50 protein-coding genes, 1 tRNA gene and 1 pseudogene (1 of these 52 running past the window's edge) are annotated in these 57,671 nt (G+C 47.1%); 44 read left to right on the top strand and 8 right to left on the bottom strand.

Features of this window, described 5'->3' with window-relative positions:
* The 10 genes and pseudogenes from ACIQZ3_RS04015 to rlmD all read left to right on the top strand — a co-directional run.
* On the top strand, positions 1-929 hold the 3' portion of the coding sequence (locus tag ACIQZ3_RS04015; RefSeq protein ID WP_397390561.1) for a transglycosylase SLT domain-containing protein. The gene continues 481 nt to the left of window position 1, outside the view; the window shows 929 of its 1,410 coding nt (coding positions 482-1,410); the start codon falls outside the window, past its left edge; its stop codon occupies positions 927-929.
* A gap of 35 nt (positions 930-964) precedes the next feature.
* Positions 965-2,848 carry a propionate--CoA ligase gene (locus ACIQZ3_RS04010; RefSeq protein WP_397390559.1) on the top strand — a complete coding sequence of 628 codons (1,884 nt, stop codon included), beginning with the start codon at positions 965-967 and terminating at the stop codon, positions 2,846-2,848.
* A gap of 245 nt (positions 2,849-3,093) precedes the next feature.
* Complete coding sequence (carA, locus tag ACIQZ3_RS04005) at positions 3,094-4,287, top strand: glutamine-hydrolyzing carbamoyl-phosphate synthase small subunit (RefSeq protein ID WP_397390557.1); 1,194 nt, start codon at positions 3,094-3,096, stop codon at positions 4,285-4,287.
* Positions 4,287-7,550: a carbamoyl-phosphate synthase large subunit gene (carB, locus tag ACIQZ3_RS04000; protein WP_397390555.1), complete on the top strand. Its 3,264-nt coding sequence runs from the start codon at positions 4,287-4,289 to the stop codon at positions 7,548-7,550. The genes carA and carB overlap by 1 nt, the downstream gene beginning before the upstream one ends.
* 19 nt (positions 7,551-7,569) lie before the next feature.
* Positions 7,570-8,046, top strand: coding sequence for a transcription elongation factor GreA (greA, locus tag ACIQZ3_RS03995; RefSeq protein WP_397390553.1), 477 nt, complete (start codon positions 7,570-7,572; stop codon positions 8,044-8,046).
* A gap of 23 nt (positions 8,047-8,069) precedes the next feature.
* Entirely contained in the window at positions 8,070-8,864 is a 795-nt protein-coding gene (gene surE, locus ACIQZ3_RS03990; RefSeq protein ID WP_397390551.1) for a 5'/3'-nucleotidase SurE, read from the top strand.
* A gap of 29 nt (positions 8,865-8,893) precedes the next feature.
* Positions 8,894-9,517, top strand: a pseudogene (locus tag ACIQZ3_RS03985) (protein-L-isoaspartate(D-aspartate) O-methyltransferase); the annotation flags it as partial.
* On the top strand, positions 9,514-10,308 hold the full coding sequence (locus ACIQZ3_RS03980; protein ID WP_397390549.1) for a peptidoglycan DD-metalloendopeptidase family protein: 795 nt from the start codon (positions 9,514-9,516) through the stop codon (positions 10,306-10,308). The pseudogene ACIQZ3_RS03985 and the gene ACIQZ3_RS03980, both read left to right, overlap by 4 nt.
* Positions 10,309-10,339: 31 nt before the next feature.
* Positions 10,340-11,161: a 3'-5' exonuclease gene (locus tag ACIQZ3_RS03975; RefSeq protein WP_397390547.1), complete on the top strand. Its 822-nt coding sequence runs from the start codon at positions 10,340-10,342 to the stop codon at positions 11,159-11,161.
* Positions 11,154-12,581, top strand: coding sequence for a 23S rRNA (uracil(1939)-C(5))-methyltransferase RlmD (gene rlmD / locus ACIQZ3_RS03970; protein ID WP_397390585.1), 1,428 nt, complete (start codon positions 11,154-11,156; stop codon positions 12,579-12,581). Before ACIQZ3_RS03975 ends, rlmD begins: the two co-directional genes overlap by 8 nt.
* A gap of 76 nt (positions 12,582-12,657) precedes the next feature.
* On the opposite strand, the gene ACIQZ3_RS03965 is transcribed toward rlmD, so the two are convergent.
* Complete coding sequence (locus ACIQZ3_RS03965; RefSeq protein WP_397390545.1) at positions 12,658-13,359, bottom strand: Bax inhibitor-1 family protein; 702 nt, start codon at positions 13,357-13,359, stop codon at positions 12,658-12,660.
* Positions 13,360-13,654: 295 nt separating this feature from the next.
* On the opposite strand from ACIQZ3_RS03965, the gene ndk reads away from it, so the two are divergent.
* From ndk to ACIQZ3_RS03890, 15 genes are all read left to right on the top strand, one after another.
* A complete protein-coding gene (ndk, locus tag ACIQZ3_RS03960) occupies positions 13,655-14,080 on the top strand; it encodes a nucleoside-diphosphate kinase (RefSeq protein ID WP_015421250.1) in 426 nt (141 codons plus the stop codon).
* 91 nt (positions 14,081-14,171) lie between these two features.
* Positions 14,172-15,365 (top strand): 23S rRNA (adenine(2503)-C(2))-methyltransferase RlmN, encoded by a 1,194-nt coding sequence (gene rlmN / locus ACIQZ3_RS03955; RefSeq protein ID WP_397390543.1) that lies wholly within the window; start codon positions 14,172-14,174, stop codon positions 15,363-15,365.
* Positions 15,366-15,383: 18 nt separating this feature from the next.
* On the top strand, positions 15,384-16,652 hold the full coding sequence (ispG, locus tag ACIQZ3_RS03950) for a flavodoxin-dependent (E)-4-hydroxy-3-methylbut-2-enyl-diphosphate synthase (RefSeq protein ID WP_397390541.1): 1,269 nt from the start codon (positions 15,384-15,386) through the stop codon (positions 16,650-16,652).
* Between the two features lie 45 nt (positions 16,653-16,697).
* A complete protein-coding gene (hisS, locus tag ACIQZ3_RS03945) occupies positions 16,698-18,035 on the top strand; it encodes a histidine--tRNA ligase (RefSeq protein WP_397390539.1) in 1,338 nt (445 codons plus the stop codon).
* A 46-nt stretch (positions 18,036-18,081) separates the two neighbouring features.
* Entirely contained in the window at positions 18,082-18,741 is a 660-nt protein-coding gene (locus tag ACIQZ3_RS03940) for a YfgM family protein (protein ID WP_397390537.1), read from the top strand.
* Positions 18,741-19,895: an outer membrane protein assembly factor BamB gene (gene bamB / locus ACIQZ3_RS03935; protein ID WP_397390535.1), complete on the top strand. Its 1,155-nt coding sequence runs from the start codon at positions 18,741-18,743 to the stop codon at positions 19,893-19,895. The genes ACIQZ3_RS03940 and bamB overlap by 1 nt, the downstream gene beginning before the upstream one ends.
* A complete protein-coding gene (der, locus tag ACIQZ3_RS03930) occupies positions 19,892-21,256 on the top strand; it encodes a ribosome biogenesis GTPase Der (RefSeq protein ID WP_397390533.1) in 1,365 nt (454 codons plus the stop codon). Before bamB ends, der begins: the two co-directional genes overlap by 4 nt.
* A gap of 185 nt (positions 21,257-21,441) precedes the next feature.
* Positions 21,442-21,684 (top strand): RNA chaperone Hfq, encoded by a 243-nt coding sequence (hfq, locus tag ACIQZ3_RS03925; RefSeq protein WP_114653200.1) that lies wholly within the window; start codon positions 21,442-21,444, stop codon positions 21,682-21,684.
* Positions 21,644-22,918, top strand: coding sequence for a GTPase HflX (gene hflX / locus ACIQZ3_RS03920; RefSeq protein ID WP_397390531.1), 1,275 nt, complete (start codon positions 21,644-21,646; stop codon positions 22,916-22,918). Before hfq ends, hflX begins: the two co-directional genes overlap by 41 nt.
* A complete protein-coding gene (gene hflK / locus ACIQZ3_RS03915; protein ID WP_397390529.1) occupies positions 22,911-24,419 on the top strand; it encodes an FtsH protease activity modulator HflK in 1,509 nt (502 codons plus the stop codon). The genes hflX and hflK overlap by 8 nt, the downstream gene beginning before the upstream one ends.
* Positions 24,419-25,291, top strand: a complete 873-nt coding sequence (hflC, locus tag ACIQZ3_RS03910; RefSeq protein ID WP_397390527.1) for a protease modulator HflC — start codon at positions 24,419-24,421, stop codon at positions 25,289-25,291. The genes hflK and hflC overlap by 1 nt, the downstream gene beginning before the upstream one ends.
* Before the next feature lie 18 nt (positions 25,292-25,309).
* The gene (locus ACIQZ3_RS03905; RefSeq protein ID WP_397390525.1) at positions 25,310-26,473 is read left to right on the top strand and encodes an ATP phosphoribosyltransferase regulatory subunit; all 1,164 of its coding nucleotides are present in this window, start codon (positions 25,310-25,312) and stop codon (positions 26,471-26,473) included.
* Between the two features lie 51 nt (positions 26,474-26,524).
* Positions 26,525-27,865 carry an adenylosuccinate synthase gene (locus tag ACIQZ3_RS03900; protein WP_397390523.1) on the top strand — a complete coding sequence of 447 codons (1,341 nt, stop codon included), beginning with the start codon at positions 26,525-26,527 and terminating at the stop codon, positions 27,863-27,865.
* Between the two features lie 61 nt (positions 27,866-27,926).
* Positions 27,927-30,140, top strand: coding sequence for a malate synthase G (locus ACIQZ3_RS03895; protein ID WP_397390521.1), 2,214 nt, complete (start codon positions 27,927-27,929; stop codon positions 30,138-30,140).
* Positions 30,107-30,739, top strand: coding sequence for a hypothetical protein (locus ACIQZ3_RS03890; protein WP_397390519.1), 633 nt, complete (start codon positions 30,107-30,109; stop codon positions 30,737-30,739). Before ACIQZ3_RS03895 ends, ACIQZ3_RS03890 begins: the two co-directional genes overlap by 34 nt.
* An 80-nt stretch (positions 30,740-30,819) precedes the next feature.
* Here the strand turns inward: ACIQZ3_RS03890 and ACIQZ3_RS03885 are convergent, their stop codons facing one another.
* Positions 30,820-30,975: a hypothetical protein gene (locus tag ACIQZ3_RS03885; protein WP_397390517.1), complete on the bottom strand. Its 156-nt coding sequence runs from the start codon at positions 30,973-30,975 to the stop codon at positions 30,820-30,822.
* Between the two features lie 73 nt (positions 30,976-31,048).
* Positions 31,049-31,465, bottom strand: a complete 417-nt coding sequence (locus tag ACIQZ3_RS03880) for a hypothetical protein (RefSeq protein WP_397390515.1) — start codon at positions 31,463-31,465, stop codon at positions 31,049-31,051.
* 208 nt (positions 31,466-31,673) lie between these two features.
* Here ACIQZ3_RS03880 and ACIQZ3_RS03875 point away from each other — a divergent pair, with 208 nt between their 5' ends.
* From ACIQZ3_RS03875 to ACIQZ3_RS03860, 4 genes are read left to right on the top strand one after another with little or no spacing between them, the layout of a single operon-like run.
* Entirely contained in the window at positions 31,674-32,855 is a 1,182-nt protein-coding gene (locus ACIQZ3_RS03875) for an MFS transporter (RefSeq protein ID WP_397390513.1), read from the top strand.
* 29 nt (positions 32,856-32,884) lie between these two features.
* Positions 32,885-33,571 (top strand): dienelactone hydrolase family protein, encoded by a 687-nt coding sequence (locus ACIQZ3_RS03870; RefSeq protein ID WP_397390511.1) that lies wholly within the window; start codon positions 32,885-32,887, stop codon positions 33,569-33,571.
* Positions 33,572-33,601: 30 nt separating this feature from the next.
* Complete coding sequence (locus ACIQZ3_RS03865) at positions 33,602-34,387, top strand: hypothetical protein (RefSeq protein WP_397390509.1); 786 nt, start codon at positions 33,602-33,604, stop codon at positions 34,385-34,387.
* A gap of 17 nt (positions 34,388-34,404) precedes the next feature.
* Complete coding sequence (locus tag ACIQZ3_RS03860; RefSeq protein ID WP_397390507.1) at positions 34,405-34,902, top strand: hypothetical protein; 498 nt, start codon at positions 34,405-34,407, stop codon at positions 34,900-34,902.
* Between the two features lie 54 nt (positions 34,903-34,956).
* Here ACIQZ3_RS03860 and ACIQZ3_RS03855 read toward each other — a convergent pair.
* A tRNA-Leu gene (locus tag ACIQZ3_RS03855) sits at positions 34,957-35,043 on the bottom strand.
* A 143-nt stretch (positions 35,044-35,186) separates the two neighbouring features.
* Here ACIQZ3_RS03855 and rnr point away from each other — a divergent pair.
* The 3 genes from rnr to ACIQZ3_RS03840 are packed head-to-tail and all read left to right on the top strand — an operon-like array spanning position 35,187 to position 38,607.
* A complete protein-coding gene (gene rnr / locus ACIQZ3_RS03850; protein ID WP_397390505.1) occupies positions 35,187-37,589 on the top strand; it encodes a ribonuclease R in 2,403 nt (800 codons plus the stop codon).
* 29 nt (positions 37,590-37,618) lie between these two features.
* Positions 37,619-38,374, top strand: coding sequence for a 23S rRNA (guanosine(2251)-2'-O)-methyltransferase RlmB (gene rlmB, locus ACIQZ3_RS03845; protein ID WP_397390503.1), 756 nt, complete (start codon positions 37,619-37,621; stop codon positions 38,372-38,374).
* A 32-nt stretch (positions 38,375-38,406) separates the two neighbouring features.
* Positions 38,407-38,607 (top strand): DUF2892 domain-containing protein, encoded by a 201-nt coding sequence (locus ACIQZ3_RS03840; protein WP_397390501.1) that lies wholly within the window; start codon positions 38,407-38,409, stop codon positions 38,605-38,607.
* On the opposite strand, the gene trxC is transcribed toward ACIQZ3_RS03840, so the two are convergent.
* A complete protein-coding gene (gene trxC, locus ACIQZ3_RS03835) occupies positions 38,604-39,026 on the bottom strand; it encodes a thioredoxin TrxC (protein ID WP_397390499.1) in 423 nt (140 codons plus the stop codon). The two genes, ACIQZ3_RS03840 and trxC, sit on opposite strands and share 4 nt — an antisense overlap.
* Positions 39,027-39,055: 29 nt before the next feature.
* A complete protein-coding gene (gene tal / locus ACIQZ3_RS03830; RefSeq protein ID WP_397390497.1) occupies positions 39,056-40,024 on the bottom strand; it encodes a transaldolase in 969 nt (322 codons plus the stop codon).
* Positions 40,025-40,133: 109 nt separating this feature from the next.
* On the opposite strand from tal, the gene rpiA reads away from it, so the two are divergent.
* Complete coding sequence (gene rpiA / locus ACIQZ3_RS03825) at positions 40,134-40,844, top strand: ribose-5-phosphate isomerase RpiA (protein WP_397390495.1); 711 nt, start codon at positions 40,134-40,136, stop codon at positions 40,842-40,844.
* A gap of 222 nt (positions 40,845-41,066) precedes the next feature.
* Here the strand turns inward: rpiA and ACIQZ3_RS03820 are convergent, their stop codons facing one another.
* The gene (locus ACIQZ3_RS03820) at positions 41,067-41,339 is read right to left on the bottom strand and encodes an oxidative damage protection protein (protein ID WP_397390493.1); all 273 of its coding nucleotides are present in this window, start codon (positions 41,337-41,339) and stop codon (positions 41,067-41,069) included.
* Positions 41,340-41,405: 66 nt separating this feature from the next.
* Positions 41,406-42,770 (bottom strand): amino-acid N-acetyltransferase, encoded by a 1,365-nt coding sequence (argA, locus tag ACIQZ3_RS03815; RefSeq protein ID WP_397390491.1) that lies wholly within the window; start codon positions 42,768-42,770, stop codon positions 41,406-41,408.
* Between the two features lie 65 nt (positions 42,771-42,835).
* On the opposite strand from argA, the gene hrpA reads away from it, so the two are divergent.
* The 11 genes from hrpA to ACIQZ3_RS03760 all read left to right on the top strand — a co-directional run.
* Positions 42,836-46,870 (top strand): ATP-dependent RNA helicase HrpA, encoded by a 4,035-nt coding sequence (hrpA, locus tag ACIQZ3_RS03810; RefSeq protein WP_397390489.1) that lies wholly within the window; start codon positions 42,836-42,838, stop codon positions 46,868-46,870.
* Positions 46,871-46,930: 60 nt separating this feature from the next.
* Positions 46,931-47,959, top strand: a complete 1,029-nt coding sequence (locus ACIQZ3_RS03805; RefSeq protein ID WP_397390583.1) for a cytochrome D1 domain-containing protein — start codon at positions 46,931-46,933, stop codon at positions 47,957-47,959.
* Positions 47,960-47,967: 8 nt separating this feature from the next.
* The gene (locus tag ACIQZ3_RS03800) at positions 47,968-48,738 is read left to right on the top strand and encodes a polysaccharide deacetylase family protein (protein WP_397390487.1); all 771 of its coding nucleotides are present in this window, start codon (positions 47,968-47,970) and stop codon (positions 48,736-48,738) included.
* 15 nt (positions 48,739-48,753) lie between these two features.
* Complete coding sequence (locus tag ACIQZ3_RS03795; protein ID WP_397390485.1) at positions 48,754-49,731, top strand: sterol desaturase family protein; 978 nt, start codon at positions 48,754-48,756, stop codon at positions 49,729-49,731.
* Between the two features lie 34 nt (positions 49,732-49,765).
* Complete coding sequence (locus ACIQZ3_RS03790; RefSeq protein ID WP_397390483.1) at positions 49,766-50,605, top strand: EI24 domain-containing protein; 840 nt, start codon at positions 49,766-49,768, stop codon at positions 50,603-50,605.
* A 21-nt stretch (positions 50,606-50,626) separates the two neighbouring features.
* Positions 50,627-51,490 (top strand): competence/damage-inducible protein A, encoded by an 864-nt coding sequence (locus ACIQZ3_RS03785; protein ID WP_397390481.1) that lies wholly within the window; start codon positions 50,627-50,629, stop codon positions 51,488-51,490.
* A gap of 197 nt (positions 51,491-51,687) precedes the next feature.
* The gene (glnA, locus tag ACIQZ3_RS03780; protein ID WP_397390479.1) at positions 51,688-53,103 is read left to right on the top strand and encodes a type I glutamate--ammonia ligase; all 1,416 of its coding nucleotides are present in this window, start codon (positions 51,688-51,690) and stop codon (positions 53,101-53,103) included.
* An 11-nt stretch (positions 53,104-53,114) separates the two neighbouring features.
* Positions 53,115-54,251: a nitrogen regulation protein NR(II) gene (glnL, locus tag ACIQZ3_RS03775; protein WP_397390477.1), complete on the top strand. Its 1,137-nt coding sequence runs from the start codon at positions 53,115-53,117 to the stop codon at positions 54,249-54,251.
* Positions 54,248-55,699, top strand: a complete 1,452-nt coding sequence (gene ntrC, locus ACIQZ3_RS03770) for a nitrogen regulation protein NR(I) (RefSeq protein WP_397390475.1) — start codon at positions 54,248-54,250, stop codon at positions 55,697-55,699. The genes glnL and ntrC overlap by 4 nt, the downstream gene beginning before the upstream one ends.
* On the top strand, positions 55,692-56,540 hold the full coding sequence (gene xth, locus ACIQZ3_RS03765; RefSeq protein WP_397390473.1) for an exodeoxyribonuclease III: 849 nt from the start codon (positions 55,692-55,694) through the stop codon (positions 56,538-56,540). The genes ntrC and xth overlap by 8 nt, the downstream gene beginning before the upstream one ends.
* 139 nt (positions 56,541-56,679) lie before the next feature.
* Positions 56,680-57,671 (top strand): IS256 family transposase (locus ACIQZ3_RS03760; RefSeq protein WP_397390581.1); only part of this gene is annotated, 992 nt, incomplete at its 3' end.

The following is a 57,671-nucleotide window of genomic DNA, read 5'->3' as shown; positions in this document are numbered from 1 at the left end:
AGCGCAGAGATGTCTTGCAGTCTACCGATGCTGCTTTGGATTACTTGCAACGCTTGTATAAGCAGTTCGGCAGTTGGGAGCTTGCACTGGCAGCTTATAACTGGGGTGCAGGCAATATATCTAAAGCGCAAAAGCGTAATTTGGCCGCAGGGCTTCCTACGGATTATCTGAGCCTTACTATGCCTAAAGAGACGCGCAACTATGTGCCTAAGTTGATGGCCTACCGACAGATTGTGTTGGACCCTCAGGCATACGGAATTGTGTTGCCTGAGCTAGAAAACCATCCTTACTTTGTGGCGGTGGATGTTGGCAGTGATATCGACGTTGATTTGGTGATGAAGTTAGCTGAGATTCCATCGGATGAGTTTCATAGCCTGAACCCATCTTTTAATAAGCCAGTCATTTTGAGCAATGCTAACCAGCAGATTTTGCTGCCGTTCGGTCACGCGGAAATCTTCCAGGCAAATCTCAAGCAGTACAACAAACCCCTTTCCTCTTGGACTGCCGTTCAGGTGACCAAGACAGAGTCCGTTGACCAGGCTGCCAAAACTTTGGGAGTGGATGCCGACACCCTAAGAGAGGTAAATGGCATTCCAAAAGGGATGCGCATACGTTCTGGATCTACCGTTTTAGTGCCAAAGACCAGTCGTAGACCTGGAGATATTTCTTTGGCGATGGCAGAAAATGGCAGCCTTAGTCTCGATAAGCCAGTACCACCAGCGCCCAAAAAATGTGCAAAAGGGGCTAAATGCCCGGTAGCGAAACCAGTAAAAGGGGCTGCTAAGGGTAATTCTTCTGCAAATAATGCTGCATCTCAGCATAAATCCGCATCGACAGGGCTTGCAAAATCTGCGAAAAATGGTTCTGCGAATGCATTTAGCTCGACTGCCAAGGTTTCCAATAGCAAGGGGGCTAGCAAGATTCAGTAGGCCCAGACACTTTAATTTACTTATTTAGGTTGACCATGCCCTACAAATCAGAACACGAACGCTCCATTAAAGACTCGGATGGATTCTGGGGAGAGCAGGCAAAACTCATTCATTGGGAAAAACCATTTAATAAAGTTCTGGATTATGCAAACCCTCCATTTGCAAAATGGTTTGAAGGTGGTCTAACCAATCTTTGCTACAACGCAGTCGATCGTCATCTCAAAGATCGTCCTGATCAAATTGCACTTGTTGCTGTTTCAACAGAAACCAATTTAGAAAAAGTCTACACATTTAAAGAGCTCTACGAAGAAGTCAATCGTATGGCCGCTATCTACAAAGCCAATGGCGTCAAAAAGGGCGATCGTGTATTGATTTACATGCCAATGATTGCCGAAGCTTGTTTTGCAATGCTTGCTTGTGCGCGGATTGGCGCAATTCACTCTGTGGTGTTTGGAGGCTTTGCTTCTCACAGCTTGGCATCACGTATTGATGATGCAAAACCAAAAATGATTGTGACTGCAGAAGCGGGCGCACGTGGCGGTAAAGCGGTTCCTTACAAGCCTTTGCTCGACGAGGCAATTACGCTTGCGAGTTACAAGCCCGAGAAAGTATTGATTGTGAACCGCGGTCTCACTGAGTTCGCTACAGTTGCTGGCCGTGATTTAGATTACGCGACTGAGTGTCAAAAGCATCTTAATGATTTAGTTCCGATTGAATGGGTTGATGCAACTCATACCTCATACATCTTGTATACCTCAGGCACTACTGGTAAGCCGAAGGGTGTTCAACGTGATACCGGTGGTTATGCGGTTGCCTTGGCCGCAACTATGAAGCACATTTTCTGCGGTAATCCTGGCGAAACCATGTTCTGCACCTCAGACATTGGTTGGGTTGTAGGTCATAGCTACATCATTTACGCGCCATTGCTCAATGGCATGGCAACCATCATGTATGAGGGAACGCCATTGCGTCCAGATGCGGGTATCTGGTGGGAGTTGGTAGAGAAGTACAAAGTGTCAGTTATGTTCTCTGCGCCAACTGCGGTTCGCGTGCTCAAGAAACAAGATCCCGCTTTCTTAACTAAATACGATCTCTCGAGCTTGCGTGCCTTGTTCTTGGCAGGTGAGCCCTTGGATGAGCCAACAGCGACATGGATTCATGATGCGATCAAGAAACCCATCGTGGATAACTACTGGCAGACTGAAACGGGTTGGCCTATGTTGGCAATTCAGCGTGGTGTAGAGGTGATGCCGCATAAGTTTGGCTCACCAGGCGTTCCTTCCTTTGGCTACAACATGAAGTTGCTCGACGATGCAACTTCTGAAGAGTTGGGTCCAGATCAGAAGGGCGTTATTGCGATTGAAGGTCCTTTGCCTCCTGGTTGCATGCAAACCGTTTGGGGTGATGACAAGCGTTTTGTTAGCACCTATTGGGAAACTATTCCTGGCAAGACTATTTACTCCACTTTTGACTGGGGCATCAAAGACAAGGATGGTTACTTCTTCATCTTGGGCCGAACTGATGACGTGATTAACGTTGCAGGTCATCGTTTAGGCACCCGTGAGATTGAGGAGAGTATTTCAAGTCACCCAAATATCTCTGAAGTGGCAGTAGTGGGTATTGAGGACAAGCTCAAGGGTCAGGCAGCTATTGCCTTTGTGATTCCGAAGGATGCCTTGAATACGGCGACTTTAGAGGCAGAGTGTATGAAGACTGTTGATACAACCTTGGGCGCAATTGCGCGTCCGGGCCGTGTTTATGTGGTTACCGCTTTGCCTAAGACCCGTTCCGGCAAGATTGTCCGTCGTGCACTCCAGGCTGTGGCTGAAGGGCGCGATCCTGGTGATATCAGCACTATGGAAGATCAAGGCGTTTTAGCTCAAATTAAGACAATCATCGAGCAAAGCGCAAAGTCCTAAATCTAGGTTAGTTTTAGTCAAAATAAGCCCCTCGGTCGCAAGACTTGGGGGCTTATTACCTTCTAAGCCCAATTGGCTGGGAATCCATGGGTTTATACGCAAAAATGGTATCATTACTAGGTTCAAAACTTAATAAATTACCCTAGCGCTTAAAGACACTCACCTCCCGCACAAACAGTCCTGGGTTGGTCTTTTTGGGGTGTTGAGCGTCGGATGGAGCAGGGACTGGAGATGGTTTGTCACCCTTGCTTCCTTCTTTTCCTCCCGCCGTGTTGGCTCTAGCCGACGGCACCGTATTTCCCGGTCTTAGTATTGGCGCCTCTGGCGAAACTACCGGCGAAGTCGTCTTCAATACCGCACTTACTGGCTATCAAGAGATCATTACTGATCCTAGTTACTCACGCCAAATTGTCACCTTGACTTATCCTCACATCGGAAACGTTGGTGTGAATGGTCAAGATGCGGAGTCGGATCAAATTCATGCTGCTGGCTTGGTCGTAAAAGACCTCTCTAAGCGCGTATCTAATTTCCGCTCTGAAGAAACTCTCGATAGCTACCTGACTAAAGCGGGTGTAGTTGGTATCTCTGGTATCGATACCCGCAAGCTCACTCGCATTCTGCGCGATAAAGGCGCTCAGTCTGGTGCAATCGTCGCTGGCAAGATGGGTGATGATGTAGAGACTCTTAGCAAGAAGGCCTTGGAGCTAGCTAAAGCCTTCCCCGGTATGTCTGGTTTGGATCTGGCTAAAGTGGTTACGACTAAATCTCCATACCAATGGCGCGAAGCTGAATGGGATTTACATGGCCCTGACGGTAAGCCTGCATATAGAACTTTAGACGCTAGCAAGCCAATCAAGAAAGTCGTTGCTTATGACTTTGGTGTTAAGCGCAATATTTTGCGCATGCTTACAGAGCGTGGCTGCGAGTTAACTGTCGTTCCTGCTCAAACCAGCGCCGCTGAAGTATTGGCGATGAACCCAGATGGCGTGTTCTTCTCAAATGGCCCTGGAGATCCTGGCCCTTGCGATTACGCGATTGCTGCCGCAAAAGAAATTATTGAAAAGGGTATTCCAACATTTGGTATTTGTTTGGGTCACCAGATCATGGGCTTGGCTGCAGGTGCTAAAACTTTGAAGATGAAATTTGGCCACCATGGTGCAAACCATCCTGTAAAAGACTTGGATACTGGGCGCGTAGCCATTACATCTCAGAACCACGGCTTTGCAGTTGATGCAAAAACTTTGCCTGACAACATTCGTGTCACGCACGTTTCTTTATTTGATGGATCGCTACAAGGTTTGGCTTGGAACGATAAGCCTGCTTTGTGTTTCCAAGGCCACCCCGAAGCCTCACCAGGCCCTCATGACATTGCCTATCTATTTGATCGTTTTGTGGAGCTAATGAATGCTGCCGCTGTTAGCAATAAGGGAGGCAAATAATGCCTAAGCGTAGCGACATTAAGAGCATCCTGATTATTGGTGCAGGTCCGATTGTTATCGGACAAGCTTGTGAGTTTGACTATTCCGGCGCGCAAGCTTGTAAAGCTTTGCGTGATGAAGGCTACAAAGTTATTTTGGTGAACAGCAATCCTGCGACCATCATGACTGACCCAGAGATGGCGGATGTGACTTACATCGAGCCGATTACTTGGGAAGTGGTAGAGCGCATTATTGCCACTGAGAAACCGGATGCGATTTTGCCAACGATGGGTGGTCAAACTGCCTTGAATTGCGCACTTGATTTGCATCGCCATGGTGTTCTCGAGAAATACGGTTGTGAATTGATTGGCGCTTCACCAGAGGCAATTGATAAGGCAGAAGACCGTCAAAAGTTTAAAGATGCGATGACCAAGATTGGTCTCGGTTCAGCGAAGTCTGGCATTGCGCACTCGATGGATGAAGCGCATGAAGTTCAGCAACGTATTCAGAAAGAAACTGGCAGCCTGGGTTTCCCGGTTGTGATTCGTCCTTCTTTCACCATGGGTGGATCTGGCGGTGGTATTGCATACAACCGCGAAGAGTTTGAAGAGATTTGCAAGCGCGGTTTAGATTTGTCGCCAACCCGTGAGCTCTTGATTGAAGAGTCGCTCTTGGGTTGGAAAGAGTTCGAGATGGAAGTGGTGCGTGACCATGCCGATAACTGCATCATCGTTTGCTCAATCGAAAACTTAGATCCAATGGGTGTGCATACCGGTGACTCAATTACTGTTGCCCCAGCGCAAACATTGACGGATAAAGAGTATCAAATTCTTCGGAATGCCTCAATTGCGGTATTGCGTGAGATTGGTGTTGATACTGGTGGTTCAAACGTTCAGTTCTCCATTAACCCGGTTGATGGTCGCATGATCGTCATCGAGATGAACCCACGTGTTTCACGCTCATCTGCCTTGGCTTCTAAAGCAACTGGTTTCCCAATCGCCAAGATTGCTGCGAAGCTCGCTGTTGGCTACACCTTAGATGAGTTGAAGAACGATATCACCGGTGGTGCTACTCCAGCATCCTTTGAGCCATCAATCGATTATGTAGTCACGAAGATTCCACGTTTCGCGTTCGAGAAATTCCCGCAAGCGGATTCTCGTCTGACAACGCAGATGAAGTCCGTAGGTGAAGTAATGGCCATTGGCCGCACTTTCCAAGAGTCATTCCAAAAAGCATTGCGCGGTTTAGAGGTTGGTGTTGACGGTCTGGATGAAGTATCTACAGATCTAGATGACATTATTCAAGAAATCGGTGAGCCAGGTCCGGATCGTATCTGGTACTTAGCCGATGCTTTCCGTATGGGTATGGGTTTAGATGAGATTTTCAACGAGACTAAGGTGGACCCTTGGTTCTTGGAGCAAATCGAGGAACTCATCACCATGGAAACCGAACTCAAGCAGCGCAAGCTCGATAGCTTGTCAGCCCCTGAGTTGCGTTTCATCAAGCAAAAAGGTTTTTCAGATCGTCGCTTAGGGAAATTGTTAGGAGTAGATGCTTCCTCCGTTCGTGCGGCACGTCATCGTTTAAAAGTGGTGCCTGTTTACAAGCGTGTGGATACCTGTGCGGCTGAGTTCTCTACAAATACAGCCTACTTATATTCCACTTACGAAGCAGAGCATGGTGAGTGCGAGTCACAGCCTACTACTAAAGACAAGATCATGGTGTTGGGCGGCGGTCCAAATCGTATTGGTCAGGGTATTGAGTTTGACTATTGCTGCGTACATGCTGCCTTAGCTATGCGCGAAGATGGTTATGAAACCATCATGGTGAACTGCAACCCTGAAACCGTCTCCACTGACTACGACACATCCGATCGCTTGTACTTTGAGCCTTTAACTTTAGAAGATGTTTTGGAAATTGTTGCCATTGAAAAACCTAAGGGTGTGATCGTGCAGTACGGCGGCCAGACTCCATTGAAGTTAGCATTAGATTTAGAGGCGAACGGCGTTCCAATTATCGGTACATCACCAGACATGATTGATGCAGCTGAAGATCGCGAGCGCTTCCAGAAGTTATTGCATGAGTTGAACTTACGTCAGCCGCCTAACCGTACCGCTCGTGCGGAAGATGAGGCCCTCAAGCTTGCCGAAGAGATCGGTTATCCATTAGTGGTGCGTCCTTCCTATGTCTTGGGTGGCCGCGCCATGGAAATCGTTCATGATGGTCGCGATCTTGAGCGCTACATGCGTGAAGCGGTTAAGGTATCTCATGACTCACCAGTATTGCTAGATCGCTTCTTAAACGATGCGATTGAGTGCGACGTAGACTGCATTAGCGATGGTCAGCAAGTATTCATTGGTGGTGTGATGGAGCATATTGAGCAAGCCGGCGTTCACTCTGGTGACTCTGCCTGTTCGTTACCTCCATATTCCTTGTCCGATGAGACGATTGCCGAGATTAAGCGCCAAACAGCTGCAATGGCCAAGGGTCTAAACGTAGTGGGTTTAATGAACGTACAGTTTGCGATCCAAAATGTTGACGGCAAAGATGTCATCTATGTTCTCGAAGTAAACCCCCGCGCATCTCGCACTGTGCCATTTGTATCTAAGGCAACTGGCTTGCAGTTGGCCAAGATTGCAGCGCGCTGTATGGTGGGTCAGACTTTAGATCAGCAGGGCATTAAAGCTGAAGTGAAGCCCGGGTATTTCTCCGTTAAAGAAGCAGTGTTCCCATTCAATAAGTTCCCAGGTATTGATCCAATTCTCGGACCAGAAATGCGCTCTACTGGTGAGGTAATGGGTGTCGGTAAAACTTTTGGTGAAGCCTTATTTAAATCTCAGCTAGGCGCTGGTATTAAGTTACCAAAGAGCGGCACTGTAGTGTTAACGGTCAAAGATAGCGATAAGCCAAAAGCAGTCGAAGTGGCTAAGCTCTTGCACCAGTTGGGTTTCCCAATGGTAGCTACCAAAGGCACTGCTGCAGCGATTGAAGCGGCCGGTTTACCGGTGCGTGTAGTGAACAAGGTAAAAGATGGTCGCCCACACATTGTTGACTTGATTAAGAATGGTGAGATCTCACTTGTCTTTACTACCGTTGACGAGACCCGTACTGCGATTGCAGATTCCCGCTCCATTCGTACAAGTGCCCAGGCTAATAATGTGACTTACTACACCACGATTAGCGCAGCACGTGCAGTAATGGATGGTTTGATGACATCCCAAAATGGCAATAAAGAGACTCTTGAAGTGTATTCGTTGCAGAATCTGCATAAGACTCTCAATTAAATTAAGTTAGGTAAGAAGTATGAACACAATCCCTATTACTAAGCGTGGCGCAGAGCTCCTCAAAGAAGAGTTGCATCGCTTAAAGCATGTAGAGCGTCCATCGGTGATTAACGCAATTTCTGAAGCGCGTGCGCAGGGCGATCTTTCTGAGAATGCTGAGTACGATGCCGCTAAAGAGAAGCAGGGCTTTATTGAAGGTCGTATTCAGGAGCTTGAAGGCAAGCTGTCTGCAGCGCAAATCATTGATCCGGCAACCTTGGATGTCAATGGCCGAATCGTATTCGGTGCGACTGTAGATCTTGAAGATTTGGAAGATGGAACCAAGTTCACATATCAGATTGTTGGTGACGACGAAGCCGATATTGAATTTAATAAGATCTCCATTAGCTCGCCGATAGCCCGTGCTTTGATTGGCAAAGAAGAGGGCGATGTCGTTTCAGTTCAGGCTCCTGGTGGTAATCGCGAAGTCGAAATTCTCGCAGTTCGTTACATCTAATAAACCCAAATCAATCTGTATCCATGAGTGAAAATACAAAGCAGCCTCATATTCTGATTTCGAATGATGATGGCTATCTTGCTCCTGGTCTTTTGGCTCTGGTCAATGCCATTCGTCCATTGGGTCGGGTAACTGTTATTGCCCCAGAGCAAAATCACAGTGGTGCATCTAACTCCTTAACGCTTTCGAGACCACTCTCCATTCATCGAGTAGCAGGTGGCGAGCGTGATGGATTCTTATTTATTAATGGGACTCCTACTGATTGCGTACACATTGCCATGACCGGTTTTTTGGATGAGAAACCCGACCTCGTGGTCTCTGGTATTAATCAGGGTGAGAACATGGGTGAAGATACCTTGTACTCCGGCACTGTTGCCGCTGCAGTTGAAGGTGTGATGTTTGGTGTTCCAGGTATTGCTTTCTCGCAAATTGATAAAGGCTGGAACCGCATTGATGATGCAGCAAAAGCGGCGCACGATATCGTGGTACAAATGCTGGTATCTAAGTTAGCGCATAGCCAAGGCTCGGCCACTTTACTCAATGTCAATATTCCGAATCGGCCTTATGCTGATCTCTATCGCTGGCGTGTCACGCGCTTAGGCAATCGCCATCATTCTCAACCCGTAGTAGTTCAAAAAAGTCCTCGCGGCGATTTGATTTATTGGATTGGCGCGGCGGGCGACGCAAAAGATAGTTCGGAAGGAACAGACTTTCATGCAATTGATGAAGGCTGTATCTCGATCACACCAATGCAGCTGGATTTAACCCATCATGCCCGTTTAGCCGCCATGCGGGCTAATGGCTGGGGTCGCGGTTGAGACCAGTCGCGGAGCGCAATGCCGGTCATCGGCAAGCCTTAGCTGCGAAAGTACTTGCTGCCGGGGTTAAGCACGGGAAAACATTAGAAGCGATTGCGACTGTTCCACGTCATGCGTTTATGGATGCAGGCATGCACCCTCAAGCCTACGAAGATACCGCTTTACCAATTGGTCATTCACAAACGATTTCTAAGCCATCTGTAGTGGCTCGTATGATCGAGCTATTACATAAGCCAAAGGAAAGGCTAGGAAAAGTATTAGAAATTGGAACTGGCTGCGGGTATCAAGCAGCAGTTTTGAGCTTATTGTCTGACGAGGTGTATTCCATAGAGCGTATTCGTCCATTGCACGATATGGCCAGAGAGAAGTTACGCCCATTTCGGATTAAAAATCTGCGCCTGATCTACGGGGATGGCATCTTGGGTTTGCCTCAAGCCGCTCCGTTTGATGGAATTATTCTGGCGGCAGCAGGATTAGGCATTCCGGACGCCTTACTAGATCAATTGGCCATTGGCGGGCGCTTAGTTGCCCCGGTTGCCAAAAATGAGAAAGAGCAACAATTGATTATGGTGGAGCGGATGAGCTCCCAGCGCTATCAAAGAACCGTTCTGGACGAGGTCTTTTTTGTCCCCTTACAATCAGGGGTAGCATGAATAACCCAATGAATACTTTGTCTAAATACTTCTTATTGCTAGCAGCAATTGCATCCCTGGTGCTCAATACAGGCTGTTCAACAACCCCAAGAGCTAAGCCGGCGAATGTCGTTGATCGCACTGCTGGAAGCAGTGAGCCTACGCCTCCTGGTTACTATCGTGTGAAACGTGGCGATACTTTGGCTCGGATTGCATTAGATAGCGGTCAATCTCCTCGAGATGTGGCGCAGTGGAACAATATGTCGAACCCCAATCAGATTGAAGTGGGGGATTTGATATTGGTGAAGCCGCCAGCAGGATCTAAGTCTGCGGTAAAGCCAGCAATTAAGCCGCCAACAAATATTGATACTTCAAAAACAGATGCACCAAAGCTTGATGCTGCCAAGGTAGATGCACCAAAACCAGAAGTGTCAAAAGAAATGGTTGCCGAACCCGGTATTCGTTTGTCATCGCCAGCTAAGGGCAAAGTAACTGAAGAGTTCAATGACAAGAACAAAGGCATTGATATCGCTGGTAAGTTGGGCGATCCAGTGACCGCAGCCTCAGATGGAAAAGTGGTTTACGCTGGCAATAGCTTACGTGGCTATGGTAATCTGGTCATCATTAAGCATGACAATACTTACCTCACAGCCTACGCCCATAACCGCACACTCCTGGTTAAAGAGGGTGATACGGTAAAGAAAGGGCAGAAGATTGCTGAGATGGGCGATACCGATGCAACTTCAGTCAAGCTCCACTTTGAACTCCGCGTGAATGGCAAGCCAGTAAATCCAACGCCATACTTGCAGTAATTGCCATCAATAAATTGCTAGTGATTTAAGTATGGCAACCGTTCTCGTCTTCGATATTGAAACTATTCCTGATGTAGCTGGACTACGTCGCCTCAATGACTATCCTGACACACTCTCGGATAGCGAGGTTGCTGCTAAGGCGATGGCAGAGCGCGCCGAGAAAACAGGTGGTGAGTTTTTGCCTCTTTATCTGCAACGTATCTGCGCTATCTCCTGTGTCATACGCAGAACAACTAAGGATGGCTCACCGCAAATAAAGGTAGGAACCTTAGGTACCCCTGAAGATGATGAGAAGGTATTGATTCAGACCTTCTTTGAGCTCGTTGAAAAATATACCCCTCAGCTGGCTTCTTGGAATGGCGGTGGTTTTGATCTGCCGGTATTGCATTACCGCGCATTAGCAAACCATGTGCAAGCGCCGCGATACTGGGAGATGGGTGAGAGCCAAGAAAACGATAGCCGTGAATTCAAGTGGAATAACTACATCAGCCGTTATCACATGCGTCATCTCGACTTGATGGATCTCTTGGCTAAATTTAATGGTCGCGCCAATGCGCCTTTGGATGGGTTGGCAAAGCTCTGTGGTTTCCCAGGCAAGATGGGTATGGATGGCAGTCAAGTCTGGCCTGCCTATCAAGAAGGCAGGATTGATGAGATTCGTCGCTATTGTGAAACCGATGTTGTTAATACCTATTTGATGTACTGCCGTTTTCAGTTGATGCGCGGCGGTTTTTCATTGGAAGAATACAAAGAAGAAATCACTTTCGTTAAAGCCTATTTAGAAAAAGAATCTAAAGAACCGCATGGCGAGCAGTGGCAAAAATATCTCTTGGATTTCGCTCCCGATGCGTAGAGGTGAAAAGCCAGTCCATATCGTTGTGACTGAGCCAGTACGAGTTGACTCCCTTGATCTAGATGCTCAAGGCATTGCGCGCCTAGCTCCGAGTGAAGTAGAGGCTGCCGAGGGCCAAAGTGGCAAGGTGGTTTTCATTCAGGGCGCACTGCCAACTGAGCTCGTCACTTATGTCATTACTCGTGATAAAGCCCGCTTCAGTAAAGCTAAGGCACTCGACATCCTCAAGCCGGCAGTATTCAGAGCTGAGCCTAAGTGCAAAGCCTTTGGTGTTTGCGGTGGTTGCACCATGCAGCACTTAGATATACGGGCGCAGGTTGCAATGAAGCAGCGGGTACTTGAAGATGATCTCAAGCACATAGCAAAAGTTGCTCCTGAAGAAATTCTTCGCCCCATGGGTGGTCCCGCTTGGGAATACCGTCATCGTGCGCGCCTAAGTGCAGTGAATCGCTCGATCAAAAAAGGCACCGTGCTGATTGGGTTTCATGAGGGTAAGAGTGGTTATGTTGCCGACATGACTGCTTGCGAGATTTTGCCTAAACATGTTTCCGATCTGCTGCCAGAAATGCGTAAATTGGTAATGGGTTTATCCATTGTCGATCGCATGCCGCAGATTGAGATTGCCGTAGGCGAGCCCGAAGATCCAAATTCGGATGACCCTAAAAAATCAAAGCCAGTCACTGCATTAGTTTTCAGAAATCTCCTGCCTTTAACGTCAGCCGACGAACAGTTGCTCAGAGACTTCGCAGACACCCATCAAGTCTGGGTGTGGTTGCAGCCTAAAGGCATTGAAACCGTTGCTCCGTTCTATCCATTAACAGGCAAGCTTTGTTACCGCCTGCCCGAGTTTGAAATCGAGATGCCATTTAAGCCGGCAGATTTCACACAAGTGAATCACATGATGAACCGCGCATTGGTCAGCAGGGCAATTCGTCTCTTAGAGGTTCAAGCCAGTGATCGAGTACTCGACTTGTTCTGCGGCATTGGTAACTTCACCTTACCGCTGGCGCGAAGGGCGAGCAAGGTCTTGGGTATTGAAGGCTTAGAAAGCCTGACCACCAGAGCCAAAGCCAATGCGGAACATAATCAGCTCTCAGACAAAGTCAGCTTCATGCAAAGCAATTTGTTTGAAGTAACAACAGAAACGATTGCCTCATGGGGCAAAGCTGAGCGCTGGTTGATGGATCCTCCGCGTGAAGGCGCCATGGAGATCTGCCAAGCATTAGCCTTATTGCACGAGCAGGGCAGCGACCTGTTACCGCAACGCATTGTGTACGTCTCCTGCAATCCAAAGACGCTAGCTAGAGACGCCGATATCCTTAGCCATCAAGCGGGCTATATTCTCAAGAGTGCTGGCATCGTCAATATGTTCCCGCACACATCCCATGTGGAGTCGATGGCGGTATTTGAAAGACCCTGACTACTTACACGAATAGTATCGAGATAAAGAAAAAGGCACCCGCGGGTGCCTTTTCTATTGAAGCTTGAGCCAATACTTAGTCTCTATTGCCGCCCACAATACCCAAAAGTGCGAGCAAATTAGTGAAGACGTTATAGACATCTAAGTAAATGGCCAAAGTAGCCATGATGTAGTTAGTCTCGCCACCATTGATGATGCGCTGGACATCAACCAAGATGAAGGCCGAGAAGATCGCGATTGCCAAGACCATCACAGTCAACATCAAAGCAGGTAAGTGCAACCAGATGTTAGCTAAAGAAGCGACGATCAATAGTAAGACACCAACCATAAGCCATTTACCTAGGCCGGAGAAGTCACTCTTGCTTACAGTAGCGATTGTGGCCATCACAGCGAAAATTGCACCTGTGCCGCCAAAAGCCAGCATGATCAGAGTAGCGCCATTGCTGTAGCTATTGAGTGTGTAGCCCACCAAGCCGGACATCATGATGCCCATGAAGAAGGTGAAGCCTAAAAGCAGCAGAACACCTGCTCCTGTGTCTTTGTTTTTCTCAATTGCCCAGAAGAAGCCAAAGGCGATTGCCATGAAGACGATGAAACCCATAAAAGGGCTGCTCGCCATGAAGTTAAGCCCAAAAGCAACACCAAGCCATGCGCCAATGACAGTAGGGATCATTGAGAGCGCCAAAAGGGCATAGGTATTGCGTAGTACGCGGTTGCGTATCTGTGGGGTGCTAATCGAGCTTGTTTGCCCAAAGCCGTAAGAGTTCAGGTCACTCATATTGACTCCTTTTTCAAAGTTAATACACGAGCCCACAAGGGGCTGTTGACAGTAAGTATAGACAAAATGGGGTAATTTCAAGCCCCCCCGTGAAAGGGACTACAAGTTAAAGGGTTATGCCCTGTAAATTCAATGGCTTAGCTACGCCTAGATCAGGGTAAATACGGTCAGGCGATGTATAATTTGGCGGTCGCTGAATTCCTGGCGCGTTGTAGGAAATAGGGCAGAAGTTCACCCTAGGTCCAAATTGGCGCTAATTTCAGCAAAATCTTTGAAATCACTATTGGAGTTTTACATGGCTATCGAACGCACCCTTTCTATTATCAAACCAGATGCTGTTGCAAAAAATGTCATCGGCAAGATCTATGACCGTTTCGAATCTGCTGGTTTGAAGATTGTTGCGTCCAGAATGGCGCATTTGTCACAAGCTGAAGCTGAGCAGTTCTACGCTGTGCACGCTGCACGTCCTTTCTTTAAAGATTTAGTGAGCTTCATGATTTCTGGTCCTGTAATGATTCAGGTATTAGAAGGCGAAGGCGCAATTGCTAAGAACCGTGACTTGATGGGCGCTACTGATCCTAAGAAAGCTGATGCTGGCACTATTCGTGCTGACTTCGCTGACAGCATCGATGCAAACGCTGTTCACGGCTCTGATGCTCCTGAAACTGCTGCTGTCGAAGTTGCATTCTTCTTCGCTGGCATGAACGTTTTCAATCGTTAATTCACGATTGCTAACGAATAACCTATTTAATACATAAGTAGGCGCATTGACCTCCCCGCGCGTAAATCTCTTAGATTTTGACGCTGACCAAATGGCAGCATATGTCGCGGGGTTGAATGAAAAGCCCTTTAGGGCGAAGCAACTCATGCAGTGGATACACCAACGCGGTGTTGCCGATATCAACGACATGAGTGACTTGGCAAAAAGCTTTAGAGCAACACTGCTCGATAAAGCAGAAGTCCTTTCTCTCCCAGTCATTAAAGATGAGCATGCAGCTGACGGTACCCGCAAGTGGTTACTGGATGTTGGAGCTGGCAATGCTGTGGAGTCTGTATTTATTCCTGAAGATGATCGTGGCACCTTGTGCATTTCATCCCAGGCCGGTTGTGCAGTCAATTGCCGTTTTTGCTCCACAGGGCATCAAGGCTTCTCGCGCAATCTGACCGCCGGCGAAATCATCGGCCAACTTTGGTTTGCAGAGCGCTTGCTCCGCACCGATCCGAATGCAGTTCGCCGTATTGAGAAATATCCAACGCCAGGTTGGGAGCACACCGGTCGCGTGATCTCCAATGTGGTTCTGATGGGCATGGGTGAGCCTTTGCTCAACTACGACAACGTCGTTACTGCTTTGCGTTTAATGCTCGATGACAGAGCCTATGGTTTATCACGTCGTCGCGTCACCGTATCAACTTCTGGCGTCGTGCCGATGATTGATCGCTTAGCGCAAGATTGCCCAGTGGCATTGGCAGTGTCATTGCATGCGCCGAATGACAAACTGCGTGATCAACTTGTTCCGCTAAATCAAAAATACCCTTTAAGAGAATTGCTTGCTGCGTGCGAACGGTATTTGCCTTTTGCCCCAAGAGATTTCTTAACCTTTGAATACTGCATGCTCGATGGTGTGAATGACTCTGACATTCAGGCAAAAGAGTTAGTGCGCTTATTGGCGAATATCAAGTGCAAGATCAATCTCATTCCATTTAATCCATTCCCGGAATCTGGACTAAAGCGCTCAACAGCGCAACGTGTGCATGCCTTCGCCAGCATCTTGTTAGACGCTGGCATGGTGGCTACGGTTCGTAAAACCCGCGGTGATGATATCGCTGCTGCTTGCGGCCAATTAGCAGGTGATGTAGTCGATCGAACTAGAGTGCGTGAGCGTGCGGTACATGACAAACAAATAGAGCATGATTTAGACGATGATGCACAAGAGCTCGAGGATGAAGAAGAGCAAGAGTATCAAGCTGAGCATCCAGTGCAGTGGCTCAAAAGATTAGACGACTGATTTCACAATGCAAGTCCAATGAGTAATTCATCTCACAATCTTCCAAAGCTGCCTTTAGGCCCATCGCCTAAGAGAGCTACACGCCAGGCAACGGTTGCCTGGAAAACGAACATCATTACGGTTGGTGGCGATGCGCCAGTACGTGTTCAATCCATGACCAATACCGACACCGCTGATGCAGTTGGTACGGCGATTCAAGTTAAAGAGTTGGCCCGTGCTGGTTCAGAGATGGTGCGTATTACGGTAGACACGCCAGCTGCAGCAGAAGCGGTGCCCTATATTCGTGAGCAGCTAGACAAGATGGATGTTTTGGTCCCATTGATTGGCGACTTCCATTACAACGGTCACACTTTATTAAATGGCTACCCAGAGTGCGCCAAAGCTTTATCCAAATATCGCGTTAATCCCGGTAATGTAGGCAAGGGCGCTAAGCGCGATCCGCAATTTGCACAAATGATCGAAGCCGCTTGTAAATATGACAAGCCGATTCGGATTGGTGTGAACTGGGGCAGTCTAGACCAAGACTTGCTCGCTAGCATTATGGATAGCAATGCAGCCTTGCCGGTTCCCAAGACTGCGCAAGAAGTGATGATTGAAGCATTGATCCAATCTGCATTGCAGTCTGCAGAAAAGGCTGTGGAGTTCGGCATGAACCCCAATCAAATTTTGCTGTCGTGCAAAGTGAGTAATGTGCAGGATTTAGTAGCCGTGTACCGTGATCTCTCACGTCGTTCTGACTACCCATTGCATTTGGGTCTAACAGAAGCAGGCATGGGCAGCAAAGGCATTGTGTCTTCAACGGCGGCAATGGGCATCTTGCTACAAGAGGGCATTGGTGACACGATTCGTGTTTCTTTAACGCCTGATCCGGGTGCACCACGTGAGAATGAAATTATTGTGGCGCAAGAGATTTTGCAAACCATGGGATTGCGTAACTTCACGCCGATGGTGATTGCTTGTCCTGGTTGCGGAAGAACTACAAGCACGACCTTCCAAGAATTGGCTGCGAATATTCAGTCATACCTGCGTCAACAAATGCCAGTATGGAAAAAAACCCACCCTGGTGTTGAGGCAATGAATGTCGCCGTCATGGGCTGTATCGTGAATGGCCCAGGTGAAAGTAAGCACGCTAATATTGGCATCTCATTGCCTGGTACTGGAGAGACTCCTGCTGCCCCCGTCTTTGTGGATGGCGTCAAAGTAAAGACTTTGCGTGGCGACAATATTGCCCAAGAGTTTCAGGTAATTGTGGATGAGTACGTGAATCAGAATTACGCACAGAAATAAATTAAGCTAAAAACAAAACAACAAAGAAGAACTGAAGCGCACACCATGACTGACCAGGTTAACCAAGCTAATCCAGCTAAAACACAAAAGATCCTAAAAATTAATGGCGTTCGCGGCATGAATGATCTCTTGCCAGCTGATGCTGCACAGTGGACACATTTGGAGCATGTCCTGCGTGATCTCACTCGTGCTTATGGCTACGAGTTCTTGCGCACCCCAATCGTGGAAGCGACTGCAGTTTTCCAGCGTGGCATTGGTGAAGTAACCGATATTGTTGAAAAAGAAATGTATTCCTTTGAGGATCGCCTGAATGGCGAGCAACTCACATTGCGCCCAGAAGGAACTGCCGCCGTAGTTCGCGCCGTAGTTGAAAACAATCTTCTCTATGAAGGACCAAAGCGTCTTTGGTATACAGGGCCGATGTTTCGCCATGAGCGTCCGCAACGTGGTCGCTATCGCCAGTTCCATCAATTTGGTATTGAGGCGATGGGCTTTGCTGGTCCGGATATTGATGCTGAAATCATTTTGATGGGTCAACGCCTATGGGATGAGCTTGGCTTGAAGGGTGTGCGTTTAGAGATTAATTCTTTGGGACAAGCGCCTGAGCGTGCTGAGCATCGCGCTGCTTTGGTAACGTACTTCGAGAAAAATAAAGAGCAGCTCGATGAAGATTCTCAGCGTCGTTTGTTAACGAACCCATTGCGTATCTTGGATTCTAAAAATCCAGCAATGCAGGATTTGATTGAAGGCGCGCCAAAGTTGTTGGATTTCTTGGGTGAAGAGTCACTCAAGCATTTCGAGGCAGTTCAGGCGTTAATCAAGGCAAACAACATTCCTTGCAAGATCAACCCCCGTTTAGTTCGTGGTTTAGATTATTACAATCTAACTGTTTTTGAGTGGATTACTGAAGAGTTAGGTGCCCAGGGCACGATCGCTGGTGGTGGTCGTTATGACCCCTTGATCGAGCGCATGGGCGGTAAAGCTGCTCCAGCTTGCGGTTGGGCTATGGGCATGGAACGTGTTTTGGAGTTGATGAAGGTTTCGGGATCCTTGCCAGAGCCGCAAGCCCAGTGCGATGCCTTTGTGATTCACCAGGGTGGCAAAACTCTAACTGCCGCCATGATTATTGCCGAGCGCCTGCGGAACGCCGGTATCGACGTTATCCTCTTTTGCCCTTCAGATGGCCAAACTGCCAGCTTTAAGTCTCAAATGAAGAAAGCAGACGCGAGCGGAGCGGCCTATGCTGTCATTATTGGGCCGGATGAATTGGCTAAAAATGAAGCTCAGCTCAAGGATTTGCGTAGCAGCGGTGACCAGAAGGCTGTAGCGCTAGATAGCGTTGTGGAGGCTGTAATTGATGCCATAGTTGGCGCCACCGAATAGAATTAAGACATTAACATTAAAACTGTATTTATTAGCTTGGATTGACATGCCTTTAGACCTAGAAGAACAAGAACAAGTAGATCAACTTAAAGCATTCTGGCAAAAGTATCGCAACCTGATTACCGGTGTTGTGACTGCTGCTTTATTTGCTTATGCAGCCTATAGTGGATTCCAATGGTGGCGCACCAGCCAAGCTGCAGCTGCTTCTCAGTTATACGAGACGATGGTTACTGCAATCAACAAGGGCGATAAAGATCAAACCTTGCGCGCCGCTGATGATTTGCAAAAACAGTTTTCCGGCACTCCTTATGCAGCCATGTCCAGCTTAGTAGCGGCGAAGATTGCATCTGATGCGGGTGATTCAGCAAAGGCCATGGATTATTTACGTTGGGCCGCTAAGAATTCTTCTGACCAGGGCTATTTGGCTTTAGCCAAATTACGTTTGATAGCTCAGCTGATAGAGCAGGGTACTGAAAAAGATTTTGCGGAAGCGGATGCCATTCTGAAAGAAAAGCCTGTCTCAGGCTTTGAGGCATTGTGGTTAGAGCGTTGCGGCGATTGGTATTTGGCTCAAAAGAATACTGCGGATGCGCGTAAGAGTTATGAAGCTGCATGGAAGCAGTTGAATGATGCAAAAGAATTCCCTGAAGAGGCGCGTCGTCTCTTGAAGGTTAAATTGGATGCCGTCGGAGGAGTAGCTCAGTGATGATGGATTGCAAGCGTGTAGCAAAACTAGCAAGTACAGCCCTTGTATTGGGTTCTGTAGTGCTGGCCTTAACAGCGTGTTCTGGTGGCTCACGTGTACGCAAGCCTGCTGAACTCGTCCCGGTTAGCAATCAATTTGACTTAACTCCCGCATGGTCAACCAGCGTCGGTTCATCTGAGTCATTTAACTTTCATCCTGCGGTTGCAGGTGATGCAGTTTACGCGGCTTCCCACCGTGGCAATCTGATTAAGCTTGATTTGCGTACTGGTGAAAAGATGTGGGAAGTGTCGGTACCGGATCGCTTATCTATCGGCCCTGGATCTGATGGACGAACTACTGCTGTAGTCACCATTAAAGGCACTGTCTACGCATATGACGATACTGGCAAGCCAATTTGGAATGTGAGTGTTGGCAGCGAAGTGTTGTCTGAACCAGTTGTTGCTGGTGGCGTAGTCATTATCCGCACTTTAGATAACCGCTTTGTTGGCCTTGATGCTCAGACTGGCGTTCGTAAGTGGACTTATCAACGTCAGCAATCTGCTCTGTCTTTACGTGTAGGCTATGGCATGCTCGCGATTGGCAATGAAGTGATTGTGACTGGATTTTCCGGTGGTCGTTTTGGCATGATTGCAATTGCCAATGGCGGTTTGGTTTGGGAGACTCCAGTTTCATTTCCAAAAGGCTTCTCTGAAATTGAGCGCCTCAATGATGTGACCGCTAAGCCAAGCATGGAAGGTGAAATCATTTGCGCCGTTTCTTATCAAGGTCGCGTAGGTTGCGGTCAAGCCCGTACAGGTAACCTTTTATGGTTTAAAGATTATTCAAGCTTTACTGGGACAGCACAAAGTCCTGATCTTGTTTTCTCCTCTAATGAAAAATCCTATGTCACTGCATTTGCAGTCAAGGATGGTTCACAAGTTTGGGAAAACACTCAGCTGACATTTAGAGATGTTGGTGAGCCGATGGCAGTTGGTAAAGTATTACTCGTAGGTGATGTACAGGGTTATGTGCATGCACTCTCACAAGCGAATGGTGAAATGCTGGCACGCATTCGTCATGACAGTAGTCCAATCACAGCCGCACCGATTGCGGTGAATGGCCTCATCTTGGTTCAATCTCAAGGTGGCAAACTAGCGGCGTACAGTCCAAAATGAATCCAGTAATTACGATTGTCGGTCGTCCTAATGTTGGTAAATCGACACTCTTTAATCGCTTAACGCGTTCACGTGATGCCCTGGTTGCTGACTTCTCGGGCCTTACTCGCGATCGTCACTACGGTAAAGGTCGTATTGGTGAGCGTGCATTTATTTGCGTAGACACTGGCGGTTTTGAGCCAGTAGCTAAGACCGGCATCGTGGCCGAGATGGCCAAGCAAACTAAGCAAGCTGTAGCTGAATCCGACATCATTATTTTCTTAGTAGATGGCCGTTTGGGTATGGCACCACAAGACCGTGTGATTGCCGATTTCTTACGCAAGACAGGTAGACCAGTCATCCTAGCAGTGAATAAAACTGAAGGTATGCAAGCTGGCGTAGTTACAGCAGACTTCCATGAAATGGGTCTTGGTGAGCCGTTCCCGATTTCATCAGCACATGGTGATGGTGTTCGTGGTTTGATCGATGATGCTTTGGATTCTTTAGGTATTCCAGAGCCAGAACCAGAAGAGCAAGAAAACGATCCTAATCGCCCAATGAAGATTGCGGTAGTGGGTCGTCCTAACGTCGGCAAATCTACCTTGATCAATAAATTGATCGGTGAAGAGCGCGTTATAGCATTTGATATGCCAGGAACAACGCGCGATGCAATTGAAGTTCCTTTTGAGCGTAACGGTAAGCCTTACATCTTGATCGATACTGCGGGCCTGCGCCGTCGTGGAAAAGTATTTGAGGCAATTGAGAAGTTCTCAGTTGTAAAAACATTGCAAGCGATTGCCGATTGCAATGTGGTGATCTTGATGCTCGATGCCCAACAGGATATTTCAGAGCAAGATGCACACATCGCTGGCTTTATTGTGGAAGCAGGGCGTGCATTGGTTGTTGCTGTCAATAAATGGGATGGTTTGGATGCCTACGTTAAAGAGCGTGCGCGATTAGAGATTGCTCAAAAATTGCGCTTCCTCGATTTTGCAGACGTACACCCAATCTCAGCCAAAAAAGGCACGGGCCTCAAAGAGTTGTTTAAAGACGTTGATCTCGCTTACGCTGCTGCGATGGCGAAATTACCAACACCTAAGCTAACCCGTATTTTGCAAGAGGCGATTGAGCATCAGCAGCCTAAACGTGTGGGTATGGGCCGTCCAAAATTACGCTATGCCCACCAAGGTGGTATGAACCCCCCGATTGTGGTGATTCATGGAACCTCATTGAGCGGTGTTACGGATAGCTATAAGCGCTACCTAGAAGGTCGTTTTAGGGAAGTCTTTAAGTTACGCGGCACCCCATTGCGCATTCAAATGAATACTGCCAAAAACCCCTACGTTGATGCGGACAAAGGCAAAAAAGGCAAAAAGAAGTAAAAATATAGGAATAGCGCTACAGATTGAATTGCGTACTAACTTTGTTTTAGACAGAGGGGCTTGATTTTTGAATATCAGACCCCTTATGTTGGAGGTAGACAGTAGAAGTAAGTGGTGGATTGATCAATAAAAAAAGCAAGACTCCCAAAAATAGAAGCAGCGCATAAAAACCAATAAGGAGCAGTATGAATAACAGCAAAATCCAATTGCTACAGGATCCCTTCCTCAATGCCTTGCGCAAAGAGCATGTTCCTGTCTCTATCTATCTCGTTAACGGCATCAAGCTGCAAGGCAATATTGAATCTTTTGATCAATACGTAGTCCTTTTGCGCAATACCGTGACCCAGATGGTTTACAAACACGCCATTTCCACGATTGTCCCTGCTCGTGCAGTGGAGTTCCGTACGGAAGAAGTTAGCTCTGTATAAAACAGGCGTAGATGCGGCGCGTGCCGTTCTAGTAGGAGTCGATACAGGCCGCGAGGATTTTGCGGACAGCATGGCAGAGCTCAGCCTTTTGGCTGAGAGTGCCGGCTCCATACCTAGAACTAGTGTGATTGCCCGTAAGGGTAAAACTGACCCCGCTTTGTTCATTGGCTCGGGCAAAGCAAATGAAGTAAAAAAAGTGATGGAAGAGCAAGGTGCCGAACTGGCCATCTTCAACCATCCACTATCCCCAACACAGCAACGCAATTTAGAGCGCCATATTGGTTTTCATGTCATGGACCGTACGGGCCTGATTTTGGATATCTTTAGTCAAAGAGCGCAAAGTCATATAGGTAAAACTCAGGTTGAGCTAGCTCAAGTGCGCTATCGCATGTCTCGTTTAGTGCGCGCCTGGAGTCACTTGGAGCGTCAACGTGGTGGTATTGGTGTACGCGGTGGCCCGGGTGAAACCCAGATGGAGCTCGATCGACGGATGCTGGCAACCAAGGCCAAGCGTCTAGAAACAGAGTTAGAGAAGCTCCAGCGCCAGCAAAGAACCCAAAGAAGAGCTCGCAATCGCAAGGATATCTTTTCAGTATCCCTGGTTGGATATACCAATGCTGGGAAGTCCACATTGTTTAATTCCCTCACAAAAGCAGGGACATATGCCGCAGATCAGCTATTTGCGACCCTAGATACGACCTCCCGAAAGGTCCATTTAGATGGCGTAGGCTCCATTGTGGTCTCCGATACGGTTGGATTTATCCGCGAATTACCTCACCAGCTGGTAGAAGCGTTTAGGGCTACTTTGGATGAAACCATCCACGCGGACTTGATATTGCACGTGATTGACGCCTGTAGCCCGGTTGCAAGGGAACAAAAGGCTGAAGTTGAGGCTGTTTTAAGGGAAATTGGTGCAGATGACATCCCCCGTATTGAGGTGATGAACAAGATTGACCAGATGCCTCAGACCTTTACGGAGGGCGCAGTCCTGATCCGCGATTCCGAGGGAATTCCGAGCCAGGTTTTCCTCTCTGCCAAGACTGGCCTAGGTCTGGATTTATTGCGTTCAGCCCTCGCCGAATGCTCTCAAATGACTGATAGAATAAGAGTTCTGCAGAATCGTGCCAAGGTCCAAATGAACCCAGACGAGTTTTTAGCTCCTTTACCCGAACGACCAGAGACTTCTGAATTTAATCCGATTCCCAACCGAAAATATTCACCAAACGATGCGTAAATTTCTTGAGCTGTTTTCGGTCAACGATCCAGGCTGGGGCAATAGTCAACCAGGCAGTGGATCCAAAGATGCCAAAGGTGGGCAGGGTAGTGATCAATCCCCTCAAGCTGAGCCTAGTAATCCAGATGCTGAAAAGCCGGTAGAGGCTCATCCCAATAATCAGCCTGCTAAACCAGATGGCCCTCCAGATTTAGATGAGCTGTGGCGTGATTTCAATGACCGCCTCAGCGGAATTTTTGGCGGCAAGAAAAAACCCGGCGCAACATCAAGCAGGCCTGCTAACAAGCCGAATGGTGCCGACATTCCTCCACCGTCTCAGCGCGGCAATGGTGGTGGCAATAATGGCGGTAATGGCGGCGGCGGCATGAGTGCGCCCAATTTCAATTTCACAAATCCATTTGGCTCTAAAGCTACGGTCTTATTGGCTGCTGGTGGCGTGCTATTGGTTTGGGTCTTTAGCGGATTCTTCATTATTCAAGAAGGCCAAGCCGGAGTGATCTCTACCTTCGGTAAATACGATTACACCGCTAAGCCTGGTATTAACTGGCGCATGCCTTGGCCAATTCAATCTCAAGAGACGGTCAATTTATCTGGTGTGAGATCTGTAGAAGTGGGTCGCCCAACATTAATTAAGGCAACCAATCAAAAAGATTCTTCGATGTTGACCGAAGATGAAAATATTATTGATGTGCGCTTCGCAGTTCAATACAGATTAAAAGATCCTACTGATTATTTATTTAATAATCGCGATCCTGATGCCACAGTAGTGCAAGCCGCTGAGACTTCTGTTCGTGAAATCGTGGCTCGCAGCAAGATGGATACCGTCTTGTACGAAGGGCGTGAAAAGATTGGCATTGATCTCGCAAATTCGATTCAGAAAATTTTAGACAGCTACAAGACCGGCATCTATGTAACTAGCGTCACCGTTCAAAACGTTCAACCCCCAGAACAAGTCCAGGCTGCGTTTGATGATGCTGTAAAAGCAGGGCAAGACCAAGAGCGTTTAAAGAGCGAAGGTCAGGCTTATGCAAACGATATTATTCCGCGCGCCAAAGGTACGGCAGCCCGTTTGATTCAAGAGGCTGAGGGTTATAAGGCACGTGTAGTGGCTACAGCTGAAGGTGATGCTGCTCGTTTTAAACAAGTCTTTGTAGAGTATGCAAAAGCGCCTGGCGTGACGCGTGATCGCATGTATATCGACAGCATGCGCGAGATGTATAACAACGTCACTAAAGTTTTGGTAGATACGACTAAAAACAATAGTCTCCTGTATCTCCCGTTAGATAAGTTGGTCGCTCAAGTGAGTGCTGAAAGTGCTCAAGTGGCAACAGGGCAAGGGCCTGCTACTACACCAACTGGATCAGTTACGGTCGGCGGAGCAACGGGTAATCCTGCAGCACCAATCCCAAGCACGCCTAGTGTCGCTACTCCGAATTCTGGATCTACAAATACTGCTGATAAACGTGATGGCTTACGTAGTCGTGATCGGGAGGCAAGATAATGAATGCAAATCGTCTCCTAGCTGGCATTGCTGGATTAATAGCTCTTGCCTATGTTCTAGCATCCAGCATATTTATTGTTGATCAACGCAACTTTGCTGTTGTCTTTGCTTTTGGTCAGATCGTTCGTGTGATCGAGCAACCTGGCTTGCAAATCAAATATCCAGCACCCTTCGAAAGCGTGCGTTTCTTTGATCGCCGTATTCTCACAATCGATAACCCCGAAGCAGAGCGCTTTATTACTGCTGAGAAGAAGAATCTCTTGGTAGATTCTTATGTGAAATGGCGCATTGTTGATCCACGTAAGTTCTTCATCAGCTTTAAGGGTGATGAGCGCTTGGCACAAGATCGTTTAACTCAGTTGGTTCGCTCTGCCTTGAACGAAGAGTTCACTAAGCGCACTGTTCGTGAGTTGATTTCCGATCAACGTGAAGACGTAATGCAAGGTATTCGCAAGAAAGTAGCTGATGATGCTTCAGATATCGGCGTAGAAATTGTGGATGTCCGACTCAAGCGTGTTGATTTACTTGCTGAGATTAGTGATTCTGTTTATCGCCGCATGGAGGCAGAGCGCAAACGCGTTGCCAATGAGCTGCGCTCTACTGGCGCAGCAGAGTCAGACAAGATTCGAGCAAATGCTGAGCGTCAACGTGACACGATTCTGGCTGAAGCTTATCGTGATGCACAAAAGATTAAAGGTTCAGGCGATGCAAAGGCTACTGCGCTTTATGCAGAAGCTTTTGGACGCGATCCACAGTTTGCACAGTTCTATCAGAGTCTTGAGGCTTATCGCAGCTCCTTCAAGGACAAGAAGGATGTCATGGTGGTTGAGCCTAATGGCGAGTTCTTTAAGTTCTTGCACAAAAAAAATTGAAAGTGAATATTTCAAATCATGAATCGTTGGTTGCTTCCTGAAGATATTGCTGATGTTTTACCAGCCGAGGCTCGTAAGGTAGAGTCTCTGCGTCGTGCCATTCTGGATTTGTATGAGTCCTATGGCTATGAGCTGGTTGCTCCTCCGATTTTGGAGTTCTTAGACTCCTTATTAACAGGCACTGGTTCAGATCTCAATTTACAAACATTCAAATTGGTTGATCAATTATCTGGTCGTACATTGGGTCTGCGTGCGGACATGACTCCACAGGTTGCTCGCATTGACGCCCATTTACTGAATCGTAAAGGTGTAACCCGTCTTTGCTACTCAGGCTCTATCGCGCACGCTCGCACACCAGTAGGAAGCTCTGCTCGTGAAGAATTGCAACTCGGCGCCGAAATTTATGGCTGCGCAAGTTGGGAAGCGGATTTTGAAGCGGTCTCCTTGCTATTGCAGACTTTAAGTGCCGCTGGTTTAAACAAGGTTTACCTAGATCTCTCTCATGCTGGTGTGCTCGCAGGAATCCTGGATGGGCAAAGTCTTGAGAAGGGTGATATCGAGGCGCTCTATAGCTTGTTGCAAAGTAAGGATCGACCACGTTTGGCTATTTGGGCTAAATGCCTGCCGACTAAATCTGCTGAAGCTTTAATGGCTCTTACGGAGTTGAATGGCCCATGCGCTCAAGTATTGGCTGCCGCTAAAAAGTCTTTGCCAAAACATCAGTTGATTGATGAAGCCTTAGCTCAATTAGAAAAGCTTGCTGCTGGAATTGCTGCATTACCTAATCAGGTTGAACTCAGTATTGATTTGGCTGATTTGCGTGGATATCAATATCACAGCGGTGTGATGTTTGCGGCTTATGTTGATAAGTATCCACAGCCAATAGCCCGTGGTGGTAGATATGATCATGTTGGCCAAGCATTTGGACGTTCTCGTCCTGCTACTGGCTTTTCCATGGATTTATTGACTCTCGCCAATCTTGCACCTACAGCGCAAAGAAAATCCGCCATCGTTGCTCCTTGGATTGTGGACGCAAGCCTGGTTAGCAAGATTACTGAATTGCGCAATGCTGGCGAAGTAGTCATTCAGGCGATGGATGGCGATGCTGTAGAAACCGCTGAATATATTTGTGATCGTGAACTGGTAAAGCAGGGCAGCTCATGGGAGTTGAAAAAGAAATAACTCGCTTTATTAATAACGTACTAATTCTGTAATTACCTTTTGGATTTTTTTATGTATTCAAAGCAACAAGCTCATGGTCGTAACGTCGTTGTCATCGGCACCCAGTGGGGTGACGAGGGCAAGGGCAAAGTAGTGGATTGGTTAACTGACCATGCTCAAGCAGTCGTGCGTTTTCAGGGCGGACATAATGCTGGCCATACTTTGATCATTGGCGATAAGAAAACCATTCTGCGCTTGATCCCCTCTGGAATCATGCACAAGAATGTGATTTGCTACATCGGTAATGGTGTTGTACTTTCTCCAGAAGCGCTCTTTAAAGAAATTGGTGAGCTAGAAGCTGCAGGATTGGATGTTCAATCTCGTTTGAAGATTTCTGAAGCAACCACATTAATTCTTCCGTATCACGTAGCGATTGACCATGCGCGTGAGAAAAAACGTGGCAATGCCAAGATCGGTACTACTGGCCGCGGTATTGGACCAGCATATGAAGATAAGGTCGCACGTCGCGCCTTACGCGTACAAGATTTGTTCTATCCAGAAAAGTTTGCTGCGCAATTGCGTGAGAACTTGGAATATCACAATTTCATGCTCACAAACTATTACGGTGCTGAGCCAGTTGGTTTCCAAAAGACTTTAGAAGAAGCCATGTCTTATGCGGAACGCATTAAGCCAATGGTGGTCGATGTCTCTAGCGCTTTATATGCTGCAGAGCAGGCCGGTCAAAATTTATTATTCGAAGGTGCGCAAGGAACTTTGCTCGATATCGATCACGGTACCTATCCTTATGTAACTTCAAGCAACTGCGTAGCTGGTAATGCGGCTGCCGGATCTGGCGTTGGTCCAGATTCATTGCAATATATCTTGGGTATTACAAAAGCCTATTGCACACGTGTTGGCGCAGGCCCATTCCCAAGTGAGCTGTATGACTTTGATAATCCAGCCAAGCAAGATCCTGTTGGTGTGCGTCTAGCTGAGGTCGGTAAAGAGTTTGGTTCAGTTACTGGTCGCCCACGTCGCACTGGTTGGCTAGATGCTGCTGCATTGAAGCGCTCTATTCAGATCAATGGTTTATCTGGCTTATGCATCACCAAGCTTGATGTCTTGGATGGCTTCGAGACTATTCGTCTTTGCGTGGGCTACAACCTAGATGGTCAGAAATTAGATGTATTGCCGCGTGGCGCAGAAGCTGTTGCGCGTTGTGAACCGATTTATGAGGATTTCCCGGGTTGGAAGGGAGCTACTTTTGGTATTCGTGAATGGGACAAGCTCCCAATAGAGGCACAGAAGTTCCTGCGTCGCATCGAAGAAGTTGCAGGAAAGCCGATCGCTATGGTCTCAACAGGACCTGAACGCGATGAAACGATTCTTCTACAACATCCTTTCAAGGGTTAATAAGATTTCTTTTATTAACTTTTTATATATTTAATTTACCTATTTGCTTCGGAGTTTATAGATGACGGCACGTACACTATGCAATAGCCTGCAAGTGGCTATAACGTTATATCGCTTTATTGAAGATAAGGTCTTGCCTGGTACGGGTATCAAGAGCGCCGACTTTTGGAAGGGTTTTGACGAAATCGTTAAAGACCTAAGCCCAAAGAATGAGGCTTTATTGGCTAAGCGTGATCGCTTGCAATTGGATTTGGATAAGTGGCATCAAGCCAACCCTGGCCCAATTAAAGATATGCCTGCTTATCGCAAACACCTGAAGGAAATCGGCTACCTAGATGAAGTGCCAGGAAAAGTTCTAGGCACTACGAAGAACGTTGATGATGAATTGGCTCTCCAAGCCGGCCCTCAGTTAGTGGTACCGGTTCTGAATGCGCGTTATGCATTAAATGCTGCTAACGCACGTTGGGGTTCTTTGTATGACGCTCTTTACGGCACTGACGTTATCTCTGAAGAAGATGGCGCAACTAAAGCTGGTGCTTACAACCCGATACGTGGTGCTAAAGTTGTAGCCTTTGCTCGCAAATTTTTAGATCAATCTGGACCGCTGGCCAAAGGCTCGCATGCAGATGCTGCAGCTTACACAGTGGATGGCAATAAGTTGGTTGTTACCCTAAAGGATGGCAGCAAAACAGGCCTTGCTGATGAGAAGCAATTTGCGGGCTATCAAGGCGACGCTTCTGCACCTTCCTCAGTTCTCTTGCGCAATAACGGTGTCCATATTGATATTGAAATCAATAAGAGCAAAACGATTGGTGCTAGCGATGCTGCTGGTGTAAACGATGTTGTCCTTGAGGCAGCGCTCTCTACCATTTTGGATTTGGAAGATTCAATTGCAGCAGTTGATGGCGATGACAAGGTTCTTGCTTACGAAAACTGGTTAGGCATTCTCAAAGGTACATTAGTTGAAGAAGTGAATAAGGGAGGCAAAACCTTTACTCGTACCTTAAATCCAGATCGTAAATATACTGCCTGCATTGGCGCTGTTGATGCTAAAGACGGCGTTGTGACTTTACATGGTCGCTCTTTGCTTTTCCTTCGCAACGTTGGTCACTTGATGACTAACCCAGCGATCATCACTGGCGACGGTAAAGAAATTTATGAAGGTATTTTGGATGCTGTAGTGACTGTGTTGATTGCCTTGTATGACATCAATCGTCCTGCAACTCAGGCAATCGGCAATACACGTAAAGGCTCTGTTTATATTGTTAAGCCAAAAATGCATAGCCCTGAAGAGGTTGCCTTTGCTGCTGAACTCTTTAGCCGTGTTGAGAAATTACTAGGCTTACCAGCAGATACTGTAAAGCTAGGCATCATGGATGAGGAGCGTCGTATGAGCGCCAACATTAAGGCGGCGATTGCTGCAGCAGGTGCGCGCGTTGCCTTTATTAATACTGGCTTCCTCGATCGCACTGGCGATGAAATGCATACCGCAATGCATGCGGGTCCAATGATGCGTAAAGGCGTTATGAAGACCAGCAAATGGTTATCTGCTTACGAGCGTCGTAACGTTCTGGCTGGTCTGGATTGTGGCTTACGTGGTCGCGCTCAAATCGGTAAAGGAATGTGGGCAATGCCAGATTTGATGAAGGCCATGGTTGAGCAGAAGATTGTTCACCCTAAGGCAGGCGCAAATACTGCTTGGGTGCCATCACCAACAGCGGCAACATTGCACGCCTTACACTACCATCAAGTCAACGTTGCGCAATTGCAAAAAGAGATGGAGCAGTTAGATACTGCTGCTGAAGCTGAAGCCCTGATTGATGATTTGTTGACTATTCCAGTGGTGGAAAAAGCCAACTGGTCTAAGGAAGAAATTCAGCAAGAATTGGATAACAATTGCCAAGGTATCTTGGGTTATGTAGTTCGTTGGATTGAGCAAGGTGTTGGTTGCTCTAAGGTGCCTGATATTCATAACGTGGGCTTGATGGAAGACCGTGCTACTTTGCGTATTTCTAGTCAGCACATTGCTAACTGGTTATTGCACGGTGTCGTGACTGAAGCTCAAGTGAATGAGACATTGCAGCGTATGGCTAAAGTAGTGGATGGTCAAAATGCTGGCGATGCTTTGTACAAGCCGATGATGCCGAATTACAAAGACTCTTATGCCTATAAAGCAGCTAGCGATCTGATTTTCAAAGGTCTAGAGCAGCCAAATGGCTATACCGAGCCTTTGCTTCATGCATGGCGCTTGGAAGTGAAGAAAGCTCACGCTTAAATCTTCAGTTCTTTGCTCTCAAGATCAAATGGATTTGTCGCGAGGCAAGTCCATTTTTCTTTGGCCTGCAACTTACTTGGGCTCTCAGCCATTCCATGTTTAGTTTTTTAAATCCCTTTGCCAGATTGACCACTGCTCGTTGGCAAGCGCTGGGCTTTCAACTCAATGATGGGGGTAGGGAAGCGGCAGGCTTTAGTGGCGGGGCTGGAGACTGTGTGGTTCGTGCGATCGCAATCGCAGCTGAGTTGCCGTATATGCAGGTCTATGAAGATCTCCGTGCCGCCAATGCAGCCTATGCGGAGCAAAGAAACGATAAGTTGGCGAGAAGGCTCAATGCTAAGGGTGCCTCACCTCGGAATGGCAATCACCGTAATGTCTTTCATGACTACATTCTGGGTCATGGCTTTGATTGGGTTCCCACCATGAAGATTGGGGCTGGCTGCCAAGTCCATATGTTGGCCAATGAGCTCCCCTCAGGCAGGCTAATAGTGAAGGTTTCTAAGCACGTAAGCGCAGTAATTGATAGAGTTATTGAAGATACGCATAACCCGTCTCGTGGCGGTTCACGTTGTGTCTATGGCTATTACATCAAACGTTAGGGCATAAAAAGAAAAAGCCTCCAAAACAGCGGAGGCTTAATTCTTAAAACTGACCAAAAATGGCCTAAAACAGCAATGAATTACCAATTTCCGCTAGTTTTACGTGATTTCTGTTCCATTACTTTAGCTTCGCTAAAAGCTGCAGCTAATAGTGCAAAGAAGTCTTTAATTGCAAATAAAGGCTTAAGGCTAAAGGCTGGTGCCTGGTGAAACTGTACTGAGTTTGAATGTGCCATGGTGAGCTCCTTAAGGGTTAACCCTAATGATACACCCAATTACTCCAAAATGCAGAAATTTGATCGGATTTGCTTAGTAGACGCGAGTATTTTTGTACTTTTGGTCCCATGCATTTTTATATGCGGCGGTCATACCGATCATGATCGACGTGGTCCATGCCAATGAAAAAAGACCGCTGAGGGAGATGAAAAATGCAAAGGTTTTCCAGCCTTTTGCCAACGTGTCAGACTCAAAACCCACGGTTGTATAGCAACTTCCTGCAAAGAGAATTGCGGCAAGAGGATCGCCCATGATTCCAAGGCCAATAATGCAGAACGACCAAAGGAGAATCTCTAATATATGAATTAAGGCAAGAAATACAAAGGTTGCATAGAAATGAAAGAAAACCCGGTTGTATTGGGTTAGCTGGATATTGTTGCGCGTCAAACGCTCGAAGCGCATAAAGAGGTGATTAATGGTGTAGCCATGAAACATCAAAATGATAATCAAACAAGCAATTCCCCATACAGAGTCCCGTACCAGGGGTAAAAAAGGGAAGTCGGAGAAGGCGGTGAGGATGTTATTCGTCTGGAGTATTTGGGATAAGTTCAGGCATTGATTTCTTTGTGGGTTGATAATGTCATATCTCTAATATCAAGTAAAGAAGCCATTGACCGAGCAGCGCATGCCAGGAGGAAAGTAGAAAGAACGCTTTTTCTTGTTCTCTTTGGCGGGTATTCAATTTACCCACATTCTGGATTTCATGATCATGATGCCTTTGGGCCCCGAATTTATTCGAGAGCTCAATATCAATACCCATCAGTTTGGTCTATTACTCTCTTCCTATACTTTTGCTGCTGCCATTGCCGGTGTCTTCGCTACGTATTTCGTAGACCGCTTTGAGAGAAGGGTGCTTCTTCTCAGTCTTTATGCCTGCTTCATTATTGCCACATTAGTTTGTGGTTTAGCCCCTGATTACCATTCGTTATCTATTGCCCGCGCATTTGCGGGTGCATTTGGTGGCATCTTGGGTTCACTGGTTCAAACCATCATTGCAGATTCAATTCCGTTCGAGCGCAGAGGCAAGGCTTTGGGTACGGTGATGTTGGCATTCTCTGTATCTACAGTTGCAGGTGTTCCCTTAAGTTTATTTTTAGCCAATAACATTCCATCCTTGGGGTGGCGTGCGCCATTTATCTTTATTGCTTTGGTGTCGAGCCTCATCCTGTATTTGGGCTATCGCAATATTCCTAAGATCTCTGGTCACCTGAGTCACACCCATGAGGGCAGTCGCCTTAGCCAAATCTGGACTATCTTTGTTGCTCATCAGCATCTACGCGCATTTATTTTTATGGGGCTGATTATGTTGACTGGGTTTTCTGTCACCCCTTATATCGCGCTCTATCTCACATCTAATGTGGGAATCGATAATTCTTATATCTCATTGATTTATCTTTGCGGAGGTATTGCGACGCTGATGAGTTCTCGCCTCATTGGTCATATGGCTGATAGTTATGGCAAGGTCAAGGTATTTAGGGTGCTAGCGGTAATTAGCTTAGTCCCTTTGCTCGTGACAACCAATCTGATGCCGGTGCCACTTTGGGTGGTATTGATTAATTCCACTGCATTCTTTGTTTTGGTTTCAGGCCGCATGATTCCAGCGATGGCGATTGTGAGTCAAGTAGTGGATGCCAAAATTCGAGGTACCTTTATGAGTCTTGTAGGTTCAGTGCAGATGCTGGCATCGGGTCTCGCTTCGGTTGCCGCTGGTGTAGTAGTCACCATTGGCACCGATGGGAAAATGGAGCACTACAACCTAGTTGGTTATGGTGCAGCTCTGTGTGGCTTGCTTACCTTCTGGTTGGTGGGCTATATTCATACCGATAAACAAGCCCAATAAACCCATTTATTTCCAATAGAGAGATTGACATGATTACATTTCAAAGACCAGACGGCGCTTCAGTTGAGGCTTATTTAATTGAGCCTGCTGATCCAAAAAATGCTCCTGGCGTAGTGGTGATTCAGGAGTGGTGGGGACTTGATGATGAGATTAAAAATGTCGCCAACCGTTTAGCGAAAGCTGGTTATCGTGCCTTGGTTCCGGATCTCTATCGCGGCAAACTGGCTCTCGAGGCAAATGAAGCGGAACACCTCATGAATGATCTCAATTTTGGTGACGCTGCCAGTCAAGATATCCGCGGTGCTGTTCAGTATCTCAAAGCAACCGGCAGCAACAAAGCGGCTGTCACAGGATTTTGTATGGGTGGTGCGCTTACGGTCCTATCTGCTGGGCTTGTTCCTGAGTCAGATGGAGCGGTGGTTTGGTACGGATATCCTCCATTAGGGTATGTTGATGCATCTGCCATAACAAAGCCGATGCTTGCACATTGGGCTCTTCATGATGATTTCTTCTCCATTGCTGGCGTTGATCAATTGGAGGAGAAGCTCAAGGCTGCTGGGGTCACATATGATTTTCAGCGCTACGACGCCAAGCATGCATTTGCTAATCCAAAGTCGGATTCGAGAGGTTTACCACCCCTACAGTACAACCCGGCTGCTGCCGATTTGGCCTGGGAGCGCACTATGAATTTCTTAAAAAATACTCTAGGTAATTAACAGTTAATTAATAGGCAATTAAGGGCATATATGTTTTTCAATTGGATTTATAAACGGAGCAATGTCCAGCTATTGATTATTTTGGTCTTGTTCTTTGTGGTTTTGTTGGATGTGATGCCACGCATTTTGCAGGCTATTCCGATGTTTGCTCCCACTCAAGACGGCACTCGATTGGGCTTGAGTCTTTTTGGGTCGATCATTACTTTAAGCGGCCTCTTAATTGGTTTCTTGTTAAACCAAGCGCAAACCAATTTTCGTGAAGTTCAATCCTTAGTCTCTAGGGAAGCTGGTCAAATTAATAATTTGGATCGCCTATTCGTTCGCTATGGAGATCCTGCAATCGCCCCTGCACGTAAAGAGCTATTTGAGTATATGAACTCGATTGTCTTTGATGGGTGGGATTTGATCAAGGGTGGACTAGGTAGCTCAAAGACCCATATGCTGTGGCGAGGAATCTCTCGCCAGCCCCTATCTTTGGAGCCGCATACCAATAGGCGGACTGCGATGTACACCGATATCCTCAAAAAAGTGGAAAAGGTTGCTGAAAGTAGGGAGTCACGAATTGAGCGCTCATCAGTGCGCCTGCCGAATTTATTTTGGGTAGTCATCACCATCTATATGGTGGCCTTGCTCGGCATTAATACCTTGCTCTTGCCATCTGACTCATTTTTTATGGGCTTGAAAATTTTGCCAGTAACCTTGGGTGCGTTTATTTCGCTTTTGGTAATTACAGATCAACCCTTTAAGGGTCGGAGTTGCGTAAAGGCTGACCCATTTCTTAAAATTATTGCGTCTATTAAAACTCGCACCGAATAATATTTACTTCATTTTTTATGCATCTTTTCTCCGAAAACCTCGCTGTTGAACTTTCTTCTTATTACCGCAACCTTGCCTTAGGGCATGGCGTGATTCCCAAGGTCTTCACCTTGGTGAACGGGGCGGGGGATCAATACCTCTTTTTTATTGATGATCTGCGCATGAGCAAAGATGGGGAGGATCAATTCTTAGCTTATATCGTTCAAGAGCATGAGGCGGTTTGCTACGCGCGAGGCACTTTAGTGGTTCTGGAGAAATCCCAGCAGTTGATTGAATTCGCAGTAATCGATCAGGATGACGCCGAAGCCATTGTGTGCTCAGCTCAATTAACGCGAGATATTGACGACAAACCAGTTGGACTAAGTGAGTTTGAAAAGACCTTGGCTCCCAAAAAGACCATCTTCTTTAGCGGTCTCTTTGACCCCATCAAGCTATCGGATGACAGAACAGAGGAGTTTGAAAGTCTTTGGGATGAAATGAAGCCCAAGATCTTGCATCGAATGATGGGGATTTAATCGCCTATTAAAAAGGGGCTATTTAGTCCCCATATCGGTCTTTGTAGGTGTATTTGGTGCCCAGGAAGGGACTCGAACCCCCACAACCTTACGATCGCCAGCACCTGAAGCTGGTGCGTCTACCAATTTCGCCACCTGGGCATGCCGTTATTATAAAGGTATGCGCCTTTTGGCCCACTTTCTAACCCCTTTTGGCTTTTCCCCTTCAGACTTGGTGGTTTGATACAGTAGCCTAAGCAACAATAATCATTGATATATAAGGCATGTATTGCCGAAGGAATTAAATGCGTAAAGCAAAAAACTTGGTGCCACGAGAGGCTGACCGCTTAGGTACAGTCCAAGGTCACCGAGATGGATTTGGTTTTGTGATCCCGGATGACGGTGGCGAAGATATTTTTCTTTCTGAAAGAGAAATGTCCCGCGTCATGCACGGCGATAGAGTTAATGTCAGGGTATTGGGAACAGATCGTCGTGGTCGACCAGAAGGTCAGATCGTCGATGTGATTTTGCATGCCAATAAAGTAGTCATCGGACGCCTCTTAAATGAGAATGGTGTTTTAATTGTTGCGCCGGAAGATAAACGTATCGGTCACGATATCTTGATTCCGCCAAAAGGTCAGGGCAACGCCAAATTAGGGCAAGTGGTCAGTGTCGAGATCATCGACTATCCAGATAGCTATCGTCAAGCGGTTGGTCGTGTTGTTGAAGTCTTAGGTGAGATTGATGATCCTGGCATGGAGATTGAAATCGCCGTCCGCAAATATGGCGTTCCTCATGAGTTTTCAGCGGCAGTAAAAAAAGAAGCAGATGCATTGCCTGACTCCGTTCAGCAATCCGATCTTGAAGGTCGAGTGGACTTGCGCGATGTTCCTTTGGTCACTATTGATGGCGCTGACGCTCGTGACTTTGATGATGCGGTGTATTGCGAGCCAGTCATGTACGGCAAGAGCAAAGCTTGGCGCCTGATTGTGGCCATTGCCGACGTATCTCATTACGTCAAGCCGGGTCAGCCCTTAGATGATGAAGGCCTCCTACGTGCAACCTCGGTGTATTTCCCAAGACGGGTGATACCAATGTTGCCAGAGAAGATCTCCAATGGTCTTTGCTCATTAAACCCTGGTGTTGATCGTCTGTGTATGGTGTGTGACTCTGTTGTGGATAACAACGGAGTAGTGCTGGCCTATCAGTTCTATCCAGCAGTGATGCATTCTGCACAGCGTTTTACCTATGACACAGTTTGGGAAGTGCTCTCTAATAGTAAAGGTCCAGAAGCTACACGTTTTGCTGAATTCAGGCCTTTACTGACCAACCTCTATTCTTTGTACAAAATTCTATTGGACGCACGTCAAAAGCGTGGCGCCATCGAATTTGAAACTACTGAAACCCAAATCATTAGCAATGAACTGGGCAAGATCCTGCGTATTGAGCCGCGTTTGCGCAATGATGCACATCGCTTGATTGAAGAGTGCATGTTGACGGCCAACGTTTGCGCTGCAGACTTTATTGATAAGAATAAGCATCTCAGTTTGTATCGCGTTCACGCTGAACCTTCTGAGGAAAAATTGGTTACCTTGCGTCAAGTTCTGCGCACCTCAGGTTTGTCCTTGGGCGGTGGTGAAAAGCCAAAACCAAAAGACTATGCCAAGCTGATGCGCGAAATCAAAGAGCGTCCTGATGCCAATATGCTTCAGTCCGTTGTGTTGCGCTCTATGCAGCAGGCCATGTACCAGCCGGATAACGAAGGCCACTTTGGTCTTGCTTATCCTGCGTATTCTCATTTCACGAGCCCAATCCGCCGCTATCCCGATCTATTGACCCATCGTGTCATTAAGGCAATTCTTTTGAAGAAGCCTTACACGCCAGTTTTGCCGCCAATGGTTCCGCTGAACCTGACTCTGCCGCGCAAGGGCAAAGGTCGTGAAAATGCAGTCAATGCCAAGAAGTCGCATAGCGATGCAAAAGAGGCTGTGGCCAATGGCACGCGTTTACCTAAATTACCCAAAGGCGCTAATGCCGCATTACCTATTTGGGGTCAATTAGGAGTTCACTGCTCATCCAATGAGCGTCGTGCCGATGAAGCATCTCGCGATGTTGAAGCTTGGCTCAAGTGCTACTACATGCGCGACCACTTAGGTCAGGAATACGCCGGCACAGTGACTGGTGTGGCATCTTTTGGCTTATTTATTCAACTAGAAAATCTCTTCGTTGAGGGCATGGTTCATGTCACCGAATTGGGTGGCGATTACTTCCAATATGACGAAGCTCGCCAAGAGCTCCGCGGGGAGAGAACGGGTATTCGTTATCGCTTAGGTGATCGCGTACATGTTTTAGTCAGTCGCGTTGATCTGGATGCTCGTAAGATTGAATTTAGTCTCGTCAAGTCCGTTGGCTTGGAGCCAGGTGGAACTACAAATCGACGTCAAATTGTTTTGGCTAGTGAGACCGGCAGGCCAAATAAAAAAGCATCGCCCAAAAAAGGCCGACCTGGTAGTAAAGAGCCGCAGAAGCATTCCGGTATTAATGTGAATGCCGCTAAGTCTGCCGGTAATCTCGGTGCCAATCAGTCGAAGAACCAAGCTGGACGAACAGCAAGTAAAGTTGCGAAGTCCGGCAAGCCTTCAAGACCCACTGGTAAGCCGGCTGGCACAAAGCCACCTGTTCGTAGCACTAAAGCGCGTCGTAAATAATTAGCAATACAGAATCGAGATAAGTAAAGATGAAGCAAATATTGGTTGGTTTTCATGCGGTACAAGCGCGCTTACGGGTGGATGCGGCAAGTCTAAAGTCGGTGTATTTTGATCCGAGTCGTCGTGATCGCCGTATGGGTGACTTTCTCAAGCAGGCCGAAGAGATCTTAGGTGAAAGATTGCATGCCGCCGACTCTGAGCGTCTTCATAAGTTAGCAGGGCATGATCGCCATCAAGGTGTGGTTGCTCTGGCTGAGAAGATAACGATTGCACGCACCATTACCGAAGTGGTAGAGGATGTAGAAAGCAATCAAAGTAAAGTCATGTTCTTGGTATTAGATGGCGTAACTGATCCCCATAACTTCGGTGCATGCTTGCGTGTGGCTGATGGCGCTGGTGTTGATGCGGTAGTCATTCCTAAGGATCGTTCGGCTTCCATTAATGCTACTGTGAGTAAGGTGTCTAGCGGAGCTTCTGAAGTCATGCCGGTGATTACGGTTACCAACTTGGTTCGTAGCATGAAAGAGATGCAGGAAGCCGGTGTTTGGCTTATTGGTACTGATGACGAAGCGGAAAAATCTATTTACGATCTGGATCTCACTGGTCCGATTGGGATTGTCATGGGTGCAGAGGGTGAGGGCATGCGCCGCTTAACCCGTGAAACTTGTGATGAGTTGGTACGTATTCCTATGAAGGGTGTAGTTGAGAGTTTGAATGTTTCTGTAGCAAGTGGCGTATGCTTGTATGAAGCGCTAAGACAGCGTTTGGCTAAAGAGGCTAAATAATCCGCATCACTTCATCTACTCAAGAGGCTGCTATGAAATGCAATATCGGACATACTGAACGCGTTCTACGAATGACCGTCGGCGTCACCTTGATGGGTTTAGCAGGTTTTGGAATTACTGGCCCCTGGGCTTGGATCGGCATCATCCCATTGCTAACTGGCATGATCGGAAATTGCCCGGCCTATAGCATTTTGGGTATCAATACTGCTGAGAAGTCAGTAGTAAAGCGTTAAGCAAGTAGTTGCTGTACAAAGTGCTCTAATTGAGCCGGAGGCAGTGCTCCGCTAATGCGGTGAACCTCTTCGCCATTCTTGAATTCCGCTAGCGTTGGTATTGAGCGGATATTCCACTGCGATCCAAGCAGTGGCTCTGCCTCGGTATTCACCTTTACAAAAAGCACTTGATTGGCGTGAGCAATAGCGCTTGTCTGAAAGGTTGGGCCAAACATCTTGCAAGGGCTGCACCATGGCGCCCAAAAATCCACTATCACTGGCATTACTGACTGAGTTACCAGCTCGCTGAAGTTTGTTGCTGTTGCATTAATGGGTAGCGATAGTAGCTCTTGCTCACAAGCTCCGCAGATAGGGGTCTGATTCAGCTTCTCAGCAGGAACTCGATTGCCTTTGTTGCAATGCGGACAATAAATAATCATCTTGACTCCTTGGTGAGCACTCTAAGGACTTAACTACTTAATAAAGCCTCGAGCTTTTCAGTATCGATACAGAAATTGCGTATTCCCTCTGCCAATTTTTCAGTGGCCATCGCATCATTATTCAACTGCAATCTAAAGTTGGATTCATCTAACTTGAGAGGGGGGATATTTTCACTTGCCAGCGCACTCGCTGCATTACTTGCATTGAGCTTTATTTCAACGGTTGCCGTGCTGATCTGAAGATCACCCAGCAACTCTGGACTGATGGTGAGCAAGTCACATCCGGCCAGCTCTAGAATTTGGCTGGTATTGCGGAAGCTAGCGCCCATGATTTCAGTGGCAATGCCAAAGTGCTTGTAATAGTGGAAGATGCGCTTGACGGATGTAACGCCAGGGTCATTTGCACCGCCGTTATCGACATCATTCCAATTGCTGCCGAGTTTGGCTTTATACCAATCAGTAATGCGGCCTACAAATGGTGAAATCAATTTCGCATTAACTGCGCCGCAAGCTGCAGCCTGAACCAAAGAGAAAAGCAGGGTCATATTGCAATGAATGCCTTCGGCCTCCAAAGCTTTTGCCGCCTGAATACCTTCCCATGTTCCTGCCAGTTTGATCAAGACGCGTTTGCGATCAATGCCATGAGACTCATACAGAGTGATGAGGTGTTTTGCTTTGGTAATGGTTGCCTGAGTATCAAAAGAAAGGCGTGCATCAACCTCGGTCGAAACTCTCCCTGGGACGGTCTTCAAAATCTCCAGGCCGAACGCTACCAGGATGTAGTCAACTAAATCGACTGGTTTCATGCCAGGATGGGCTGATTTAACTTGGTTTACCAAGGCCTGATAGTTGGCTTGCTGAGCAGCTTTCAGGATCAGGGATGGGTTTGTTGTGGCATCCTGCGGCTGGTATTCCCGCATGCGCTCAAAGTCGCCAGTATCGGCCACGACGGTAGTCAGTTGTTTGAGTTGGCTCAGTGCGGTAGCGTGGGAAGTCATCGGGATCTTGAATGCTCTTATTGAATTAATCAGTACAACAGATTGAATATCATATGATAGATGCATAAATAAGGCTGTTCCAGTTCAGATAAGGATATCGGGCAAGATCATGAATCAAGATCAACTAAAGCAATTAGTGGGTGAAGCGGCACGGGATGAGGTCTTAAAGCTATCTGCCGGTCAGATCTTGGGTGTCGGAACAGGATCAACTGCCAACTGCTTTATTGACGCCCTAGCACCCCATAAGGCACATTTTTTGGGAACGGTATCTAGCTCTAATGCCACGACTGAGCGCCTGCTAAAGCATGGCTTTAAGGTCTTGGATCCCAATGAGGTGGATCAGTTGCCCGCCTATGTTGACGGTGCCGATGAAATTGATCCTGCTGGTCACATGATTAAAGGTGGTGGTGGTGCCTTGACCCGTGAAAAGATTATTGCCTCGATGGCAAAGCAATTCATCTGTATATGTGACTCTTCCAAGCAGGTTCCGGCGCTGGGTAATTTTGCCTTGCCTGTGGAGATCATTCCCTTGTCCAAAGGAATTGTGACTCAAGAGCTGGCCAAGCTGGGTGGCACAGTAACACTCAGGATGGCTAAAGAGACTCGTTCAGATTTGGGACCGACGTCAAGCCAACCTTTTGTAACGGATAACGGTGGCTGGATTTTGGATGTTGCTGGCCTTAAGATTGCCAACCCAATCAAACTTGAAGCGCAAATCAATCAAATCGCTGGCGTAATTACAGTTGGCCTATTCGCAAAAGAGAAAGCCAATATTTTGCTGGTGAGCAATGCATCCGGTGTGAGCAGGATTACTTTTTAAATTAAAAAACCCGACGGGGCAGCAAGCTGATCCATCGGGTTTGTTTGCCATGATTCTTCATGGCGCAGGCAAAGGCAAGAAATTTAGTTCCCAATGCCCATAAGCACATAGATATGCTTACGAGTAGTGGCTTTCGCCAATGTAGCCAATCACGAGATCTGACCCACTACGTTTCAATCCTATACTTCTGGATTTGACTCGTCAAGCGATAGACAAAAATAATTATTCAGCTGGCGGTACGTAGCCCTGAGCCATGTCTGCACCGCCTTCAAAGAAGTATTTTTCAACCTGTTTGAGTAGGTATTGGCGAGCACGAGGGTCGGCCATATTTAGGCGATTCTCATTAATGAGCATGGTTTGTTGTTTTAACCAGTCGGCCCAGGCCTGCTTGGAAACTTGATTCCAAATCTTTTTACCAAGATCGCCGGGGAGTGGAGCAAAGTCCATGCCTTCAGCTTCTTTGTTGAGTTTGATGCATTGAACCATGCGTGCCATTTGTAATGCCTTTCAAATACTGTGTACTAAATCAAAAAAATATAAACCCAAGAGAGCTGTAAATACTTATAGATCTTTGGTAAGAACCATGGATTTGCGATCCCAGTTATAGATCTGCTTTCTTTCTTCGGGAAGATCGTCAACAGAGGCGCGCTTAAAGCCGCGCTTTAAAAACCAATGCTCTGTTCTGGTGGTTAAAACGAAAAGCTTTTTAATGCCTTCGCGTTTAGCCCGCATCTCAACACGCTTAAGTAAGCGCTCTCCATCTCCTGATCCTTGAACATCAGGATCTACTGCGAGGCAAGCAAGCTCGCCCACGCCATTGGGGAATGGGAATAGGGCAGCACAGCCGAAGAGAACGCGATCATGCTCAATAACAGAGAAGCGCTGAATATCACGCTCAATGACGTCTTGACCGCGAGCAGCCAAAATACCTTCTTCTTCAAGAGGGCTAGTCAACTGCAGAATGCCGCCAACGTCATCTTGATTGGCTTCACGCAAATTCTCAATATCGGATGAGGCCAACATCATGCCGATACCATCATGGGTAAATAGCTCTTCTAAAAGCGCACCATCTTGATTGCAAGGTAAGAAGTGGACGCGGCTAACACCAGCACGAATAGCTCTGCCGGAGATATTGAGTAAGTTCTTCATGCCTTGATCGAGCTCTGGATGCTGAGTTACATATTCTTGAAGTTGCGGCATAGAAAGTTCGGTAATGAAATCAGCATCGTCATCTTTTAAGCCAGCATACGGACTTAAGAAAATGAGTTTATCTGCTTTGAGTGCTGCAGCAGTTGATGCGGCAACATCTTCAAATGCTAGATTAAATGCCTGACCAGTTGGCGAGAATCCTAAGGGTGAGAGCAGCACAATCTTATTGCTATCTAGCGAAAGCTTGATTGAAGTCGAATCTACTTTACGCACCAAACCGGTGTGGATGTAATCAACACCTTCAACTACGCCTACAGGCATGGCGGTAATAAAGTTACCCGAGATCACTGACATGCGGGATCCTGCCATTGGCGTATTCGGAAGTCCGCGACTAAATGCCGCTTCAATATCCAAGCGCAATTCACCGGCAGCCTCTTTAACACACTCCAAGGCTGCAGCGTCAGTGATGCGGTAGCTGTGCATGGCACTCTTGCCAAACTGACTCTTCATATTGCGGAGCATTAACTGCTCCTCGATCTGCGGGCGGATACCGTGAACTAAAACAATACGCATGCCCATGGCATGCAACATGGCGATATCTTCAATCAGATTCTCGAGACCAATTTCCTGGGCTAATTCACCAGCAAAGGCGATTACGAATGTCTTCTCACGAAAGCTATGAATATAGGGCGCAACATCACGCAGCCATCCTACAAAAGGAAAGTTGGAGCTTGATTCTTCGGCGTTTGAGCCGGAGTTTGGTGCATTTGTTGGCATAGTGAGAAAATTATAGGGTGCAAGAGCCTATAAACCAACAAAAACCCGAAGCAAGCCCTACGACTGTGCCTGCTTCCAACACCTCACGACGGCTAGAAATTCGCTTTCCGGAGGAGTTGCCGGTTTCAAGCCAGCGTCAAATCATCAAGGATGCCTTGAGCACGCATCAGGTTGTGATCGTCTGCGGTGAGACCGGATCGGGCAAAACAACCCAATTGCCGAAGATCTGTTTGGATCTCGGTAGGGGCACTATTAACGGCGGCCGCCTCATTGGGCATACGCAGCCTCGCCGCATTGCTGCGACAGCCACAGCGAAGCGTATAGCCCAGGAGCTGGGCACACCAATCGGCCAGGATGTAGGTTATCAGGTGCGCTTTGCCGATAAGACCAGTCAAGGTGCCTCTATTAAGTTGATGACCGATGGAATCTTGCTGGCTGAGACTCAAAGAGACCCTCAACTTCGTGCCTATGACACCCTCATCATCGATGAAGCGCATGAGCGCAGTCTAAATATCGATTTTCTATTGGGATACCTGCGCCAGCTATTGCCTAAGCGTCCCGATCTCAAGCTCATCATCACCTCTGCGACCATCGACGCTAAGCGTTTCTCAGATCATTTCACCTTAAATGGCAAAGCTGCACCAGTCATTGAGGTGAGTGGTCGACTATTCCCGGTAGAGCAACGTTATGAGCCATTAGAGCCGGATGCTAAGCCAGATGGAAAAAAAGAGTCCAAAGAGGCCAAAGAAATTCCAGATGCAGTCGTAGAAGCGATTGCCAATGTCTGGCGAGAGGGTGCCTTAGGCGCTGGTGATGTCTTGGTATTCTTGCCTGGGGAGCGAGAGATTCGGGATTGTGCCGAAGCTCTACGCAAAGATCACGTCCTTCAGCAACGCTTTCATCCAGAGATACTGAGTCTCTTTGCCCGCCAATCGGTTGCGGAACAAGAGCGTGTTTTTAATCCTGGTAATGGTCGACGCATCATCTTGACTACCAACGTTGCGGAGACCTCATTAACCGTTCCTAATATTCGATATGTAGTTGATAGCGGTTTGGCACGCGTGAAGCGCTACTCCTATCGCAATAAGGTAGAGCAACTCCAGGTCGAGCCGATTTCGCAAGCGGCAGCCAATCAAAGGGCAGGACGTTGCGGTCGTGTGTCGGATGGTATTTGCATTCGTCTGTATAGCGAACAGGACTATATCAATCGTCCTAAATTTACCGATCCAGAAATTCTACGTAGTTCCTTAGCGGCTGTATTGCTTCGCATGAGCTCTTTGCGTTTACCCCGTATTCAAGAATTCCCATTCATTGATAAGCCTCTAGGTCGCGCGATTGCCGATGGTGTGCAACTGCTAGATGAGCTGGGGGCTATTGTTTATGACGAAGATTCTGCAGACGACAACAAAGATATCATCAACAGCTTCAAGTTAACCCCTACGGGCAAGCAGCTAGCAGAGCTTCCTCTCGATCCCCGGATTGGTCGCATGCTCTTGGCTGCTAAAGAGCAGAACGCCTTACGTGAAGTCACCATCATTGCATCTGCTTTAGCCACACAAGATCCCCGTGATCGACCGATGGATCAAGCTGCTGCTGCAGATCAAGCGCATTTACAGTTTGCAGATGAACGCTCTGAATTTTTAAGCTTTGTGAAGCTGTGGGATTGGTATCAGGATGCGCTGAAACATAAACATAGCAATCGCCAGTTAGAGAACTTATGCCGTAGTAAATTTTTATCTCCAAGACGTATGCGAGAGTGGCGTGATGTTCATGGTCAACTCCATACGATGTTGGGTGAAAAGGGTTGGAAAGAGAACCCCTCTGCCGCTACTTACGAACAAGTTCACTTATCTTTGTTGACGGGCTTGCTAGGTTACGTTGCAAAAAAAGAAGAGGATGAAAAATCCCAAGAGCGCGGTAGCAAGACGGGTGGTTATATTGGCGCGCGTGGTATTCGTCCATTTATTTGGCCAGGCTCAACTATTGGTAAGAAGGCTGGTGCTTGGATTTTGGCAGGCGAACTTCAAGAAACCAATCGGATGTATGCCCGAACGATTGCCAAGATTGAACCTCAGTGGGTTGAGAAGGTAGCAGTTCACCGCCTGATTAAATCTCTAAGCGATCCTTTTTGGGATAGTCGCCAAGGTGAAGTCATGGCATTTGAGCGCGGCACTTTGTATGGATTGCCGATTTATCACGGTCGTAGAGTGCGCTATGAGCCTCATAACCCAGAAGAAGCTCGCGAGTTATTTATTAGTCAAGCTCTAGTTCAAGAAGAAATGTTTGGGCGCATGGATACCCCAGCATTGATTCGAGAGACTGAGGCCGATGCAAGAAGGAAATATCCGGGCTGCTTCGAATTCTTCTGGCATAACCGCCGACTGATTAAAGAAATTGAGGCATTAGAGCATCGCTCCAGGCGTCCCGATGTCTTGGTGGATGATGATCTCCTACTCGCTTTCTATAACTCACGTATTCCGAAAGATGTCCTCAGTAGAGAGGGTATGAAAGCCTGGCTCAAGAAGGCAGCCAAGATCGAGGGCGCTAATGAAGAGGGTTCTGACAGTCTCCTACGTTTAGCTAAAGCAGATTTAATGCGTCATGAAGCTGCTGGTATTACAGTCGATCGTTATCCTAAAAAAATGATCGTTGGTGGTAGTGAGCTTAGTCTGACCTATCACTTTGAGCCTGGCAGCCCAAAAGATGGGGTCACCCTGGTTGTTCCCTTGACGCTCTTAAATCAGGTGGATGGCCGTCGCTGCGAATGGCTGGTGCCAGGCATGTGCGAAGAAAAAATTCACCTGCTACTCAAATCACTTCCCCAGAAATTACGTCGTCACTGTGTACCACTGCCGGAGTATGCAAAATCCTTCTTAGATCGTATGCTGGCAGAAAAGCAGTTTGGAGTGGGGGACTTTTTAGATAGTCTAATTACGGATATGCGTAAAGAGCGTGGTCTAGAAATTAAGCGAACGGATTTCAGGCCCGAATCCTTGCCACTGCATTCGTCTATGAATTTTCGACTAGTAGATGAACATGGTCGCCAGTTAGAGCTCGAGCGCAATTTATCCCGATTACGTGCTGAGTATGGAGAAACTGCCCGAACTGCATTTCAGGCAATAGCCCAACAAGCGGTGCAAGAGGAGTTAGGTGGTGAAGTTCCAGAAACCACTTCGAGCGCTTCTGTCAAAACAACTCAAACCACCAATACCTCTGCAGTAAAAAATGTAGAGCAGGGTGGTTACCGCAGCTGGGACTTTGGTGAACTACCGGAAACCCTGGAGATTCAAAAAGGTAATCGCACCTTATTTGGATATCCCGCATTAGTTGACCGTACAGAATCATGTGACCTTGAAGTGTTCGATGATTTGCTAGAGGCCAGAAAACACCACTGTCAAGGATTGCGAAGATTGTTTGCTTTGTCGAATAAAGACACGCTCAAGGCGTTACAAAAACAACTGCCTGGAATTCGAGAGCTGGGTTTGCTGTTTATTAATGTCGGTTCAGTAGATGGTTTGATTGAGCAAATTCTCAATCTTGCTTTGGAGCGAGCTTTCATGAATGATCCGCTCCCGGTGAATGCCGAGCAATTTGCAGGGCGCCTGCAAGCAGGTAAGCCACGCTTGGCTCTCATTGCTCAGGAGATTTCAAAGCATGCTTTGGCAGCTTTACAGGCCCATGCAGATCTTCAAAAGAAGCTAGCTCAGGCCAAGGCCGCCTCAGCTTCTGCGTATACAGACATTCAAACGCAAGTTCAGGGTTTGATATTCCCCAAATTCATATCAGATACTCCTTATGCACAGTTAGTGTATTTCCCACGATATCTCAAGGCGATTGCGATGAGGATCGACAAATTGCGCGCCAATCCTAGTCGTGATGCTCAGTGTCAAAAAGACTGGGAGTCTGTTGCTCGGCCATGGCAAAAGCTGGTTCAGGGGAGTCGTGGATCTGCGAACTATGCTATGTCTGAGGACCAGGCTTTGACGGATTTTCGCTGGCAACTGGAGGAATTAAGGGTAGCCCTATACGCCCAGGAATTAAAGACCCCAACCCCAATGTCCCTAAAGCGCTTAGAAAAGGTCCTGGCGAGCTTGCGGTAAGTCAAGTTTATCCACCGAAAGGAGGATAAAACAGGTATTCCAATGCTTACAATGACAGCTATGCATATTTATTTCAGTAAAGCCAAATTTGGCACTATTTCAGTCTTGACTGTTTTTACCCTGATCGGGTTCCAGAATGGCGTCTTTGCACAAGCCCCAGCAGCAGCTGACTCCAAAGGCGAGCCCAAATTAGCAGTCGTGCTGAACTCAGGCGAAGCAACAGTCAGTTTGATCGATATGCCGAGTCGCAAAGTGATTAAGACTGTGCTGGTTGGTAAAGAGCCCCATCACTTGATGATGACTCCAGATCAAAAGACGCTACTGATTGCAAATGCAGCAGGCAATGATGTTGTCCTTATGAATCCCACCACTGGTGAGCTAACAGGCAAGATTCCTGACATTATTGATCCGTACCAAATTGGCTATTCGCCAAATCATAAGTGGTTTGTTGCAAACGGCAATCGCTTGGATAGGGTGGATGTCTATCACGCTCAAGGTGCAGATCTGAAGTTAGCTAAGTCCGTTAAGTTAGGCAGGACACCAAGTCACGTTGCATTTACAGCGGATAGCAAGATTGCATTTATTACCCTGCAAGACTCCAATGAATTAGCAGCAATTGATTTGGATAGTCAGACTGTGCTTTGGAAAATGGCAACTGGCAAAGTACCTGCTGGCGTTTGGATGACGCCAGGCGATCAATATCTTTTGGTAGGCATTACTGGCGAAGATAATGTTCACGTCATTGATTGGAAGAATCGCAAAGAAGTAAAGAGAATCGTGACTGGGAAGGGTGCTCATAACTTCCGTCCCTTGGGTGATAAAAAACATGTGTTCGTCAGCAATCGCATTGCGTCCACCATTAGCCTAATTAATATGCAGACCTTGGAAAAGGTGGGTGATATTACTGGCCTGCCTGCAGGCCCAGATGATATGGAGATTACGCCTGATGGAAAAACGATGTGGGTCACATTCCGCTTCTCCAAAAAGGCGGGAGTGATTGATATTCCATCAATGAAGTTGGTAACTGTGATTCCAGTTGGTAAATCCCCGCATGGTGTCTTCTTTACCCCTCGCGCTGGCTGGGAATAAGCTAGGCAATGCTTTTTAAGGCCTCGTTTATAAGACTTGTAGTAATTCTAGCTTTAGCATTTTCTGCATCGCTTGGATTTGCACAAGAGTCACATTGCAAAAAAACGATTTACCTCACCTTTGATACCGGCAATATGTCTGTTGCTCAGACGGTTGCAGACATATTAAATCGCCAAAAAATCAAAGCCACTTTTTTTCTTGCAAATGAAAAAACCAATCGCGGTGATTTTTCTCTAGATGATTCCTGGAAATCTTTTTGGCAGGACCGTGTTCGGGAAGGTCATCATTTTGGTAGCCATACCTATGACCATCTGTATTTCGTCAAAGACGGCCCCAGTGGAGAGATCTTTGCAAAGCCACAGTTTGGTTCCAAGGCTGGCGTGATGAGTCTATATAACGAAGCAAGCTATTGCCGAGAAATCAGACGGGTAGATGAACGATTCAAAGAGCTAACTGATAACAATATTCAGAAAATCTGGCGCGCACCAGGTGGTAAAACTTCCCCTCGTTCAATTAGGATGGGTAGTCAATGCGGTTACCAGCACATGGGCTGGAGCCCGGCCGGCTTTCTGGGTGATGAGTTGAGTTCGCAGACCCACCCCAATCAGACTCTTTTGGACGGGGCAAGTAGTCAACTTCAAGATGGCGATATCACCATGGCCCATTTGGGTATTTGGTCGCGCAAGGACCCTTGGGCGCCAGCCGTTTTAGAGCAACTGATTGTGAATTTGAAAGCTCGCGGCTTTTGTTTTGCAACCCTGCCAAAACAGGATAAATAAGTCACAATTAGGCATATGGATTCCAATCCCTTAATAGCCGCCATCTCATCAGCCTACGCTAGCACGCAAGAATTCTTGTTCGCTAATGTAGCGGGACCGATTCTTTATCAATTCGACCTCATGTCGATGGCTGAGGATGTTTTTGATGGCATCGATTGGTTTTTATTTGGCTGCATTCAGATCTTGCTAATTGCTATGATCCTGCGCACTTGGGAAAGATTTTCTCCGGCGGAGATGCAGGAGAGTTCCGCCAAAAGCTCTAAATCAGATATTTTTTATACCTTGTTTCATCGACTGGGTATTTTTCACGGTTTGATCTTTCTAACCTTATCGGGATTTTTCTTTCAGGTTGACTCCGTTCTGCATGACTTCCGATTTGGCAGGCTCAATGTAGAGTCATGGTGGCCTTCGGTAACATCAATCCCCTTGGTCAGCTTTTGCATCTATTTTGTTTTGCTAGACCTGGTAGAGTATTTATATCACCGCGCTTCACACACTTTTAATTGGTGGTGGCAATTGCATGCCTTGCATCACAGTCAAACTGTAATGACAGCATGGTCTGATGATCGAAACCATATTCTCGATAGCATCTTGCATGCAGTCGTGTTTGCTTTCTTTGCATTACTTTTTGGAGTATCTCCAAGTCAGTTTATTTTGCTGGTGGTATTAAGTCAGTTTATTCAGAGTTGGCAGCACGCCAATCTGAAGATTCATCTTGGCTCTTTTAAATATCTACTGGTATCGCCGATGTATCACCGGATGCATCACGCAGTAGGTTATGGCCATGAGGCTAAAGGTAAGGTGGGCGTTTTGGGCGGCTGCAATTTTGGTGTCTTGTTTCCGTGGTGGGACATGATCTTCAGTACTGCAATCTTCCCCAAAGAAGTTCATCCAACCGGAGTCAGGGATTTGACTATTTCACACAATGTATTGCAGCAGCAGTGGCAAGGCCTGATGCATGCAGTACGCGAAATTTTTCCTAAGACGAAGTAAATAAACGGCAGTTCACTGGCAGCAATGGAAATCTATGGATAGCATGCAGCAGGTATTTAAGTCTTTTGGCTTAGCTTTAGTCGGCACGATGCACCCCAAAATGCTCTGGTTCACTCTGCGCCCATTTTTGATTGTCTCTGTCCTGTGGGGCTGCTTAATTTGGCTAACTTGGACGCCGGCATTGGAGATGCTCAACATCTTTTTAACAACATCCATGTTTACTAGCTGGATTCAGGATGGTTTGATTTGGGCTGGCTTCGAGAGCGCACGCGCATGGATCGCACCCCTCTTTTTTGTCATGTTGCTCACCCCATTAATTTCCATCAGCCTTTTAGTCTTTATTGCTTTCACGACGGTTCCTGCCATTGTTAAAAGAGTTTCTCGACAGCATGCTTACAAAGATCTTGAGAGAAGAAGGGGTGGTGGGTTATTCGGAAGCTTTGTTTACACCATTTGGTCCGCCTTAATTTGTTTGGCGTTAGTGATGTTGACTTTACCGGTGTGGTGGATACCGCCCTTAGTTGCGGTTTTGCCGCCGCTACTGTGGGGTTGGTTAACTATGCGATTAATGTCATATGACGTTCTGGCTCAGCATGCCACTTCGCAAGAGCGTGATACGCTTTTACATCAGCATCGTTGGCCGCTATTAGCCATGGGAATTGCTTCTGGCATGCTTGGAGCTGTGCCGACATTCTTTTGGGCAACCTCAGCATTAGCTTTAGTTTTATTTCCTGTGGTGGGTTTTTTTGCCCTTTGGATTTATTCCGTAATCTTTGTGTTTGCAGCACTATGGTTCACACACTACCTGCTTGAATCCTTAAAAGATTTACGCAGAAACGAGTTGGATCAATCTTTAAATATGAAGCACGTGTAATCGATATGGAGCTCCCGTACCATGTTTGAGGTGTCAAAACAGGTCAGCATTGATGCGCTCGAGGTCAAAGCTCGTCACTTTGGTTTGATTGTGATTGGTGATGAAATTTTGTCAGGCCGTCGCCAGGATAAGCACTTAAGTAAATTAATCGAACTTTTGAATGAACGTGGCTTGAGTCTATCTTGGGCTAAGTATGTTGCAGATGATCCCGAGCAAATCACCGCAACCCTGAAAGACAGCTTTGCAAGTGGTGATGTTGTTTTCAGTACCGGTGGTATTGGTGCCACCCCGGATGACCATACTAGGCAATGCGCCGCTTTGGCGCTAGGTACGAAAACCGAGTTGCATCCAACTGCGCAAGAATTGATCGCGGGACGCATCCAATCTATGGCAGAAGGGGATCCTCTAAAAGCGGATCTCAACACTCCTGAAAACCAGCACCGCTTCAAGATGGGTGAATTCCCGATTGGTAGCGACATCATCCCAAATCCTTACAACCAGATTCCTGGCTTTTGTATCCGCGAGCACTATTTTGTCCCCGGCTTTCCAGTAATGGCTGCCCCCATGATGGCCTGGTGTCTGGATACTCATTATCAAAACCTTTTTCATCGTGAAAACTGGGCCGAGCAGAGTTTTATTGTTCCCAAGGGTATTGAATCAACCTTAACGCCTTTAATGGAGCGCATTGAAGCCACATTCCCGGGCGTGAAGGTCTTTAGTCTTCCATCCGTTGGCGACGCATCTAAGGGGGGTGTTTATGCCGATCGTCATATCGAACTAGGCATTAAAGGCAATGCCAATTTACTCGATACTGCCTGGATTGCTTTGCGCACGGGTACTGAGGGGTTAGGTTATGTAATTCATGATATTTCTAAATCTGACTAAGCACTACTTTGGTGCAAATATAGTCTTTTTTAGGTTTTAGAGGGGTATTTCAGCACTTAATTAGTGCAATAATGACTGTTCCCGTTTGTTTGCTTCAGTAAATTAGATACATCCCAAGGGCATATTTGATGCCTGGAATAAACAAGGGTGTACACCTTAGGTTTGTATTCCGAATTTAGTTAATAGAGGAGATTTGCATGACAAAGACCGTCGCTGATGTGATGAAGTTAGTTAAAGAGAAAGAATGTACTTTCGTTGATTTCCGCTTTGTAGATACAAAGGGTAAAGAGCAACACACAACAGTACCTATTTCCCATTTTGACGAAGACAAATTTGAGAGCGGTCATGCATTTGACGGTTCATCTATTGCTGGTTGGAAGGGTATTGAAGCTTCTGACATGCTGTTGATGCCCGATCCAACAGCTTGCTACATCGACCCATTCTATGAAGAGCCAACATTGGTAATCACATGTGATGTGATCGAGCCTTCAGATGGCAAAGGTTACGACCGTGACCCACGTTCGATTGCGAAACGTGCTGAGTCTTATTTGAAAAGCACTGGCCTAGGTGATACAGCTTATTTTGGTCCAGAGCCAGAATTCTTTATTTTTGACGGCGTCCGTTGGGGTGCTGACATGCAAGGTTGTTTCGTTAAGGTAGATTCTGAAGAGGCCCCATGGTCTTCAGCTGCTGAACTCGAAGGTGGCAACACTGGTCACCGTCCAGGTAAAAAAGGCGGCTACTTCCCAGTTGCTCCAGTAGATACATTCCAGGACATGCGTTCTGAAATGTGTTTGATCCTCGAATCTTTAGGCATTCCTGTCGAAGTTCACCACCATGAAGTTGCTGGCCAAGGCCAAAATGAATTGGGTACTAAGTTCAGCACATTGGTAGAGCGCGCTGACTGGACTATCTGGCAAAAGTATGTAATTCAAAACGTTGCGCATGCTTACGGCAAGACGGCAACATTTATGCCTAAGCCTATCGTTGGCGATAACGGTTCTGGTATGCACGTTCACCAATCTATTTGGAAAAACGGCGAGAACTTGTTTGCTGGTAATGGCTACGCAGGTTTGTCAGAGTTCGCATTGTTCTACATCGGCGGCATCATCAAGCACGCTAAAGCACTGAACGCAATTACCAATCCAGGTACAAACTCATACAAGCGTTTGGTTCCAGGCTTTGAGGCTCCAGTGAAGTTGGCTTACTCAGCACGTAACCGTTCTGCTTCTATTCGTATTCCACACGTTCCTAGTCCTAAGGGTCGTCGTATTGAGACTCGCTTCCCTGATCCATTGGCTAACCCATACCTCTGCTTCTCAGCATTGATGATGGCAGGTCTTGATGGTATTCAAAACAAGATTCATCCAGGTGAAGCTGCGGACAAGAACTTGTATGACTTGCCACCAGAAGAGGATGCAAAGATCCCAACCGTTTGTGCAAGCTTGGAAGAAGCGTTAGAAGCTTTGAACAAAGACCGTGAGTTCTTAACTCGTGGTGGTGTCTTTACAGATTCTATGATCGACGCATATATCGCTTTGAAGATGGAGGATGTCACGCGTTTCCGTATGACTACTCATCCGATCGAATTCGATATGTACTACTCCCTGTAGGCGAAGGAGAAATGTTGAGCGCAGGTCTGTTGCGCAATTCGTTCAAAGGGGCAGCTTCGGCTGCTCCTTTTTTTCCGACATTGCTTGATCAGATGCCTAATGCCATTGTGGTATTCGAGGCTGAGAACCAACAATTGGTTTACGTAAACCCGGCTGCAGAGTCTGCGCTGGATCTTTCGCGAAAATCTCTTGAGGGGCAGTCTGTACACAATCTGTTCGGTGATAACGAGTCTATTAAGCGCATGATCGAGGAAGTTAAAGCGGGACACGTATCCGCTCAGCGCCAAGAGATGGTGCTGCATTCTTTGCCAGGTAGCATTCACCAGGAATCAATTCCGGCACATGTGGTTGTAGCTAGTCTTGAAGATCCAACTCTGATCATGATGGAATGGTTTCCGATAGATCAACAATTGCGAAGTGAGCGCGATGAACGCGTGACGCAACAAGTTGAAGCAAATAAGCAGCTCATGCGCAACCTAGCGCATGAAATTAAAAACCCTTTGGGCGGCATTCGAGGTGCCGCTCAATTGCTGGAGTTTGAGTTTCCAGAAAAAAGCTTGCGTGAATACACTCAAGTCATCATTAAAGAATCAGATCGCCTGCAAAACTTGGTGGATAGATTGCTCGCCCCGCATCGCAAGGCGCACGCCATGGAGTCCTTTAATGTCCACGAGGCATTGGAGCGCGTACGTAGCTTGGTCTTGGCTGAGTTTCCAAAAGGTTTAAGAATTATTCGTAACTACGACACTAGCTTGCCTGAAGTGCTCGGTGATCGTGAGCAGTTGATTCAGGCAGTCTTAAATATTGCCCACAATGCTGCACAGGCTTTATCAGAAGAAATGCAGCAGGGCATTGCCCAAATTGAATTGAAGACGAGGGTTGCTCGCTCTGTCACTATTTCGAAGCAACGCTACAAGATGGCGATGGACTTACATGTAATTGATAACGGGCCTGGCATTCCAGATGATATTCGCGAGCGAATTTTCTTTCCGCTAGTTTCTGGCAGGGATGGCGGCAGCGGTCTTGGACTCACCCTAGCTCAAACTTTTGTGCAGCAGCATCAAGGCTTCATTGCCTGTGACAGCCGTCCTGGACGGACTGACTTCCATATTCAAATTCCTTACCGTAGGCAGGAGAAAGTATTATGAAACCCGTTTGGATCGTTGATGATGACCAGTCAATTCGTTGGGTATTGGAGAAGGCGCTGACTCGTGAGAGTATTCCCCATAAAAGCTTTTCCAACCCTAATGATGTACTCGATGCGTTGGATAAAGAAGCTCCGCAAGTATTAATTTCGGATATTCGTATGCCACGCGGCAATGGTTTGGATCTTTTGCAAAACGTCAAAGAATCTCATCCTATGCTTCCGGTCATCATTATGACGGCATACTCGGATTTAGATTCAGCAGTCTCATCTTTTCAAGGTGGCGCATTTGAATACCTCACTAAGCCATTTGATATTGATAAAGCGGTAGAGTTGATTCGTCGCGCTATAGAGCAGAGTGAGCGCAATCAATCCGGCAATAAAGAGATGAATGGCTGGAGACAGGATTCAACCGAAATTATTGGCCAAGCTCCGGCAATGCAAGAAGTTTTCAGAGCTATTGGTCGTTTGGCTCAGTCTCATTCAACAGTCTTAATTACTGGGGAATCTGGCACCGGCAAGGAGCTGGTAGCGCAGGCTTTACATAAACATAGCCCGCGCGCTAAGGGTCCATTTGCAACCTTTAGCACTGCAGCAGTCCCTAAGGATTTATTGGAGTCAGAATTATTTGGTCATGAGCGTGGAGCCTTTCCTGGAGCATTGACATTGCGTCGTGGACGTTTTGAGCGGGCTGACGGCGGCACCTTATTTTTGGATGAGATTGGGGATATCCCTTTTGATCTGCAAACTCGTTTATTGCGCGCTTTAACTGACGGTCATTTTTATCGTGTTGGCGGGCAAGATCCCATCAAGGCAAATGTGCGCATCATTGCTTCAACACACCAAAACTTAGAAGCCCGTGTTGCTGCTGGCGCTTTCCGTGAAGATTTGTTGCATCGCTTAAATGTGATTCGTTTGCGGATGCCAGCTTTGCGAGAACGTGCTGAAGATATTCCGGTTCTAGCACGTCATTTCATGTTGTCTTGTGCCAAGTCTTTTGGTGTAGAGCCAAAAAAACTGTCGGATGATGTCTTAAAAGAAATCGGCGTTAGGCCATTTCCAGGAAATGTGCGCCAATTAGAAAACCTCTGCCATTGGTTAACAGTGATGACCCCATCCAATGTGATTGGGGTAAGTGATTTACCGGCTGATATTTTGGCAGAGGCCGGTGAACAGCCTGTTTTATTGCAAGGTGAATCCAATCCCTCCACTCCAGTTGCGGTTAGGGGCACTTCGGTGGATTGGGAGGGTGGCTTAGGTCGACTGGCAGTCAAAATGCTCCAAGACGGCGACGCTGAAGTGTATGACATTCTGTGTTCTAAGTTTGAAAAAGCAGTGCTGCAAGCAGCCTTAGAAGTCACTCGGGGAAGAAGGGTTGAGGCAGCTCAGCGCCTTGGTATTGGTCGCAATACGATCACTCGGAAATTGCAGGAGCTCGGTATTGATGGCTGAGTCGATTCGAATAGCGGCCTGGAACGTTAATTCAATTAAGGTACGTTTACCCCAAGTACTCCGGTGGCTGCAAGATCAAGAAAAAGCCAAGAAGCCAATTGATGCTCTTTGCCTTCAGGAATTAAAGCTAACCGATGATAAGTATCCGCACGCAGAGTTAGAGGAGGCGGGGTACATCAGTATTGCTGCCGGACAAAAGACGTATAACGGCGTGGCGATTATTGTTCGTAAAGCTGCATTAGCGCCGATTGCTACGGATCATGAAACCACTTTCCTTAAGCCAATCAGAAATATTCCCGGCAATGTGGATGAGCAACAGCGCATCTTGGCTGCTACCGTTTGTTTCAAGGGAGTGCAACCTATTCGCCTCATATCGGCATATTTTCCTAATGGTCAATCGCCCGATAGCGACAAATTCCAATACAAGTTGGGATGGCTTGCAGCGCTGGAAGATTGGTTAAAAGAAGAGTTGACTCAAAATACCCGTTTAGCGCTCTTAGGGGACTTTAATATCGCCCCTACAGATGATGATGTGCATGACCCATCGAAGTGGATCGGCCAAAACCTAGTGTCTCCTCAAGAGCGGGATGCATTTCAGCGTTTATTGAATTTAGGCTTAACGGATTCTTTCCGTATGTTTGAACAAGTGCCTAAATTGTTTAGCTGGTGGGATTACCGCATGATGGGTTTTAGAAGAAACGCTGGAATGCGGATTGATCATATTCTGTTAAGCGAAGCGCTAAAGGTGCAATGTAGCGCTAGCATTGTGGATAAGGAGCCTAGAACCTGGGAGCAGCCTTCTGACCATGCTCCAGTAATTGCGGAGATTAAACAGTCTTAATGTGAGGGCCTAGCGCTTACATTGGGACAGCATTCTAAATCTTGCTTTATTCTTAATAGAAGACCCTGTAAATAAATTTGTGTAAGTTCCTGCGGCCAATGAACCTTCATAGAAGGAGAGCCACATGGAACACAGCACAATGGATCGTAGTAAATTACAAGCCTTAGCCAACGAACTGGCCAAGGACCTCAAGACTCCAGAGGATTTAAATATCCTTTCACAGGAGTTGGTTAAGCTCACGGTAGAAGCAGCTTTAAATGCGGAGCTGACCCACCATCTGGGTTATGAGAAGCATCGCAATCGGCCTAGTGGTAATGCGCGCAATGGTATTACTAGCAAACGCCTTAAAGGCTCCCATGGCGAGGTGGCTATTGACACCCCCAGAGATCGAGATGGCAGCTTTGAGCCACAACTGCTTGCTAAGCACCAAACCCGCTTAACCAGCATGGATAGCCAGATTTTGACGCTCTACGCCAAAGGCTTATCCACCAGAGAGATCGTCGATGCTTTTAAGGGGGTGTACGATGCCAACGTTTCGGCTACGCTCATCTCCCAGGTGACGGACAAAGTCATTGAGCAAATCACTGACTGGCAGGCCAGGCCGCTCAATGCCATCTACCCGATTGCGTATTTGGACTGCATAGTGGTCAAAATCCGCGAGAACCTGCAAGTCATCAATAAATCGATTTACCTGGCTCTAGGGGTCGATATGGACGGACATCAGGAGCTATTAGGTCTATGGATCTCCGAGAACGAGGGAGCCAAGTTCTGGCTATCCGTACTGACAGAGCTCAAGAGTCGTGGTGTGCAAGATATTCTCATTACCTGCATTGATGGACTCAAAGGCTTTCCACAGGCCATTGCCAGCGAGTTTCCACAGACCCGTATTCAGCTATGTATTGTGCACATGGTGCGCAACAGCCTAAAGTACGTTTCTTGGAAAGATTACAAGGCGGTCACCGCTGATATCAAACGTATTTATCAGGCCAGCACCGAAGCGCTGGCTCAAAAAGCGCTAGAAGAGTTTGGCACCACCTGGAACAGCCAATATCCGCAGATCGCTAAATCCTGGACTAGTCACTGGGAGCACTTACGAGCCTTATTGGATTATCCGCCGGAGATCCGCAAGGC

The organism is Polynucleobacter sp. (assembly GCF_044342855.1).
GTDB lineage: Bacteria > Pseudomonadota > Gammaproteobacteria > Burkholderiales > Burkholderiaceae > Polynucleobacter.
Note: the sequence above shows the minus strand (reverse complement) of the source record. Positions and strands in the feature narration are given on the sequence as shown.

What these genes read in the sequence shown, in the direction of transcription:
- ACIQZ3_RS04010 (WP_397390559.1), top strand. Translation starts at nt 965, where the DNA reads ATGCCCTACAAATCAGAACACGAACGCTCCATTAAAGACTCGGATGGA.
- carB (WP_397390555.1), top strand. Translation starts at nt 4,287, where the DNA reads ATGCCTAAGCGTAGCGACATTAAGAGCATCCTGATTATTGGTGCAGGT.
- greA (WP_397390553.1), top strand. Translation starts at nt 7,570, where the DNA reads ATGAACACAATCCCTATTACTAAGCGTGGCGCAGAGCTCCTCAAAGAA.
- surE (WP_397390551.1), top strand. Translation starts at nt 8,070, where the DNA reads ATGAGTGAAAATACAAAGCAGCCTCATATTCTGATTTCGAATGATGAT.
- ACIQZ3_RS03980 (WP_397390549.1), top strand. Translation starts at nt 9,514, where the DNA reads ATGAATAACCCAATGAATACTTTGTCTAAATACTTCTTATTGCTAGCA.
- ACIQZ3_RS03975 (WP_397390547.1), top strand. Translation starts at nt 10,340, where the DNA reads ATGGCAACCGTTCTCGTCTTCGATATTGAAACTATTCCTGATGTAGCT.
- rlmD (WP_397390585.1), top strand. Translation starts at nt 11,154, where the DNA reads ATGCGTAGAGGTGAAAAGCCAGTCCATATCGTTGTGACTGAGCCAGTA.
- ACIQZ3_RS03965 (WP_397390545.1), bottom strand. Translation starts at nt 13,359, where the DNA reads ATGAGTGACCTGAACTCTTACGGCTTTGGGCAAACAAGCTCGATTAGC.
- ndk (WP_015421250.1), top strand. Translation starts at nt 13,655, where the DNA reads ATGGCTATCGAACGCACCCTTTCTATTATCAAACCAGATGCTGTTGCA.
- rlmN (WP_397390543.1), top strand. Translation starts at nt 14,172, where the DNA reads ATGGCAGCATATGTCGCGGGGTTGAATGAAAAGCCCTTTAGGGCGAAG.
- ispG (WP_397390541.1), top strand. Translation starts at nt 15,384, where the DNA reads ATGAGTAATTCATCTCACAATCTTCCAAAGCTGCCTTTAGGCCCATCG.
- hisS (WP_397390539.1), top strand. Translation starts at nt 16,698, where the DNA reads ATGACTGACCAGGTTAACCAAGCTAATCCAGCTAAAACACAAAAGATC.
- ACIQZ3_RS03940 (WP_397390537.1), top strand. Translation starts at nt 18,082, where the DNA reads ATGCCTTTAGACCTAGAAGAACAAGAACAAGTAGATCAACTTAAAGCA.
- bamB (WP_397390535.1), top strand. Translation starts at nt 18,741, where the DNA reads ATGATGGATTGCAAGCGTGTAGCAAAACTAGCAAGTACAGCCCTTGTA.
- der (WP_397390533.1), top strand. Translation starts at nt 19,892, where the DNA reads ATGAATCCAGTAATTACGATTGTCGGTCGTCCTAATGTTGGTAAATCG.
- hfq (WP_114653200.1), top strand. Translation starts at nt 21,442, where the DNA reads ATGAATAACAGCAAAATCCAATTGCTACAGGATCCCTTCCTCAATGCC.
- hflK (WP_397390529.1), top strand. Translation starts at nt 22,911, where the DNA reads ATGCGTAAATTTCTTGAGCTGTTTTCGGTCAACGATCCAGGCTGGGGC.
- hflC (WP_397390527.1), top strand. Translation starts at nt 24,419, where the DNA reads ATGAATGCAAATCGTCTCCTAGCTGGCATTGCTGGATTAATAGCTCTT.
- ACIQZ3_RS03905 (WP_397390525.1), top strand. Translation starts at nt 25,310, where the DNA reads ATGAATCGTTGGTTGCTTCCTGAAGATATTGCTGATGTTTTACCAGCC.
- ACIQZ3_RS03900 (WP_397390523.1), top strand. Translation starts at nt 26,525, where the DNA reads ATGTATTCAAAGCAACAAGCTCATGGTCGTAACGTCGTTGTCATCGGC.
- ACIQZ3_RS03895 (WP_397390521.1), top strand. Translation starts at nt 27,927, where the DNA reads ATGACGGCACGTACACTATGCAATAGCCTGCAAGTGGCTATAACGTTA.
- ACIQZ3_RS03890 (WP_397390519.1), top strand. Translation starts at nt 30,107, where the DNA reads ATGGCGCTTGGAAGTGAAGAAAGCTCACGCTTAAATCTTCAGTTCTTT.
- ACIQZ3_RS03885 (WP_397390517.1), bottom strand. Translation starts at nt 30,975, where the DNA reads ATGGCACATTCAAACTCAGTACAGTTTCACCAGGCACCAGCCTTTAGC.
- ACIQZ3_RS03870 (WP_397390511.1), top strand. Translation starts at nt 32,885, where the DNA reads ATGATTACATTTCAAAGACCAGACGGCGCTTCAGTTGAGGCTTATTTA.
- ACIQZ3_RS03865 (WP_397390509.1), top strand. Translation starts at nt 33,602, where the DNA reads ATGTTTTTCAATTGGATTTATAAACGGAGCAATGTCCAGCTATTGATT.
- ACIQZ3_RS03860 (WP_397390507.1), top strand. Translation starts at nt 34,405, where the DNA reads ATGCATCTTTTCTCCGAAAACCTCGCTGTTGAACTTTCTTCTTATTAC.
- rnr (WP_397390505.1), top strand. Translation starts at nt 35,187, where the DNA reads ATGCGTAAAGCAAAAAACTTGGTGCCACGAGAGGCTGACCGCTTAGGT.
- rlmB (WP_397390503.1), top strand. Translation starts at nt 37,619, where the DNA reads ATGAAGCAAATATTGGTTGGTTTTCATGCGGTACAAGCGCGCTTACGG.
- ACIQZ3_RS03840 (WP_397390501.1), top strand. Translation starts at nt 38,407, where the DNA reads ATGAAATGCAATATCGGACATACTGAACGCGTTCTACGAATGACCGTC.
- trxC (WP_397390499.1), bottom strand. Translation starts at nt 39,026, where the DNA reads ATGATTATTTATTGTCCGCATTGCAACAAAGGCAATCGAGTTCCTGCT.
- tal (WP_397390497.1), bottom strand. Translation starts at nt 40,024, where the DNA reads ATGACTTCCCACGCTACCGCACTGAGCCAACTCAAACAACTGACTACC.
- rpiA (WP_397390495.1), top strand. Translation starts at nt 40,134, where the DNA reads ATGAATCAAGATCAACTAAAGCAATTAGTGGGTGAAGCGGCACGGGAT.
- ACIQZ3_RS03820 (WP_397390493.1), bottom strand. Translation starts at nt 41,339, where the DNA reads ATGGCACGCATGGTTCAATGCATCAAACTCAACAAAGAAGCTGAAGGC.
- argA (WP_397390491.1), bottom strand. Translation starts at nt 42,770, where the DNA reads ATGCCAACAAATGCACCAAACTCCGGCTCAAACGCCGAAGAATCAAGC.
- ACIQZ3_RS03805 (WP_397390583.1), top strand. Translation starts at nt 46,931, where the DNA reads ATGCATATTTATTTCAGTAAAGCCAAATTTGGCACTATTTCAGTCTTG.
- ACIQZ3_RS03800 (WP_397390487.1), top strand. Translation starts at nt 47,968, where the DNA reads ATGCTTTTTAAGGCCTCGTTTATAAGACTTGTAGTAATTCTAGCTTTA.
- ACIQZ3_RS03795 (WP_397390485.1), top strand. Translation starts at nt 48,754, where the DNA reads ATGGATTCCAATCCCTTAATAGCCGCCATCTCATCAGCCTACGCTAGC.
- ACIQZ3_RS03790 (WP_397390483.1), top strand. Translation starts at nt 49,766, where the DNA reads ATGGATAGCATGCAGCAGGTATTTAAGTCTTTTGGCTTAGCTTTAGTC.
- ACIQZ3_RS03785 (WP_397390481.1), top strand. Translation starts at nt 50,627, where the DNA reads ATGTTTGAGGTGTCAAAACAGGTCAGCATTGATGCGCTCGAGGTCAAA.
- glnA (WP_397390479.1), top strand. Translation starts at nt 51,688, where the DNA reads ATGACAAAGACCGTCGCTGATGTGATGAAGTTAGTTAAAGAGAAAGAA.
- glnL (WP_397390477.1), top strand. Translation starts at nt 53,115, where the DNA reads ATGTTGAGCGCAGGTCTGTTGCGCAATTCGTTCAAAGGGGCAGCTTCG.
- ntrC (WP_397390475.1), top strand. Translation starts at nt 54,248, where the DNA reads ATGAAACCCGTTTGGATCGTTGATGATGACCAGTCAATTCGTTGGGTA.
- xth (WP_397390473.1), top strand. Translation starts at nt 55,692, where the DNA reads ATGGCTGAGTCGATTCGAATAGCGGCCTGGAACGTTAATTCAATTAAG.